Genomic DNA, 57,671 nt, shown 5'->3' on the forward strand with positions numbered 1-57,671 from the left:
CTAACGCTCAAGTCTACTCCCCGATCATCAGCCATTCTTCGCGTTGCTGCAAGGTCTGAAATGTAAAATGATCCAAAGATTGAGGCGATCGTCAAACAAGCCCAGGCTCTTTCCCCTCTTCATACCTGTAAGTTGATCTGGCGAGAGCCGTCTTAATCGAAGTCAAATTTCTATAGCAGAGTCGGTAAACCTACGATCGTGCCTGCAACACCGCTCCAGATACAGAAACGTTTAACATCAGACTCAGCCAATGCTGTGCCCATTTGCTCTAGCGATATCAAGAGCCAGATAAGCACCGTCAGGCAAAACAAAACATATTGCAGAACAGACATCAAGAGTGCCTCCAATTTGTTGTACGAAACGTGAATCAACCTAGCCTTTAAATCACGCTGTCCGCAAGTCTGCCTCGTTGAGAAATAACATCGTTTCTGCACCCACTCTGCCAAAGTCAGGTTCTAGCCCCAACGCCATTTCAATGAGATAAGTCCAGTTTCCAGATTCAGGTTTATAGCTTTTTACAATTCCTTCTCCACCCACAAAGCTAACCAATTGTGCATGACGAAACTTAGGCAACTTAGACACTCCAATACAGATTGCAGTCATGAGAAAATTCCTTCAATCAGGTTCAATTTTTTCTACTTTAGCGGCTTTCTACTAAAGTAGAAAGCCGCTAAATTTTTTTGTATCTTTCTGAATAGAGAAGTTAAACATTTTCTACAACTTTTGAATGTTTTAGTTGAATTTGTATAACTTATACGCAACTAAAACATTGACTCAAACATGATCTTTAACAGTCATACTTTATAATCATTTCTGTCGAATAGAGAGACCTCAATGGGCATCCAAAAAAGTATTCAAATTGACTCGCCTGATGAAATCGCTGGAGCAGGGATTGCCTCACTTTTTGGTGAATCGATCTAATCAACAGCTTTACGAGGCTTCATGGCGGCTCAAACAGGAAATCGAGGGCGATAACACCTCGCTGCTTCAGCAACTCAGAATTACGCAGATGGAAGCTTTATCAAAGCATCAGATGAGTTTGTCAAGTGGAGTCACAGCTATTTGCAGTCAACCGAGAATGTCTATAACAGTGAGTCGAGCTATGCTCAGTAGACATATTTATCCTTGCTGCTCAAACGTGCTACTTCGTCATGTGCGTTCAAGACAGATTTACTGGCGTTGTGGACATTGCTATCAAGACATGCCCGTTTAGAAAACGAACACGTCTTTATACAAACGATATTTAAAGTCGCTCTACAAGATTCAATACAATGACTCAAATTCTAGATAGGTTGTCTACTGAGTGTGCCGATCGCATTCTCTGTGCTACATCAATGACACTCACAAGATTAAAGTCCCCCGGATCATAAATATCTCAAACTGGTACTTTGAGCGCGTTATTTTTCCAGGAGAAACGCTTTTGTTTGAAGCGCTGCCAAAGGCTCAGTTAGAGATTTATACCACGATATTTTCTAGGGTCGCTCTAGTCGAAATTACGGCTTGAGAGCGTTTGGTTATCAAAGATTCTCAAGTTAACGTCAGTTCGACGAGTTTTTTCGCTTCGTTCTCAGCGGCTTCTGCCCCCTAAATCCCCCATTCTGGGGGACTTCAAGCCAAAATTCCGGTTCAAAGTCCCCCAGTTTTGGGGGATTTAGGGGGCTTCTCGAATTCACAACCAGGCAAACCATTTCTGTCGAACTGATTGTTTAAAGCGGCGGCTGTGGCAAGCGTAGCGTAAAGCAACTGCCTTCGGTGCTGGATCGTAGCGTAATCTCACCGCCGTGGAGTTGTGCCAGTTTTTGAGAGAGCGCCAGTCCCAATCCGGTGCCCTCGTAGTTGCGATCGAGCTTGCTGTCAATCTGCTGAAAGGGTTGAAACAGCAGCGCTTGGTCTGATGGGGAAATGCCGATGCCAGTGTCGCTCACGGCAAACTCAATGTCGTCACCAGATTGGCTGACTCGCAGCGTCACCGAACCCGACTCAGTAAATTTGATGGCGTTTGACAACAGATTGACCAAAATTTGTTTCAAGCGGCGTTTATCGGCAATGCAGGTTGTCACATCTAAACCAAGGATGAGGATGAGTTCTAGACCTCGATCGGCTGCCCGCTCTTGCATCAAGTCTGAGCAAGACTGACACACTTCTGTGACTGAGATCGTTTCTAGCTCTAGTTCTTCTCGCCCTGCTTCAATTCTCGCGAGATCTAAAATCTCGTTGATCAGACTCAACAGATGATGACCAGAGGCAGAAATCGTTTCGAGATATTGTCGCTGTTTGTCGGTCAGCGAACCAAATAGCTGTTTCAGCAAAACGCTAGAAAACCCCAGAATGCTGGTCAACGGCGTTCTCAGTTCGTGACTCATGTTGGCCAAAAACTCACTCTTGGCACAATTGGCAGCTTCTGCAATCAACTGCTGCTCTTCAAAGGCTTGAGTCCGTTTGTGGACAAGTTGCTCAAGGTTTTGATAGCTGTGAGCATTGTGGAGCGCGATCGCTGCATTTTCAGAAATTTGTTCTAGCAAGCGAATTTCATCGGGACTAAAGGTGCGGTGAACGGTTGTAGTGTGTAGAGACAGAGTGCCATAGAACTTGTTGTGGATCAGGATGGGCACCCGAACGATCGAAAGAGTCTGCGATTGCTTGATCAAGTCACTCCGAGTTTGGGAGCGAAAACAATCGGCATAGTTGAATGCCTGAAATGGCTCGTGCTGCCAGACATCGGCATCGGGGTCAGTGCGATCGAACCACTCTGATAACGGTAAGCTCCCTCCTAGCATGGAGCAAACTTGCGGGGTGACTCGCCACTCTTCAACCACTTCGACCTTTTCTGCTCCAATCTGCCAAATCACGGCTCGATCGACCTTTAAGTTTTCTCCGGTCAGCCGCACAATTTCTTGCAGCACTCGGTCTGGCTCAAGCTGAGAATTGAGCGATCGACTGATGTGATGGAGTAATTCTTCCTGCCGCGCCTTTTGTTGAATGCAGTGATAAACTTGCATCCGTCTGGTGATGATTGCGCCTAGCAGCAGAGCCGTCTGGGAGATGGTCAGCATATAGAACTGGACTTTTGCGAGATCGAAGCCTAGCTGAGGGGCTTGTGATTGCAAAGACTCTATATAACCAAACCCCGAATTGATCATCAAAATGCTGATCGTGGCGGCGGGCAGCCCATAACGCACCGTCAGCCAGAGCATGGGCAAAAAACTAACATAAGCAAAACTGGGGTTGCCATTGATGCGTATCCCAAACCCCACCCAAATTCCCAGCAACAGGGCGCTGGCTTCTGCGGTTCGTTCTAGCCACACCCGTAGCGTCAGATCAGGCAATCGAAATCGCCGCTGTGAAATCACTGATCGCAGCCAGGGCACCACGCAAACCAAGAGAAACGGGGCTAGAGATGCAATGCCAATGCTGTCTCCGATCCAAAAATGCAGCGTATAGATTTTCCAATCTGACCAGGAAACTGTCCCTGCGATCGCCAGGTTAGCCACCGCCAGCACAGCCAGCACCAGCGGTGTAATCAGCGTGGCGATGAGCACAAACCGCAGCACATCTCGGAACCGATTGAGGCTAGGATCAATTCGTAGACAACGGCTGAGAAAAACATTCGCGCCGCCATAAACTCCAGCGGTGAGTAGCGCGTAGATCAGTCCATAAAACCAAGGAATGTTAATGGGGGGAACAAACCAAACATCAATCAGCGAAGTGAGAAAAAGTGCTGGCAGATAGCGCAAGCCAAACACCTGTAGCAGAACAAAGTTGAGCGCAGGCGGTGGGTAAAACAACGAAACTTCTGGAGCGGTTTCAAAGATCAGAGATGCTCGGTCTAATGCCAGCCAACTGAGCGTGTAGACCCCGACGATCGCGATCGATCGCGCCGACGCTACAAGCCGTCGTGTCAACCTGCTCGATCGCACCTTTTGTTCTTTCACCTGTCTATCAGTCACAACCTGACCTGACAATCATCAGCAAAGCTGACCGTTCCACTTGTCAATTTACTCAGAAGGTTCTTCCTCTGCTTCAGCAATGGTTCGTTTTGTAGCAAAGCCGTCGAGAATGATGCCTCGAATGAGTGTCACTTCATCATCCAGGCTTTTGGCGTGATCTTCGTATTTTGTTGCCGCGTTCTGTAAATTGTAGGTTTTCATTCGCTCAGACATTTGACGCGAGAACGTGACTTTCTCCTCCATGGCCCGAACAGCCGACCACAAAGCATTTTCAATATTCTGAGTTTGCTCTGACAGAAACACATTAGCCGTGAAAGAGTGCCCGATGTGACAGCGAAACCGCAACGGCTCTTCTGTGCCAATTTGCCAGATGCTGCCGTTGCATTCAGGGCAGGTGTAAGTCGTCCGAGTCCCGATCGCTTCTACATTCTTTAGAAACTCCTGGGTATTCATCTCCTGCTCAGCAATCTTAGATTCGACTTCAATTTCTTCAGTCACGGCGGGTTCCTCCTCGGCGACGAGTTGCGACAACTGCACTAGCCTGTCTGGAATTTCTGCAAGCGGCAGGCAGTGATCGACCTTCACATATCGCAAAGCACTCTTGACCATGCTGGGATATTCTGCCTCGTTTGGGTCTTGGACGATCGCCACTCCGCCCCGTTTCTTGACCGCCTGTAGCCCCACAGTGCCATCATCTAGATAGCCAGTCAGCACTACACCCACCACTCTTGAACCATAAGCACGGGCGGCAGAACGAAATAACGCATCGATCGCGGGTCGAAATCGGTTTTCTTGAGGCCCGCGCACTACGCGCATCGCGCCTTGATTGACCAACAGGTGATAATCGGGCGGCGCAACATAGATTCGCCCTTTTTGAATTGACTCTCCATCTGCCGGGTGAGATGCCGGGAGAGCGCTCACGTCTGCAAGAATTTTAGGAAGAAGGCTGGGCTTATCGGCTGCGAGATGCTGAACAATAAAAAGCACAGCATCGATATCAGCAGGCAGCGCCCCCACGATCGCGCCTAGTGCTTTAAGTCCACCTGCCGAAGTTCCAATCACAATAATGTCGTGTCCAGGCATAAATTCCTTTTCTAAATGAATGAAAGCAGCCCAACCCCATCATCTATGTCTTTTGAATGGTTTAGCTCAACTTATACAACGATCGAGCAACTATGACATTAACTAAGACCTGATCTTCAACAGCAGGGTGTAAAGCTATTTGTTGTTCACAGACATTCTAAAACGGGACTAAACAAGATGGCTGACATTGTTGATACTGCTGTTAAAGCGGGTTCTTTCAATACCCTAGTGGCTGCGGTGAAGGCGGCTGGCTTAGTCGAGACGCTTAAAGGCACGGGCCCATTCACTGTGTTTGCGCCCAGTGATGAAGCGTTCGCAAAACTACCAGCAGGCACCGTAGACGGGTTGCTCAAGGACATCCCTAAGCTCAAGAAAATTTTGACCTATCACGTTGTCTCTGGCAAAGTGATGGCGGCCGATGTGGTGAAGCTGAAATCAGCAAAAACGGTGGAAGGTTCAGAGGTGAAAATTGACGCGACTAATGGAGTCAAAATCAATTCTTCGACTGTCACAACAGCCGATGTTGCGGCTGATAATGGCGTTATTCACATCATTGACACTGTGCTGATGCCAGCATAAGCGATCGTCTCTGGGGCTATGGCATGCCATCCGACGGGGCAAGGTATGCCATGCCCTCATACAGATCTGTCACACTCACAAATCAGATTGATATTAAACATTCACTTTTCACAACAAAGTAAGGGATACAAATTGTGTCGCACTACATCAACGAATCTGAGAGTATATTTTCACCAAGGCAATGTCTTGAAAACCGCGGTCGGGTTGCCATTTTTATTGATGGATCTAACCTGTTCTACGCCGCGCTGCACCTAGAAATTGAAATTGATTACACTAAGCTACTTCGTTATTTAACGGCAGACTCTCGTCTACTGCGCTCCTTCTTTTACACTGGAGTCGATCGCAGCAACGAAAAGCAGCAGGGCTTTCTGCTGTGGATGAGCCGCAATGGCTATCGCGTCATCTCTAAAGATTTAGTACACCTCCCCAATGGCTCCACAAAAGCCAACTTAGACATTGAAATTGCGGTCGATATGATGTCGTTGGTTAAATCTTACGATACTGCCGTGTTATTGAGTGGCGATGGCGATCTGACTTATGCAGTCAATGCCATGAGTTACCAAGGGGTGCGGATTGAAGTGGTCAGTTTGCGATCGATGACCAGCGACAGTTTGATTAACGTTGCCGATCGCTACACTGATCTCGACACCATCAAAGAAAACATTCAAAAGATTCCGCGCCGCTCTACTGCCCAGTGTCTAGAGTCAGTTTATCAAACGATTTAGATGACGAGTAGACGATGTGAGACTTTCCTAAAACCGCTCAAAAGCAGCCCTCACCCTAGCCCTCTCCCGCAGGAGAGGGAACTAGAAATCGCTTCAAAGCCCCTCTCCTGCGGGAGAGGGGTTTGGGGTGAGGGTTCTTAGTCGCACATCGCGTGATCAGTTCGATATCTACTTGTTCTATAGGGACGATCGAGTCCTTCCTTTAGTCAACTTGTAATTCAAGCTACAAAACTCTAACGTTAAGCCAGAAGTATTCGTGACACTTATGGCAATTAAAGAAAAACCAACCCCGTCTCGTCCTCGCTTAATCGCGAATATCCTACTAGCCGTATCGGGCGTATTCCTCCTCGTGAACTTGTTTTTGCCAAATTTGTTTGGCGCTCAGGTTCCGGCTGTGCCCTACAGTCTGTTCATTCACCAAGTGCAAGAAGGAGAAGTCAACCAAGCTGCGATCGGTCAAAATCAGATTCAGTATCAACTGAAAACGGAGAATGATACTCCTGGGCAAGTGTTTACAACGACTCCCATCTTTGACTTAGAGTTACCCAAACTTTTAGAACAAAAAGGCGTTGAGTTTGCGGCAACGCCACCTTCTAGAAATGGCTGGTTTACGAGTCTGCTCGGTTGGGTGATTCCACCACTGATTTTTGTAGCGATTTGGCAGTTCTTTCTAGCACGGAGCGCAGGTGGGCCACAGGGCGCACTGTCGATCGGCAAAAGCAAAGCCAAAGTCTACGTCGAAGGTGAATCTGAAAAAATTACGTTTGCGGATGTTGCAGGCGTAGAAGAAGCGAAAACCGAGTTAGTTGAGATTGTTGATTTTCTTAAAACTCCGGCACGCTATATTGCGATCGGCGCTCGGATTCCCAAAGGCGTATTGTTAGTCGGCCCGCCCGGAACCGGAAAAACGCTCTTAGCAAAGGCCGTTGCGGGAGAAGCGGGTGTGCCATTCTTCAGTATTTCGGGTTCTGAATTTGTAGAACTGTTTGTGGGTGTGGGTTCTTCACGAGTTCGCGATCTGTTTGAGCAGGCGAAAAAGCAGGCTCCTTGTATTGTGTTTATTGATGAACTCGATGCGATCGGCAGATCTCGCAGCAGCAACGGCATGTATGGCGGGAATGATGAGCGAGAACAAACGCTCAATCAACTGCTCACAGAAATGGATGGATTTGCGGCAACTGATGCCACTGTGATTGTCTTAGCTGCAACAAACCGTCCTGAAGTTTTAGACCCAGCGCTCTTGCGTCCCGGTCGGTTTGATCGTCAAGTGTTGGTCGATCGTCCTGATCTGGCGGGTCGTGATGCCATTCTCAAGATTCATGCTCAAAAAGTGAAGTTGGGCCCCGATGTCGATCTCAGGGCGATCGCAACTCGCACACCCGGTTTTGCCGGAGCCGATCTTGCCAACTTGGTGAACGAAGCTGCACTTTTAGCGGCTCGAAATCAGCGTCAGACCGTGGCTCAAGAAGACTTTGCCGAAGCGATCGAGCGAGTAGTTGCTGGGCTTGAGAAGAAGAGTCGCGTGCTCAACGAAACCGAGAAAAAGATAGTAGCCTATCACGAAGTTGGTCATGCTTTAGTTGGAGCATTAATGCCGGGAAGTGGTCGAGTCGAAAAGATCTCGATCGTGCCACGAGGCATGGCAGCGCTAGGCTACACGTTACAACTGCCCACTGAAGATCGCTTCTTGTTGAATGAAACTGAATTGCGGGGTCAGATTGCGACGCTGTTAGGGGGACGATCGGCTGAAGAAGTGATTTTTGGCAGCATCACGACGGGCGCTTCTAACGATTTGCAACGCGCAACCGACTTAGCCGAGCGAATGGTGACAACTTACGGCATGAGTAAAGTGTTGGGCCCATTAGCCTATCAGCAAGGACAACAAGCAATGTTTTTGGGTGATAGTGCGCCCAACCCTAGACGAATGGTGAGCGAAGACACGGCAAAGGCGATCGATATCGAAGTCAAAGAGATTGTAGATACAGCACATGAACATGCGCTCGCTATTCTGCGGCAAAATCAAGAATTGCTGGAAACGATCGCGTCTCAACTGCTCGAAACCGAAGTGATTGAAGGCACAACACTACACGATCTGTTAGGCAAAGTCCAATCTCCAAGCCAAGTTACTGCCTCGCGAGAAGTTGCTGTCTGACACCAATCTGATTGAGTGCCATGCCCCTACAAAGAAGGCACGGTGTAGGGGCGACATGTCGTACCCTCTTACTCTATTTGAACGTGAACTCGACGACTTCGTTACGAGTCCATCGCGCCCCCTAAGTCCCCCAAATTGGGGGACTTCAAGCCAAAATTTCCGGTTCAAAGTCCCCCAGAATGGGGGATTTAGGGGGCAGAAGTCGCTGACAACGCAGCGACCCCCCACCGAACTGACGTTAATTAAACTAAATCGATCGGTCTTGCAAGACTGCAATCAACAAAAGCCCCTTCCCAAAGATTGTTGGAAAGGAGCTTACTATTTGAACAAAATTTCGTTGTTTCTGACAATGAAAAAATTCTAATGTTAGTTAACTAAGTGTAGAAGATCCCGTAGAACGCTAACTCCTGACAAGTCCCATAACAGGTAAGCAACAAAGCCGATCATGGCTAAACGACCGTTCCACAATTCGGCTTGAGGGTTGAAACCAAAAAGGAAAGCGTTACGATCGACACCATTATATTCTTTAGCAGTAGAAGGTAGGTCAGTCGTTTTGTTAGTCTGCATTGGTAACATTCCTTAATGACTTGTTACCTTTCATAATATTTGCAGACTTTGCTTTTACCGTCCGCCTTTAGAGGCATCTGTGAACTATTGGGTTAAATCCACGATCGCCAACACCAGTTGAGCTAAATCGATTGGTTTTCCAATATGAGTCTGAAACCCAGCGTCGATCGCCATTTGCTGCTCTCGATCGCTGACATAGGCAGTGATTGCCGCAGCCGGAATCTGTCCCCCAGCTTCCGCACCCAGCCGCCTCACTTGACGAATCAGAGAAAACCCGTCTTCTTCTGGCATCCCGATATCGGCTAAGAGCACATCATATCTGCCAGGAGCTTCAGTCAGAGCCGCGATCGCCTCCCTAACCGAAGTAACCACAGTGACTTCTGCCCCCTCTTCTTCCAACATATATTTCATCAGGTCGAGGCTATCTACATCGTCATCGACCGCCAAAATCGATAAGCCTGCTAGAGAGGGCACCGTCTGGCTCACGATATTCAATTCCTCCGCGGTAGGTTCTAGCTGACTTGGCAGTGTCTCTGGCAGCATCGATCGCAGGGGCAGCCTCACAATCACCGTGGTTCCTTGCCCTTCGCCGGGGCTTTCTGCTTGCACCGTGCCGCCGTGGAGTTCCACAATATGCCGGACGATCGACAACCCTAAACCCAAACCCTGCTTACCTTTAGTCGTGCTGGAATCGCCTTGACGAAAGCGATCGAACACGTAGGGCAATATCTCTGCTCGAATGCCTTGCCCAGTATCACTGACTCGAATTTCGGCATGAGTTTGCACTGGTTCTAATGTGATTTCCACTTGTCCGTCAGTGGGCGTAAATTTAACGGCGTTAGAAAGGAGATTCCACAGCACTTGCTGTAATCGATCGACATCGCCCACGATCATTGCAGAAGTTAGCTGCGAAACGATTTGAATCGATTTCGCTTCGGCAGAGAGTTGGATAGACGAGATCGCGGCATTCACGACCAAAACTAGATCAACCCGATGCGAGTTGAGGTGCAGCTTGCCGCTGGTGATTCGTGAAATATCCAGCATGTCTTCGATCAGTTGAGATTGTGCCCTAGCACTCCGCTCGATCGTTTCTAGGGCACGGGTGACGGCTGCCTCGCCTAGCTTGTGGGTGCGGAGGATTTGCGCCCAGCCCAGCATCGCATTCAATGGGTTGCGAAGTTCATGCGAGAGGTTGGATAAAAATTCGTCTTTCGCGCGATTGGCAGCCTCCGCCTCTTGACGGGCTAGTTGTTCTTGGGTTAGCAGATGCGATCGCTCAATCTCAAACTGCTTGCGATCGGTGATGTCTTCGATCGCCAGCAAGATCCGTTGAGTATCCCCGGCTTCAATCATCTTTAACGCGTTCAGCAGCATAGTTTTCTGCCCAATTCGCTCAAAATTATGCTCGACCTCGAAGTTTTGCAAGATCGTATTGTTGGCAAAAATATCTTCTAGGAGCGATCGCAGTCTGGGTCGGTTCCACTGCCCGTTGCCCAGATCGAAAATCAGCGATCGCGCGGTTTCGTTCGGCTCAACCTCAAACGTTTCGTAGAACGATCGATTGGCTTGGTTCACCCGGAAGTCAGACTCCAGCACGAGTAGCGGAACTTGCACGGTTTCTACGATCGCTTCTGCATAGTTCCGAGCTTCTTTTAGCGTGGCCGCACTGCGCTTGAGGGCATCAATATCGAGCAACACCAACACTACGCCATCAATCTGGTTTTGAGCGGTGCGATAAGGGCGAATGCGGAGCGTATACCAATGTCCGCCTTGAGTCTGCACGTCTAGCTCCTTGACGTTGAGCGTTTCTAGCACCTCCAACATCAATGGCTCTAGGTCGGGAACATTGAGATTGGCTCTGATATCGCTGAGGGGTCGCCCAGCATCGGTGGGAATGAAGTTGAATAACCGCTGCGCCATCGGCGTAAACCGTCGAATTCGTAAGTCGTGGGTCAACATCAAAATCGGGATGTTAATGCTGGCAAGCAAATTGGTCAGATCATTGTTGACCTGGTGCAATTCTGAATTGCGGCTGCGAAGTTCTTCGTTAGTGGTGTTAAGTTCTTCGTTGGTTGCCTGAATTTCTTCTTTGGCAGTTTCTAACTCCTCGTTCGTGCTTTGCAGTTCTTCATTGCTCGACAAAATTTCTTCATTGGCAACTTTGAGGTCTTGAGTCACATACTCCTGCTCTTGAATGACTGCCTGCAAATACTCCTGAGTTGCTAATTGTTCTTGAGTTGCGGCGGCGAGTTCCTGCCGCAGCCGCGCATTCTCCTGCTCTAAATCTCCCTGCTGGCTTTCTAGATCGACAGGACTAAGGCTACTGGCTAGTAGAGCGTCTTCAAACAGCACTAAAAAGCGGTATTCTTCAGCAGTCGGAACTTTAAAGGGAATCACCTGAAGATTGACCATTCTGGATTGCTCGCCCTCTTTTAGGTGAAGTCCGTTCTTGATCACTGGCATCTCTTGCCGTTGCGCTTGATAAATGGCGGCACGTAGCTCGACCAGCAAGCCATCACGCACTAGGTTGAATAGGTTGAAGTTGGCGATTCCAGAAACCAGTTTTAGGTAGCGATCGATGTCTCCCCGCAGTTGCAGCACCTGCATCTGGTTGTCAATCACGACCCCGATCGGCGCGTAGCGATTAGCGATCAGTTGATCAACCTTTTTCTGCAAATCAAACCCTTCGGTCGGAGCCTGTATCGGCTGACTCTCTCTCACCCTAGCGATCGGATAGCGGCTGGGGGTAAATGAAAAGGTGGAACGCGTCGCGGTTAGCTTCTTGGCATAAATTCTGCTCTTTCTCTCGACTAAAGTAAACAATTCTGAAGATTGACCCGTGCTTTCTGACGTGCCGAGCAGCAAAAAGCCAGTCGAGTTAAGGCTGTAATGGAAGATCGGCATGATCCGCTTTTGCAGCGAGTCGCTCAAATAAATCAGGACATTGCGGCAGCTAATTAGATCGAGATTAGAAAACGGCGGATCGCTGCCCAAGTTTTGACGGGCAAACACGCAGAGTTCTCGCACTGCCTTGGTGATTTGGCAGCCACCGTGTTCAAGGGCATGAAAGAATCGGCGGCGCTCTGGTGAAACCTCCACCATTTGATTTTCTTGATAAATGCCCGATCGCGCTTTGTTGATCGCTGACTCGCTGATATCGGTCGCAAAAATCTGGATCGGCGGCTGAGTGGCGTGATCTGCCAAAAACTCTAGCAGGCAAATGGCGATCGAATAGACCTCCTCGCCCGTCGAACAGCCTGCGACCCAAATCCGAATTGGAGAATCTGCCGACTTATTTCGCACGATCGTGGGGAAGACTTGCGTTTTTAGCAACTCAAAGGCTTCGGGATCGCGAAAAAAGCTGGTGACGTGGATCAAGATTTCTTCAGACAGGGCTGTGATCTCAGCCGGATTTGCTTGCAGATATGCGGCATAGTCCTCTGGCTGTTCCAGTTTACATAACAGCATTCGTCGATGAATCCGACGATCGAGCGTGTTGGGCTTATAGTGGCTAAAATCAACCCCTGTGGTCGATCGTAGCAGCGCAAAAATCGTCGCCAGGGCATCTCCTGGTTGGGGCGACTCCTCAGTCGAGATTAGCGGCAGTGGACGCTCCAGCATGGGATTGCGACTAAGATTCACTAGTTCTTCGGCAATCTTTTCGGGCGGCAACACAAAATCGACATTCCCGGTGGCAACGGCGGTGTTAGGCATACTGTCGAATCTTGCGGTGCTTTCACACTGGGCAAACGTTACGCCCCCGGCTGCCTTGATCGCCTTCAGCCCCAGAGAACCGTCTCCATCTGACCCTGATAAAACGACAGCGATCGCTTTATGCCCGCGATCGGCTGCCAACGAAGCAAAAAAGGCATCTCCTGGCATATATTTGCCAAACACCTTCTCGCGAGGCGACAGTTGCAGCATCCCTTGAGACAAAATCATCTTGGTGTTGGGCGGAATCACATAGACCTGGTTTGGCTCCACCTTCATGTCGTTTTCCACCTGGTGCACTGGCAGTTGCGTCGCTCTGCTGAGGATCTCTCTTAATAAACTCTCATGATCCGGCGCTAAATGCTGAATCAGCACAAACGCCATGCCCGTATCAGTGGGCAGATGGCTGAGTAGCTGCGTAAAAGCTTCCAAACCTCCCGCAGATGCGGCAACCCCGACGATCGGAAAGGACGCTTCGATCGCGCTTTGCTGCATCAAGTCAAACGGTTCTTGTGACGCTTGTGCTTGCGCGTCTCCAGAATTAGAGAACGGTTGCTGAGAGGGGGGGTTAGAAGTCATAGAATAAAGCCTATCACTACCAAAAATTAGCAACTGAGTTTTTTCCTCTAGGTTGCTGATCTGCGTATACCAAATAAAACGTAAATAGGACTTTTAGTACAAGGCTCTTAAGGATGAAAAAGCTGCTCAAATTGCCTAGAAGACCCTCCTCGCAAAGCTCTCGCCAACTCTTCTCCCCCAGGAGAAGGGAGCAAGATTCAAAGTCCCTCTCCCCAGGGAAGCGGGATTTAGGGTGAGGGCAGTTCGCATCATCTTACATTTGATCAAGTCTGTCTACTTACTAGGAGAGTGTTGATGGCAATCCAGCTAAAAGTGACTCAAAGCACCATTTTCAAGCAGACAACCGAACAGTCATCCCAAATTCCCGACGAGGATAAAGTTGCGATCGCCGCTGGTAAAAGCTTTGACGTGCACTCCTGGAAACTAGTTGACCAAAACCACATCAGCATTGCACTGCTGAAAGATTTTCTGGGCAATCCACCGCGCAACACCTGGTATGCTCACATCCCAGACATTCAACTGATTAAGCCTGCCAGCCTAAAAGTGACTCAAAACACGATTTTCAAGCAGTCTACCGCCGATTCTTCACAGGTTACAGCCCCGTATAAAGTGGCCGTTGCCGCTGGGCAGGTGTTTAATCTCCAGTCGTGGGCAACCGCCAACAATAACCATTTCAAAATCACGTTAGCGTCTGGCTCTTTGGGTGATCCACCTCGGAACACTTGGTATGTCTATGCGCCCCACATGCAGTTTATCAATCAGCAACCCCAGACTATTGCGATCGATCAACCGCCACCTCCGTCGGGTGGGCTACCTCGCACAAAGCAGCTTAACGTGCCGCACAAAAGCCAGCTTGACAATGCTCTCAACCCGACTGGAGCCTGCAACGTCACCTCTTTGGCCATGGTGATCGCGTATTTTCAAATCAAAGGCTCAACGGGTGTGGGGCAACTGGAAGATGAAATCTATGCCCACATGGAAGATCGGGGGTTGGTGCGTGGCAACCCCGAAGACTTATCCCAGACGGCGTATGATTATGGCTTAATCGATGACTTTACCTACCGAGGCAGTTTGTTTGACATTCGTAAGGCGATCGCCGAAGGTCGTCCTTGCATCATTCACGGAAATTTCACTAGTTTTGGTCACATCATTGTGGTGCGCGGCTATGACCCGTATGGTTTTTTTGTCAATGATCCCTACGGCGAATGGACATCTTCTGGCTATCGCACCGACCTTTCTGGTGAGAATCTCCACTATTCCAACACCCTGATCCAGAGTAAATGTTCTCCTGAAGGCGAAGATTATATTTGGCTGCATCGGTTTGCCAAGCGTTAATGAATCTGGCTATAAACTAATGAACTTGCCCTCACCCTAGCCCTCTCCCAGAGGAGAGAGAATAAGATTTCTAGCCATCCTTCAGGAGAGGGTTGGGTGTGAGGGTCATTCATGATTACTTGTTGACTACTAAACCCGTTACTGGGGCAGGGAAGAATGGAACAGGGGGTGGAGATCCATAAGCTTGTTCGAGTTGGGCAGGAGTCAACGATCGTACTAGATCAACCTGAATTGGTTTTTGGCTGATTGCCTGTGCATATGAGGCAGACAAATAGGTTTGATACTCAGGATGTTGAGCGACGTATGTTTGCATAAACGCTAAACTTAGTGCCCGGATATAGTCTCGCGTTAAGGCTGGATCAGGGCCAGCAAACAGAATATCTCGTTGAGTTAGTGGCTGATTTTGCTTACCTCTCTCCCCCTGGTCTGCCGCTGTGTGACCTGCTGGAACCATTGATACCAGGTATTTTTTCTGAGTTTTCAACCATAGAAATGGGTGAATTTGTTCAGATACCGCACCTGTCAAAAAATCGTGGCTGGCGCTGACTAGCATCGTGGGAACTTGAATTCTGCTCATTTCTTCTGGCCCAAACACAATGCTAGTGAGAGGATTGATCGAAATGACCGCTTTGATACGAGGATCGCTAAGATTGCTCTCAGTTGCAGGAAGTTGCGAACTTAGGCATTGCAAATAGATTGAAAGATTGATGCGGGGTTTGTTGATCGCGCAGTCCTGAACTACCCGCGCCATATTAAGCCGTGCGCCTGCTAGGGCTAAAGCGGTATAGCCACCGAAAGAGTGTCCAATTACGCCAACATTTTGTAGGTTGAAACGCCCTTTTAGCGTCGGGTCTGATTGAGTTAATTGTTCCAACTCATCCAGCGTTTGTTTAATGTCTAAAGGGCGTTCAACAAAATCAGCCGGGTCAACATTGGTGTTGATTAAACCTGCAAGTAACGCCTTTTTGATAGCTTTCCCACTGCCCACATGTTCCGGTATCGCAACCACAAATCCGTAAGAGGCTAAATGTTCACCTAAATAGCTAAACCCAGTGGGCGTGGAACCCATTCCATGAGAGATGGCAACAATGGGCGCAGGTTGAGACGTGCCTTCAGGGATGTATAGCTCAACTTTGAACCGACGATTCACCCGATTCCCCTCAAGCGATCGCACGGGACGCTCTAGCTGTAAGGTGCGCCGACTAACCTGAAACGGCCCCGGTTTTCGGGGATCGGGTAATTGCGAAGCCGCTAGTTTCGGCTCAGTTGCTGCTTCGGCTTGCGCTGCTTGGGCGATCGCGGTCGTCGCTGCCTTTTTATAATCCACAAGCGTGAGCAAAATCTGCTGGACTGTTTGAAGATCGGTAAAATTAATTAGAACTCTTTTTGTTGGATAGTTCCGCAAGAGATCGATGAGGGTATAACTCTGAGATTTGTGAGCAGACAAAATCCAGGCAGCCCGAATGGCGTGAAATCCGTTAACCCCTGCCTCCGTTTTTACCAGTTGCCCCAAGCGTTGCAGAAAATCTTCTGAAATCGGAGCATAAGTCAATTGAGAAGTGGTTGTCAACGACAGATCGCCGTGGAGTTGCAACAGTTTACGCAACTGAACCATTCCCTTAGCCCCAACAAACCGAGCATAAAATCTTAGTTCACTGTCCACTTTGCCAGTTTCAGCAAAGGTTTGCAGAGAATTAACCGACAGCGAGAGTTTCAATGGCCCGTAAATGATATATAGTTTCTCAGCGCTGAGAGCGGGTTTGGGTTTCAGCGCGATCGGCACCATCACCAACCCAGTACAGCAAAGAATTAAAAAGAGGCGCAGTATTAAACGATTACGACGTGCCGCTTTAGACATAAGACCTATAAACCCGAAAGGCAAAGATTCTATAGCTTGTTTAATCTCAACAGTGCTTTGTTGCATGGATCAGAGAGATGAGGACTGGATTTGAGGCAGCAAAGCTGCATCGCCTCACATGATAAGACAAACAAGTAAGAAACTTATAGGAAGGGTTGCAGTCGTCTTTTATCTCGCAATCTGACTCACTGGAGTGTTTGACTTAAACGGTTTTGCGATCGCATTAGTTAGGTTAGTGAGTCAAGCGTAAGGAACGTGGATTTATTAAGGTGTAACTTCTAGCCCTCTCCCTAAGGAGCTACGGTGTACACCAATCTTTGTCGCTGCGTTTGGGTCGGCTTCAGCCCCCTAAATCCCCCATTCTGGGGGACTTTGAGCTAAGACTCTGGTTTCAAAGTCCCTCACTCGTGGGGGATTTAGGGGGCAAAAGCCTCGGCGATGACAAATCAGAGGACTTTTACAGGTTATTTAATCCACGATCCTAAGTAGGTTGATAGTGGGCAAAACTTAAGGGCGAAACCAGCAATTCGAGAAGCAAATCGAACAGCTCAATTTGTCCAGAATTCTTGTCTGCGGTTCTGGATGGACAATCGCACAGAATCCTGAATCCGGTAGATAGGCAAAATTTTTCCGCCTAATTTGTATTTCTCATTGCCACCGTGCGATTTTGGAGGGCGATCGCGTCGTCTGGTTTTAGCGCTAAAACTTTGTCATAGCTGTCAACGGCTTCTGCAAATCGTTTGAGGCTGACCAAAATGCTGCCACGATTATTCCAGGCGCGAAAGTCGCTCGGTTTGAGGGCTAAAGCCCGATCGTAGCTGGCGATCGCGTCTTCAAGCCGTCCCACTGTTTTGAGCGCAACGCCCCGGTTATACCAGGCTTCGTAATAATTGGGATTTAGCTGCACAGCCTGATCAAACTGAGCGATCGCGTCCTCATGGTCGCCGAGCTTCATGCAAGAACACGCTTGACTATACCAGGTGGCGGCGTGATCGGGCTGCAACGCTAAGACTTTTTGGTAACTCTCGATCGCAGCTTCGTGACGATTGAGCTGTTTAAACGCAAGTCCGCGATAAAACCAGACATCGGCATCTTCTGCATCGACTGATAACGCTTTTTCATAGCTAGAGATGGCAGCTTCATAATCTGCTAAACACAGCAGCGCATGTCCTCGATTGATCAGCGCATCTTGGTAATCGGGACGCAGTTCTAACGATCGATTAAAGTGCGTCACCGCCCCTTCATAGCGATGAGTGACATAGAGCGTCACGCCCTGCATACACCAGGCATCAGAAAACTTGGGCGTTTGCTCTAACGCTTTGCTAAAGTGAGAAATTGCGTCTTCATAGCGCTTGAGTGCAAACAGCGTTAAGCCTTGACTATAGTGAGCGTGAGGATAATCGGATTGCAGAGTTAAGAGTTGATTAAAGCTGGCGATCGCTGTCTCAAAATCTTTAGCAACATAGGCTGCCCATCCCCTACTGTAGTGAAGATCTGGGGAGTTGGGATGATAGACGATCGCCCGTTCAAAGCAGGAGACGGCGGCTTCGTGCTGACCCAAACTGATTAAAACGCTGCCCTTTTCGCTGAGAGCATCATAGAAGTCTGGTTTACGAGAAATCGCTTGGTTAAAGTAGTCGATCGCCGACTCGTAATCTCCAACCTGGCTAAAGTTTAATCCTTCTTGAAAGAGGCTTTCAGCAGTGGCGTGTTCAGTCTGGATCATAGAGCGTCGATCGGGTTTCCCGTCAGTAAAGATTTGGGCTTGAATGCTTTAGATAAAGTACCCAGATCAATCCTGACGATGCATATCCGCTTGATTTAATGCACGGGTGCCCCGCCAGTTGCCTTAACTTTTTTGAGAAACGGAACGGCAATGCCACTGATCAGCAGCGCACAAGCGATGAAAAAAAAGCAGTCATTAAATGCCATCACATAAGACTCTCGATGAACAGTGTTGCTAATCGCGGCGATCGCCTGATTGTGCGCCGTTGCCAAGTCAGATCCCCGACTGACAAAAAACTGTGTGTAGCGATTAATCGCTTCTTGAGTCGCAGGATTGTAGAGAGAAACCGCTTCGCCCAGCCGATTGGAGTGAAACTGTTGTCGAGTCGTGAGCAGTGTGGCGATTATCGCGATGCCAAACGAGCCACCCAGATTTCGCATCATGTTAAATAAACCCGATGCCGATCCGGCTTGAGAAGGGGGCAAGCCTGCGGTGGCGATCGTAGAAATTGGCACCATGATCAACGGTTGCCCAGCCGCCCTCACTAACTGTGACCAGCGCAATTGATCGATTCCTGATTGATTGGTTAACTCAGAGTTCATAAAGCAACTAGCTGCAAATAAACCGATCCCAATGCCGATCAAGATTCGCACATCCATGCGCTGCATTAATTTGGGCACAAAGGGAATGATCAGCAGTTGCGGAAAGCCAACCCACATCAGAACTTCGCCGATCTGCATGGCGCTGTAGTCTTGAATTTGACCCAAATAGAGCGGCAGAATATAAACTGAGCCATAGAGTCCCAACCCTAACGACACGTTGATCACACTGGCTAAACCAAAGTTGCGTTCTTTGAGCAATCGCAGGTTAATAAACGGTTTTTTGCGCCGCAACTCGATCCAAAAAAAGAGGGACAGAAAGATTGATGCCACGATCGCTAACTGGGCGATCAGCGTTGAGCTAAACCAATCTTTGCGGCTACCTTCTTCTAGCACGACTTGCAGCGACCCTAGCCCGATCGCCATTGCCGCAATTCCACCCCAGTCACCTTGTTTGAGCAGATTTAACTGCATAGGAGTCGCATCGATCGCATACCAAACGGCAGCAACTAGCAGCGAACCTGGAATAATATTTAGATAAAAGACAAAATGCCAGCTAAAATTTTCGGTTAACCATCCCCCCAACGTGGGGCCAATTGAAGGTGCAAATGTAGCGGTGATTGCAAACAACGCCATGCCAGTAGACTGTTTAGACGGAGGCAATGTCGTTAACAATACCACAAACGCCATCGGAATCAATACACCGCCCGTAAACCCTTGCAATGCGCGAAACACAATCATTGAGGGCAGATTCCACGCTGATGCACAGAGCACAGAGAAGAATACAAAAAGGATTGCATTGACTAACAGATAGCGACGCGTTGAGAAGACTTGAGACAGCCAACCTGTTAATGGAATCACCACGATTTCGGCAACCAGATAAGAAGTCGAAATCCAGGAGCCTTCTTCAAGCGTTGCCCCCAATGCGGCTTGAATATCTCTCAGTGAGGAATTCGTAATTTGAATATCCAGCACTGCCATAAAGGCTCCCAAAATGGTGCCAAAAACCCCAATCCAGGTTTTAAGAGAGACGTGATCGGAGCCTGGCTGAGACATTGCAGAAGAACTAGCCACAAAAACCTCCCATGATTAAAGGTGACGCTCGGTTAATAAACCCATACGATCGTAAATAGGCAGAACAATTTGACGCATCGCCGGAAGCTGCCGAGAAAAATAGATCGAAGCAGCAATGCAAATCACGCCGCTAATCACGAGTGTATTGGGAGCGCCAATGCGACTGGCAAGACTTCCGGCAAACAAATTACCAAAGGTCGCCATGCTGATAAACGCGATCGTATACAAGCTCAAAACTCGTCCCCGCTTATCTTCTTCAACGATCGTCTGCAAAATCGTGTTGCTCGAAGTGGACTGGAGAATTAAGCTGCTTCCCAGCATAAACATCGCGATCAGCGACAGCCAAAGCACTTTAGAAAGGGCAAAGACAATCAGGGCAATTCCAAACACCGTGGGCGCGATCGCAATGATTTTTCCTAGACCGACGATCGTGCTGCGTGAACTGAGATAAACGGCTGACACCAACGCCCCCAAGCCAGACGATGCCATCAAAAAACCCAGCGTTTGCGGCCCGCCATGAAGAATGTTAGTGACAAAAATGGGCGCTAACACGGTGTAGGGCATTCCCACCAAGCTTACCAACCCGATCAGCAGCAGAATTGAGCGAATCGGAGGAAACCCAAACGCATAGACAAGACCCTCTTTGAGCTTCCGCAAAACCGTGTCTGACTTGCCAACCGAAGCTATCTGCCGAGGTCGGATTCGCATTGCCAAAAGTCCGATAATCACAGCAATGTAGCTGACTCCATCGATTAAAAAGCAAGTAGAGGTGCCTACTGCGGCGATTACCAAACCCGCGATCGCAGGCCCAATTAATCTGGCACCACTAAACAATGAAGAATTGAGCGCGATCGCGTTACTTAAATTCTCTCGTTGTTCAACCAGCTCGATCACAAAAGTTTGGCGGGTCGGCATATCGATCGCGTTCACACAGCCCTGAAAAATACTCAAAACAATGATGTGCCAGATCTGAATCGTACCGCTAAACGCCAATGCTGCCAGCGCTAACGACTGAATCATTGACAGAATCTGAGTCCCAATCAGAATTCGATGACGATTCAAGCGATCAACCAACACACCTGCAAATGGACTCAGCAAAAAATTAGGCACCTGCTGGGCAAATCCAACCACGCCCAAAAGCAGCGCTGAATTAGTCAAGCTATAAACCAACCAAATCACCGCCGTTTGTGACATCCAGGTGCCGACCAGAGAAATTCCCTGTCCAGCAAAAAACAAACGGTAGTTGCGAGACGAGAAAGCGCGGAAAACAGGGCTAATTTTCTCCGTGATAGACATAGCGATCGCAGCTCAGTAACATTTAGCAATACTTCAGTGTTCAAGTTCTTCTCACTGAGCAATACCCTCTGAAGAATGAGATTCAATAAAGAAAAAGGGTGAAGATCTACGATCGCTAGACTCGTAGATCTTCACCCTTTCTAAACAGACGTGAATTCGATGGAGCCTTTCGCTGCGGTTGCAAATCCGGGTTGCCCCCTAAATCCCCCAAAATTGGGGGACTTTGAACCTAAAGTCTGGGCTTGAAGTCCCCCAGAATTGGGGGATTTAGGGGGCTGAAGCGCTGAAGAACAAAGCGAAAGAACTCATCGAACTGACGTTAAACAGAATTACTGTACCGTCACTGTCACTTCTGCTGACATCCCAGGAGTAATGAACGACTCATAGCCGCGAATGCTATCGGCATCCAACGTCACTCTCACCGGAACTCGTTGAACGACTTTTGTAAAATTGCCCGTTGCATTATCAGGCGGCAACAGCGCAAACGAGGCACCCGATGCTGGGGATAGACTTTCAAGATGACCGCTAAATGTCTTGCTCGGAAAAGCATCTAGCTTGACTTCGGCAACCTGTCCCGGACGCATTTTTTCTAACTGCGTCTCTTTAAAATTGGCAGTCACCCAATATTGGTTATCGACGATCGCCATCAATAGGTTTCCGGGCTGAACTGATTGACCGACTTGCACGGTTTTACGACCCACGCGACCCGCAACCGGAGCCGTAACATTTGTGTAAGAAAGCTGTAGCGCCGCATTCTTAAGCGCAACTTGTGCCTGATTAATCGCCGCTTGCGCCGTCTGATAATCGCTGCGGCTCACTGTGGTCTGCACGTTTTTAGCCTGAGCTTCTTGCACACCGCCTTGCGAAGAACTCAGCCCAGCTTGTGCCGTCGCCACCCCTTGTTGAGCTTGAGCCAATTTTGCTTGAGCTTGAGCAACTCCCTGATTAGCCGCCGCTTTTTGGGCACGAGCCACCGCAAACGCTTGTTGAGCAGTATCAAGATCACGACGCGCCACCGCCCCAGAGTTGTAGAGCGCCTGAAAGCGGTTCAGATCAGTCTGCGCCTTTTGCAGGTTAGCATCAACCTGCGCGACTTGCGCCTGAGCTTGAGGAATGCCCGATCGAGCTTCGGCAACTTGAGCTTGAGCGCTGGCGATCGCTGCCACTGCGCTGCCGACTCCACCCTGAGCTTGCGTGTTAGCAGCTTGAGCATTTTGAGCAGCCAAGTCGATGTTTACCTGAGCCGTGTTTGCTTTTCGACGAGCCGCTTCTAAATCGGTCTGAGCTTGCTGAAGCTTAATTTGATAGTCACGAGGGTCGAGTTTGACGAGAGGTTGCCCGGCGCTGACCGTTTGGTTGTCATCGACTAATACCTGATCAACCGTGCCCGCAAGCCGCGAGCTGATGGAGTGAATATTGCCAGTCACCGTCGCATTATCCGTCGATTGATGAGTTGAGGCGAATTGCCAATAGTGATAGCCAAAGCCACCAGCCACGATCGCGCCACCAACACCCACCCCTGCCAAAATTGCTTTGAGCGGTTTTTTGCGAGGAGCCGCAGGCGCGGTGTCAGGAGTAACTGGACGATCGACTCCGATCGGAGTCTCTTCGACAGGCGGTTTTTCTAAAACGATCGTGGGCAATTTTGAAAAATCGCTGGCTTCTTGAATGACTGGCTTGTGACCGTTGGTAGATTCAGTGCGAATGCCTTTCATGAGAATGACGTTCCTTGGGTGCAAATGAAGGTTAAAAAAGTTTGTTCTTAAAAAAGTCGATTGTTAGAATTTTTACTTAGCGCTCTAAATATCTGACTACAAACAGAATAACACGATTTTACTTAGAGTGCGTAATACTTTAGAAGGAAGCCCGATCTATCTTTGTAGAGCTTTCCGTATTGGCTAAATAGATCAACAGATCTTCCATACGGCTGAAGATCATTTGGCTGGTTCACTCGATCGAACCATTCCCTAATTTTCTCTATTCATCACGGTGAAAGAGATGCAATCGCAGTAGATTAAGAAGGATGAAAGCAGTCTCCAGAAATAGGGACACCGCCCATGGAGTGGAATGAGTTGGCGCAACACATCGGTGATATTCAAACTCAATTTCAGCAATTGCAGCAAACGATCGCCCTCTTGCCGCAGACCGACACACAAGCAACGCATCTCAATTACCTCTTTGAGAATTTGTTGAGTGGGCTGCAAAAAATTGACGGGTTAGAGATGCCATTGCAGGGTGAGCAGACTTTGAGAGCGAGTGAAGAAAAGTGGCGTGCTCTGAGCGCTTGCTCACCAGTGGGCATTTTTACCTGCGATGTCGATGGGCGAATCACTTACACCAATCCTCGCTGCCACGAGATAGGCGACTTCACTCTAGAAGCAAGTCTAGGTCAGGAGTTTGCGACGGTGATTCATGCTGAAGATCGCGATCGTGTTGTGTCTCAATGGTGTGCCCAAGCCCCAACCGGGCAACCCCACGCCGATGAGTTTCGATTGGTTAACCCGGAAGGTGCCGTGCGGTGGGTGCGAGTGCGAACGGCTCCGATCGTCTCCAACGACGGCAATTTGATGGGGCACACAGGCACGCTTGAAGACATCACCAAGCAAAAGCAAGCCGAAGCGCAAATTAAAGCCTCTTTGAGAGAGAAAGAAGCGCTCCTCAAAGAAATTCATCATCGCGTCAAGAACAATTTGCAGATTATTTCTAGCTTGCTTTATCTCCAAGCTCAGCGAATTGAAGACCCGAAAGTGCGACAAATTTTTGAAGACAGCCAAAGTCGAATTAGCGCGATGGCGCTTGTTCATGACAACTTGTATCGATCGCAAAGTTTAGCTAGAATTAATTTCTCAGAATATATTCAAACCCTGACAACAAGTCTTTTTTATACCTATCGAATTCAGCCTGATCTGGTGCAGTTAAAAATGGATGTAGATGATAATGTTTTAGTGAGTTTAGATAAAGCAATTCCCTGTGGCTTAGTGCTCAATGAACTGATGACCAATGCCCTTAAACATGGCTTTTCAGATGGCACAACGGGCGAAATCGCAGTCACGTTAAAGAAAGTATCAAGTGGTCAAATCTATCTAACTGTTGAAAACGACGGAAATAACCTCCCAGAAACGTTTGAACTCAAGACCATTCAGTCAATGGGGTTGCGACTCGTGCACGGACTCGTCAACCAATTGCAAGGGCATTTTGAGTTAGACAAAACTGATAAAACTTGCTTCACAATTACGTTTAGTGACTTGTGAATAGCTCTACAATGCTCTAAGCAGTTTAGCGATCGATCGCTCTCTGATCTTTCGCGAATTTTCTTCAATGACTTGAAGAAAATCTCTGTAAGGCTGATATCGCGACGGGTTATTTTTGACTCTCATTTGCGCTAATAGCCTGATTTAATACACGCGCCGAAGTAGTCTGATCACTCCCTAAATTTAGCGGCTCATTTCATTAAGCTTAGTGAAATGGGTTAACTAATAGTGGAATCAAACGGTTAGACGATACATAATAATCTGCGAACATGGCGAAAATATTAGTGGTTGAGGATGAAAGCGTTGTCGCGTGGCATGTGCAGGAAGCTTTGCAGAAGCTAGGGCACGAAGTCATTAAAATTGTCACAACGGGCAGAGAGGCGATTCAGATTGCGGCTCAAGCTAGACCGCATTTAGTGTTGATGGACATTCGATTGCAAGGAGATATTGATGGAATTGCTGCCGCAAAGAATATCTATTTTCAGTTAGACGTGCCCGTGGTTTATTTAACGGCCCACGCTGATGAACAAACGCTGCAACGGGCAACCGAAACCTCTCCATTTGGCTATCTCGTCAAGCCTTTCCAAGAGGCAGAACTGCAAGCGACCATCAAAATTGCTCTACAGCGACATCAGTTAGAGAAAGCGCTAAAAGACACTCAGCAATGGTATGCGACCACGCTGATCAGCATTGGAGATGCCACGATCGCGACTGACATCGACGGGCTGATCACCTTCATGAATCCCACTGCCGAGATTCTCACAGGTTGGAATCAGGAACAGGCGCTCGGAGCCTTGATCACTCAGATTTTAGACATTGTGGATGAAGACACGAGAAAGCCGATCGAGAATCCTTTACTTGCGGCTATGTGTCGAGGTGACACGATGACTTTGCCTCTAGGCTCTCTGCTGCGCGCTAAAGATGGCACCGAACGCCCGATCGGAGACAGTGCCTCCCCGATTCGCAATCGTGATGGGCAAATTATAGGCGGCGTGATGGTGTTTCAAGATCTGAGCGATCGCCGCCGCGTTGAGGCAACTCTACAGCAGCAAAACCAGTGCCTAGAAAACAGTCAAGACCAACTAACGCTTCAGCTACACCAGCGCAATGAGCAGCTTCAGCAGGCGATTTCTTGCACCCAATTGCTGCAACGAGTTTTAGAGCAGTCCCGCGAGACGACCGATCGCCAGCAAATTTTGCAACTCACGTTAAAAGAACTGGGACAGACCTTGGAGGCAGATTATTGCTGGGCGACGCTGCACGACGAAGACTATGCGATCGCGACGGTGATCTGTGATCAGGTCGGTCAAGGCACTGTGGCACCGATTTCTCTGGTCGGCAACCAGATTGTGCTACAAGATTTTTCTCGCTTTTATCTACGTCTCTTTCAGCACGATTGCTGGGTTGACCCTAGTGCCGACCTCTTGCCGCCTGTCTATCAGTCGCTGCTCGACTCGACAACTCAAATGCTGATCTGCCCGATTCAAGACGATCGACGAGTGATTGGAGAAATTGGCATTTTGGTTCAGGGAAAACCAGTTTGGTCGCGGCTTCAGGCAGATTTGGTGGCACAAGTGGTTAGTCGGGCTACGATCGGGCCGCGGCAGGCTTAACTCTATCCAGTGACGCAAACTCTGGTCGGAGAATTGCAGCGTTTCAACAGTGTCAGAGGTTTAAAGGGTTCTATTCAGGTGAGGGTCGATCGAGTGAGATGACGTTTATTTTGACGTGACCGATCGTGCCAAACTCAAAGATACTTTAGAGACGACGTGGGTTCGATGAGTTCTCGCGCTCTGTAGTGTTACTAACCGCTTGCCAGACGATGCCTAGCCAACCGACTAATTCTCTCTTTCATAGCAAGACGCTGAAAAGTGCTGTGCAGAGTTTTCCATTCACAGCAGATTTGGAGGAACGACAGCAAAAACTTGTTCAGTGGATTGAGCCTTTAGAGAAAGGAGTTTTGGATGAGATTAAGGAAGTCTCGCTACACGGACAGTTTTTAGCGGATGTTTTTCAGCAGGTTTTGGGCTATCGCTCGGTGATTCAAGGGTCGGGGCAAGCCTGGGAGATTCATGCAGAACAGACGATCGCTGATGGGGGCGGCTCTGCTGATGGGGCGTTAGGGTTTTTTACGGCAACTGAAGGGAAGAAGGGAAAAGCTAAACTACAGGGTCGGGTGATTGCCCCGATCGAGCTAAAGGGTGCGAAAAATGATCTCGATCGACCTGCACCGGGACGCAAAGAGTCTGCGGTCGATCAGGGCTGGCGTTATGCCAATTATACGGCTGATTGCAAATGGGTGATTGTCTCTAATTATCGAGAGATTCGGCTGTATCAGACTAGCAAAACGCCTGCTTATTATGAGTCGTTTCGATTGGCAGACTTGAGAAGTTTGGAGACCTTTAAGCGGTTTTATTTTCTGCTGTGTCGCGATAATTTTTTGCCCGTTTCGGATGATCCAAACGCACGTTCTAGAGTTGATTTATTGCTGGCAGCGTCGAATGAGGCAGAAGACGCAATCACTAAAGATCTCTATCAGCAATACAAAACTGTGCGGATTAATCTGACGCAGCATTTTTGGGCTTCTGCACCAGATGACATTCTCGATCGAGAGGCGGTGTTGATTGAGAAGGCTCAGAAGCTGCTGGATCGGATGCTGTTTATCGCTTTTTGTGAAGATAGACGGCTGTTGCCAGAGAAGACGATTCGCAAGGCTCATGATCACCGAGATCAATATAACCTGCGCCCTATTTGGGAGAACTATAAAGCGGTGTTTCGCTGGGTGGATGTGGGGAATGATGATCCGCCAATTCCGGGATATAACGGGGGTTTGTTTAAGCCCGATCGATTATTGGATGAGCGGCTTGAGGTGACAGACTCGCTCTGCACTCAGCTTAAAGAACTGGCGCGATTTGACTTTGATACTGAGGTGTCGGTCAACATTTTGGGTCACATCTTTGAGCAATCGGTGACTGATCTAGAAGAATTGAAGGCGTTGGCAACGGGGCAAGCCTTTGATCAAAAGAAGGGCAAGCGTAAAACTCAGGGTGTTTATTACACGCCAGCGTTTGTGACTCAATATATTGTCGAGGTGGCGTTGGGTGGCTATCTCAAACGCAAGGAGCAAGAACTGATTGAGCGATCGCACCTCGATCAAATTTCTAAACAAGCGACGCGGCAACGGCGAGAGGCTGAGATTCAATTTTGGGAGGCGTATCGAGATATTTTGCTCAAAACGCGAGTGATTGATCCAGCGTGTGGGTCTGGGGCGTTTTTGATTGCGGCGTTTGACTATTTAAATCGAGAATATGAGCGAGTGAATGAAGCGCTTGCGGCTTTGGAGTTTGCGAGTCAAACCAAGGGAAAAGGCTCTGGTGAATTTGTTGGACAGCGCAGCCTTTTTGATCTCAACAAAACTCTGCTCAATGAGAATTTGTATGGGGTTGATCTCTCGCCCGAATCGGTGGAAATCACTAAGCTATCGCTTTGGCTGAAGACGGCTGAACAGGGAAAAGCGTTGACTTATCTGGATGACAATATCAAGGTGGGGAACTCGATCGTGGCAGATTTGACCCTCGATCGTCGGGCGTTTAATTGGGAGGCAGCGTTTCCGCAGGTGTTTGCGGATGGTGGGTTTGATGTGGTGATTGGCAATCCACCTTATGTGAGGCAAGAGTTACTCACGCCATTTAAGTCTTATTTGCAACAGCATTATGAGTCTTATGACGGGGTTGCAGATCTCTATGCTTATTTTTATGAGAAGGGATTGAAGATTCTCAAGCCGGATGGGATGTTGTCTTATATTGTCACTAATAAATGGTTTAAGGCGGGATATGGGGAATCGTTGCGGCGATTTTTTGCTCAAAATAGTGTGTTTGAACAAATCTTAGATTTTGGTCATGCTCCTATTTTTGCTGATGCTGATACTTTCCCCTGCATTGTGTCGGTGCGGGCTTCTGCAACAAAACTAGAACCAGAAATAACAAAACTATCTCCTGATTCGTCGGTTCGGGTTTGCCCTGTGCCTCGTGAAAAGCTGAAAGACATCAACTTATCGCAATATGTGCAACAGGAAGGCTTCGATCTTCCTTGGTCACGGTTTACGGCAGATGCTTGGAGTCTGGAGCCATCAGCAGTAGAAGCGTTGATGCAGAAGATAAAAGTAGTGGGCGTACCGCTCAAAGATTTTGCAGGTATTAGTCCTTTATATGGAACTAAAACAGGTCTTAACGAAGCGTTTGTTATCGATGGTGAAACTAGAAACGAGCTTATAAAACAAGATAACCGTGCTAGTGAGATCATCAAGCCTTTCTTGAGAGGGCAGGATATTAATCGCTGGAATCCTCAACACGCAGGGCAATGGATGATTTACACAACTAATGAGGTAAATCTAGGCTCTTTTCCAGCTATTGAAAGGCATCTGGCTAAATATAGGGAAAAATTAGAAGCGAGGGCTGGAGGACAGAATTGGTGGCAACTACAAGGAGTAACAGGTTCTTATCGCCTCTTTGAAAAACCCAAAATAGTCTATCAGGAAATCCAGTTTCACTCAGCGTTTGGTTACGATGAAAGTGGTCTTTACATTAATAACAAAGCGTTTATTTTACCAACTTCCGATTTATATCTTCTTGGAGTACTCAATTCGCCTCTTTTATGGTGGTATAACTGGCGATACTTACCGCATATGAAGGATGAAGCATTAAGTCCATCTGGGTACTTAATGCAATCTTCTCCGATCGCACCACCTACCGACGAAATCCGATCGCAGGTTGAACCGATCGTCACTCGCTTAATCGAAATTACCAAAGCCAATCAGGAAAGCGATCGAGAAGTTCAAGACTGGCTCCGAGTCGAACAACATATCGAAAAACTGGGTCAAAAGCTAGAAGACTTTTCTAGCCTTGATTGCGACCTCTTTGTGCAAGAAGTTAAAACCCGCAAACCCAAAAACTCATCACTCAACCCCAAAGCCCTCAAAGAATTGAGAGAAGTCTATAACGACTATGCGCCTAAGATTCAAACTCGTAAGGCTGAGGCATTAGCGATCGAGATCCAGCTATCTGATCTAGTCAATCAAGCTTATGGGCTAACGCCTGAAGAGATTGATCTAATGTGGAAAACAGCACCGCCCCGAATGCCCATCCCTAAGCCAACCCGACCAGCACATCACCTATAGCATGGATGTTTATGTTCTTTCGATCGGTCGAGATGCTCTCTAAACAGGTCGAGATGTTCTTTCGATCGGTCGAGATGCTCTCTAAACAGGTTGAGATGTTCTTTCGATCGGTCGAGATGGTCTCTAAACAGGTCGAGATGTTCTCTCAACAAGTCAACTTGTTCTTTCGATCGGTCAACGTGTTCTCTAAATGGTTCAAGATGTTCTTTAAGCAGGTCGGGATGTTCTTTCGATTGAGGGCAAAGCCTTCCCAGACTCCCAGCTTTTTTGAGAAGCCGGGAATCTGTTCAGAATCTTTAATACTCCGGCACCGAAGCATCAACTTCTTGACTCCAGGCAGTGATCCCGCCCTTCACATTCGTTCCCTCGATTCCAGCGTCTTTGAGAATCGCAAGGGCTTTTGCCGATCGTCCGCCTAGTTTGCAGTGAACGATCAGCTTGTGACCATTCAGCAACTCCTTGACTTTCGCGACTCCGCTCCCATTCTCAATATCGGGCAACGGCACCAGCACAGAACCCGGAATTCGAGCGATTTCATACTCATTTGGGTTCCGCACATCTAGCAGCACATAGTCTTTTGCGCCACTGTCGAGCAATTGCTTCAACTCTTTGACTGTCATTTCTTCCATGCCTGCACGCTCCTTTTCTTCGGCTGCTTTTGCTTGAGGAATGCCACAAAACTCTTCATAGTCGATCAGCTTCTCAATCACCGGGCGCACCGGATTGGGTCGCAGTTTCAACTCGCGAAACTTCATTTCTAGGGCGTTATAGAGTAGCAGCCGTCCGCTTAGGGTGTTGCCCTGCCCCAAAATGATTTTAACGGCTTCGGTTGCCTGAATCGTCCCAATAATTCCACACAAAACGCCTAAAACGCCACCTTCTGCACAAGAAGGCACCAGTCCAGGAGGCGGGGGTTCTGGATATAAATCGCGATAGTTGGGCCCACCTTCATAGTTAAAGACGGTTGCCTGTCCTTCAAATCTAAAAATAGAGCCGTAAACGTTAGGTTTGCCTAGCAAAACGCAAACATCGTTGACCAAGTAGCGGGTCGGAAAGTTGTCTGTGCCGTCAATCACGAGATCATAAGGTCGGGCAATTTCTAGCGCATTTTCGGCACTTAACCGCGTCTCATATAAATCAACCTGACAAGTCGGATTGATCTCTAGAATGCGATGTTTAGCAGATTCGATCTTTGGCTTATCGACCCAAGACACGCCGTGAATAATTTGACGATGCAAATTAGAAGTATCTACTACGTCAAAATCGACGATGCCGATGCGCCCGACCCCTGCGGCAGCAAGATAGAGCAGTAAGGGTGAGCCGAGTCCGCCTGTGCCAACGCAGAGCACACTGGCAGCCTTGAGACGTTTTTGTCCGTCTAGCCCGACTTCTGGCAAAATAATGTGCCGCGAGTAACGAGCGTATTCGTCTTTTGATAACTGGATGTCATCCAGATTGGGATTTAGCATGGCGGTGTGATTAAGACAGGTTCGATCGAACAGTTTAAAACTCAGACTTCTTCAAACAGGGTAATGGGGAACGGGCTTTTGGGAAACCGATCGTCCATTACCCATGCTCATTCGCTCCCAGTTTTCAGAGGGCATCTCGGCAGAAGACGACTGCAAAATCTTTTCTGGCTGAAACTGATGATTGGCATCTAAACGCCAGCTACGCCCCTCGATCGCGCTTCCTCGCTCGACTGACACAATCACATAAGAATAGTGCTGCCAGGCGAGTTGACGATCGCACTCTGACGGCACAGCAGGCTGATCGGGATGCGAGTGATAAATGCCGACAATTGCCAGATTGCGATCGCGACCTTCTCGCATTGCTGCCAGCATGGCTTCAGGGGCAATTTCATAGCGACGAGTTTTGTCAAGCGATTCGACGGGAGCGGTTAGCGCTTGGCGCAACTCCGAAGGAAGCGCGGGTTCAGCACTCCAACAATTCTCAACGGGTTTCACCTCTACAACTGCGTTGCTTGTGGAGTCAGCGCTCCCCAGCAGCAAACCACAGCACTCTTCGGGGTAAGTGCTTTCGGCGTGAGCGACGATCGCTTGGAGGGGATCAGGATCGAGTTTGAGAACCACAAGAAATTCTGGAGGATGAGCCAGTAGTCTATTCTATGACACGATCGCGGCGACAACAGTTACAAAGTTGTGAAGAGAACTGCGATCGAGCGTTTGAGTCATGATAGAGGAGCCACTATATTTGTTTAAGAACGATGACAATCCCCTTAGAACTTAAGCCAGAAATTGAACAGCAATTGCTTAACCAAGCTGCTGCTAAGGGTTTAGCCGTAGAGACATTTCTTGAACAACTGGTTGAAACTCAACTGGCTCAATCTCAATCACCCAGCAAGGTATTGTCTGATGAAGAATGGGAAGCTACCCTAATGCAAATTGCTTGGTTTTTTGACTTCAAATCTCATCCAGTTCTCGCAACACTTCGGTAAGATCGCGTGTACCCTGTAGGACTTGTAACACTTCAATTTTTGCAACGCCACAACGCTATGAAGAAGTGAAAACGCCTTGGTTGCAGGTCATCGATCGACATCGGGCGTTGACCTCAAACCCTTGATTGATTATATGAACGGATCAGATTCTGAAATGAGCGATATCCTGGTATGGATGTGAGCAGATCTACACAGTCAGGAGGAGTGATCATGAACAAGGTTTTGTGGATAGCGAGTCTCGGAGTTGCAACTCTAGTTTTAACGAGTTGTGGAAATAATCGAGCCGTCAATAACTCATCTTCACCTGCCGAACCTGTCGTTCAAGCTCCCGTCTCTCCAGCTTTTGAAAAGCCCACCATTCCAGCAGCCAGCGCCTTTCTACCAACGATTCCTGTTAAGGGAATGATTCAGACCACAAGCTCTAAGGCTCGGCTGTCGCAAATTTCTACGACGGGTCGGCGCGATCCGTTTTCGGCGATTTTGCCTGCCTCAATTCAGCTTCCTCCCCAGAAAACGGCTCAGTCTCCCGTCACCCCAACTCAAACTTCTGCAAAGCCAGCGGTGAAAAAGCTTCCGGTGCAGGTGGTTCCTCAAACCATCGTTCAAGCGCCTAAACTGCCGTCTTTGAGTCCGATCGCGGCGCTGCCACCTTTGTCGATCGCTCAGACTCCGATGACGATCGCGCCCATTTCACGCACTAGCCTTGCTGATGCTGTGCAGATTACTGGAGTGGTGCAGATTGGCGGCAAAGCGATCGCGATCATTCAATCGCCTCAAGAAGGGACGGCTCGTTATGTTAAGCCTGGAGACTATATTGCCAATGGCAGCGTTTTGCTGAAACGGATTATCATGAGCAAGACTGGCGAACCGACGATCGTTCTTCAACAAAACGGCGTTGAAGTCACCAAGTCTGTTGGCAGCACTGGGCAAATTGTGAGCGCTCGATAGCTGCTTTACCCTTCCTAAGTCTAGGAGTTGGTTGGCATGACAGAACCCACGCAGCGTTTTGATGGCAAGTCATCGGCGCGATCGACGCTCGATCGGCGCACCCTTAACCTTCACGAGACTTACATCTGTCCGATTTGTCGGCATGGGCAAATTGCCGAGTTGACGCTGATGGATGCGTTTGCCTGTAATTTCTGTCGTCACATTTTTACGGCTAACCTGCGAGAGCAATCGATTCACGTCGAAGATAGCTCTCAGCCGATGACGTGGCGCTGGAATGGGCGCAACTGGCAAGCGGCTAATCAGCTAGATTTTGACCTGACGCTGGTGATTTGGATCGTGGGCGTGATTTTGGTGGTGTTGCCTCCATCGCTGATCTTTTTATCGTCTCGGCTCGTGCCGCCGCTTGAGGGCAGCACTTTAGATTGGTTGCCCAATGTGTGGGTAGGGCTGACTTTTTTAACTCACTTTTCGTTTGTGGCGTGGCTGATGGTTGAGCATTATCAACTGCCGATTTATGTGTCGTCTAAAGTTCGTATTCGGCAGTGGTTAGACCGTCGTTGATTGGGCAGAGAATATGAAACAGTGCCTACCTGACGGAGGGCAACCACGGGGGGATTGCCCCTACTCGGCAATGATGGCGCTGCGATCGAGCAATAACAAATTCCGCAATTGGTCGGTGTCGAGTTCGGTGAGCCAGTTTTCACCTGCGCCGATCACTTGTTCTGCTAGGGCTTTTTTACTTTCAATCATTTCGTGAATGCGCTCTTCTAAGGTGCCCGTGCAGACAAATTTATGGACTTGCACATTGCGAGTTTGCCCGATCCGAAACACGCGGTCGGTGGCTTGGTTTTCGACTGCCGGGTTCCACCAGCGATCGAAGTGAAACACATGATTGGCGCGGGTTAAATTCAATCCAACTCCGCCTGCTTTGAGCGACAAGATAAACACACGCGGCCCTTGCGGATCTTGCTGGAAGCGATCGATCATTTCTTCGCGCTGCTTTTTAGAAGTGCCACCATATAGAAATAGAGTCTCTCGTCCGAGCCGTTGTTCTAGATGCGCTTTTAGCAGCTTTCCCCACTCGGCAAACTGCGTAAAAATTAGTGCCCGATCGCCCTCGGCAACGGCTTCTTCGAGCATTTCTTCTAAGCGCTGAAGTTTGCCCGATCGACTTTCAAAGGTGGAATGATCAGGTTCTGGGTGCTTTAACAGCGTCGGATGATTACAGAGTTGTTTCAGTTTGGTCAACAGTGCCAAAATAATGCCGCGACGCTGGATGCCTTCGGCGGCATCAATGTCCGCTAGAGATTTGTCTACGATTTGCTGATAGAGCGCGGCTTGCTCGGCAGACAGTCCACAAAAAACAGTCATTTCTTGTTTTTCGGGCAAATCTTGAATGATCTCACGATCGCTCTTCAGTCGTCGCAAAATGAACGGTTGAGCCAGCGATCGCAAGGTTTGCAGCGAGGTCGTGTCGCCATAGCGCTCGATCGGAATCGCAAATCGACGCTGAAAGAAATTACGCGGCCCCAAATAACCCGGATTGAGAAAATCTAAAATCGACCATAATTCTGATAAACGATTCTCGACGGGCGTTCCAGTTAAGGCGATGCGAAACTGCGCTTCGAGTTGCCGCACTGCCTGAGATTGTTTTGCGTCTGGGTTTTTGATGTTTTGCGCTTCATCTAAAACGACTCCTTGCCAAGAAACGGCGGTCAACGTTTTGACATCTCGCTGAATCAACGCATAGCTCGTCACCACCAGATTGCAATCTCGTACAGCTTTCGTAAAAGCTGCCCCTTGAGGACGTTTATCCCCGTGATGCACCAAAACTTTGAGGACGGGCGCAAACTTTTTAACTTCACGCTCCCAGTTGCCTAAAACAGACGTAGGGCAGACCAGCAGGAACGGGTGTTCTAAGGTTCCCTGCTGGCGCAGGTGCAGCATAAAGGCGATGAACTGCACGGTTTTGCCCAGTCCCATATCGTCGGCGAGGCAAGCGCCTAAGCTCCAGCGCTCTAGAAAGGCTAACCAGGCCACGCCACGAGATTGATAAGGTCTGAGTTCGCCGTGAAAGTCTGTAGGGGTCTCGATTTCTTCTAGCGATTGATTTCCGGTGAGCGTCGTCACCAATTCTTGCAGGGCACCCGATGCTTCAAAGCTGACAACCGGGAGCTTTTCGATCGTTTGAGTATCGCCAGTGCTAATTCGTAGCGCATCTTCTAGAGACAGCGTGGTTTGATCTTTGCGGGCAGCAAAAAAGGTTTGGGCGGCTTTAATATCCTGAGATCGTAGCTCCACCCATTCGCCGTTAATCTCAACCAATGGCGCATTCATTGCCACTAAGCGATCGAATTCTGCTTTCGGAATGCTGTGCCCGCCGATCGCCAATTCCCACTGAAAGTTGAGCAGACTTTGCAACCCTAATTGTCCTTTTTTTTGCTTAGTCGGCGTTGAGGCTCGAATCTTCAGCCCTAATCGATTTGCCCAACCGCCCCGGTTTGCCAAACTGGGCGGCAAAATCACACCCAAACCGCTATCTTGCAACCGCCATGAACCATTCATGATCAAGTCATAGGCTTGCATCGGGTTTAGCTGGCAAGACTGCGGACGAGCTTCTTGCAAACTTGGTTCGATCAGATTGTATAGACGCGAGGCGAGTCCCAACCCCATGAGTAGGGTTTCTTGAGGATGCTCGATCGTGCGTCCTTGATAAACTAAGCGATCAACTGGATTCCGCCAAATCGTTGAGGCGCTGATCACAAATTCAGAATTGTCGATCGCTTGCAGCAAATACTCCAGCGTCCAATTTTTTTGATGATTGAGCGGAGGCTGAAGCCGCAAACAAGTCCGAAATTGAGCCGTCTGATAATTTCGTAAAGGTGCCTTCCAAGTCGTTAACGCTGCCTCTAATCGCTCGATTCCATCTGCACTGATCTGAGGTGATTGCCCCAAAGCTTGCAGCCACTCTCGCAGCGGAGACTCGATCGCGACTTCTCCCCGCGCCACTGCTTCACGAGACAGTTTAATGGGAACGGGATGATTGCCCACCGCCACTCTAATTTGAGCATCGACGACTTGATTGAGAAAGCTAGACAGCAGGACTTGCGGTTCGGGTGGAAGCTCGATCGCCCTACAATCCTCTAGATTTTCTTGCTGATAGGTGCGACACACAGACGGCATCAATCGCGCAAAATTGCCCAAGCGCGCTTGATCGGTCGAGCTATCGAGTAAGGCTTCCCAATGGGCAATGGGAATTTCTTGAGTTTCTAAACTAGGTAGAAACTTCGATCGAGCTAACAGATCCAAACTCCAACGGGCGGTGTGTGACCAAAAGCGCAAATCTCCGCCCAAAAAGGAATCTTCTTCATTTAGTGACCCTAACGGCAGCGCGTTCAAAAATTGCAACGCTTCGAGCGGTTTGAGGCAGAGTCCGTCTACCCGCCACAGATGTAAGGGAACTGGCTCATTGGACGGAGCGATCGCAGACAGTTGCGGCACTAAAATTTCTTCTGATTCTAGGGCAACTGACGGCAAGGCGAGAATTTGCGATCGCCACAATCCCGTTTCCTTTGCGATCGTCTGCTCCGACTCTTTGCCGCGCTTTCCTTTGGGTTTGGCGATCGCAGCAACAGTTTCTAGCATCGGTAAGTTAATGCGTTTGGACTGCTGTAGTTCAGTCAAAAACTCCACCAGTTCAGCTCGATTCATACTGTAGGGATGGGCTGGAATCAAGGCGGCGGAAGTCTCTTCGCCAGACGGCTCTAATCGTCGCCAAGCTTCGCCCCAAATCAGCAAACATCCTGCCTGCAACTCAGCGGGTGAAGCCTCGATCGATTGGGTGTGAAATAACCAGCTACCGTGTAAAACTGCCATCTGAGTTTTAAATCCCTAAATTTTCTCAAAGTCAGGGCATCTGCTGAAATTTAGAATGACGAAACCTAATGCGTCGGTTAGAACTGCGATCGCATTTAAGAACGATTCTGCCATCATAAAGCGAAACCCCGACAGGACTGAGCGAGAATCCGTCAGAATTGGCGATCGATTGATTTTAGAAGTCGCTGCCACTCGATTTGTACCCGTACTTCTTGGCGCCAGTGAGATTAAAAAAGTCAGCAAAAGGGTATCAGTGTTACGATCGCTGAAGAACAAAATAAAGAACAAGAAAGGAAAGGATATTTCATGCAAGAGTTTGAGAAGTCAATATCCTTCGATGGTAGGGATATTCGACTCAAAGTTGGGACGCTTGCCCCACAAGCGGGAGGCGCAGTTTTAATTGAGTCAGGCGATACGGCAGTGTTAGTGGCGGCGACTCGCGCTAAAGGCAGAGAAGGCATCGACTTTTTGCCATTGCTCGTTGACTATGAAGAGCGGATGTATGCAGCAGGGCGCATTCCCGGCGGTTTTTTGAGACGAGAAGGGCGACCCCCTGAGAGAGCAACCCTCACGAGTCGTTTAATCGATCGTCCCCTGCGTCCCCTATTTCCCTCGTGGCTGCGGGATGACATTCAGGTGGTTGCGACCACAATGTCGATGGATGAAAGCGTTCCCCCCGATGTGTTAGCAGTGACCGGAGCCTCGATCGCTGTCATGCTGGCAAAGATTCCGTTTAACGGGCCGATGGCAGCCGTGCGGGTCGGCTTGGTGGGCGACGATTTTGTGATCAACCCCACTTATAAAGAGATTGAAACGGGCGATCTGGATCTAGTCGTTGCCGGAACGCCTGACGGGGTGATCATGGTCGAAGCAGGTGCCAACCAGCTTCCTGAGCAAGACATGATTGAAGCGATCGATTTTGGCTATGAAGCGGTGCGTGACCTGATTCAGGCGCAGCGAGACTTTATGGCAGAAATGGGCATCGAGTTAGTGACCGAAGAAGCACCTCCAGTCGATCCGACTTTAGAGAACTTTATTCGCGATCGTGCCACTACCCCCGTTAAAGAAGTTCTAGCCAGATTTGAGAAAGATAAGGCCATCCGCGAAGCCGCTTTAGATGAAGTCAAAAGCTCAATCTCAAAAGAGATCGAAGCGTTGCCCGATGAAGATCCGGTGAAAGTGGCGGCGGCGGCAAACGCAAAAGTTCTTAGCAACACCTTCAAAGAAGTCACCAAAACGCTGATGCGTCGCCAAGTCATCGATGATGGGATGCGGGTCGATGGTCGCAAGCTAGACGAGATTCGTCCGATTTCTTGCCAGGTCAGCGTCTTGCCTCGTCGCGTTCACGGCAGCGGTTTGTTTAACCGGGGGCTAACCCAGGTGCTATCAGCCGTCACACTGGGCAGCCCTGGTGATGCTCAAGCGCTAGACGATCTGCACCCCGATGAGCAAAAACGCTATCTGCACCACTACAACTTTCCTCCCTACTCCGTGGGTGAAACGCGACCGATGCGATCGCCGGGTCGCCGCGAAGTCGGTCACGGTGCCCTAGCAGAACGGGCATTAGTTCCAGTGTTGCCGTCTAAAGAGCAGTTTCCCTACGTGATTCGCGTCGTGTCTGAGGTTCTATCTTCTAACGGCTCAACGTCAATGGGGTCTGTCTCTGGCTCGACGCTGGCATTGATGGATGCCGGAGTGCCACTTGTGAAACCTGTGAGTGGTGCCGCAATGGGCCTGATCAAAGAAGGCGACGAAATTCGCATTCTCACTGACATTCAAGGTCTTGAAGACTTCTTGGGAGACATGGACTTTAAAGTTGCCGGAACCGACACTGGAATCACCGCCTTGCAGCTTGACATGAAAATCTCAGGCTTGCCAATGGAAGTAATCGCTGAGGCAATCAACAAGGCGCAACCCGCCCGACTTCACATCTTGGGCAAGATGATGGAAGCGATCAACACGCCTCGCAGTGAAATGTCGCCCTTTGCGCCTCGCTTGCTGACGATCAAGATCGATCCTGAATTTATCGGCATGATCATCGGGCCAGGTGGTAAGAATATCAAGGGCATCACTGAAGAAACGGGAGCCAAAATTGACATTGCCGATGATGGCACGATCACGATTTCTGCGGTGGATGGCGAGAAAGCAAAACACGCTCGCAGCATTATCCAGGGCATGACGCGCAAGTTGAGCGCAGGCGATGTCTTTGTGGGCAAAGTCACCCGAATTATTCCGATCGGGGCCTTTGTTGAGTTTCTTCCTGGCAAGGAAGGGATGGTGCATATCTCTCAGCTTGCTGATCATCGAGTCGGCAAGGTTGAAGATGAAGTCGCGGTGGGTGATGAAGTGATCATCAAGATTCGCGAAATCGACAATCGAGGTAGAGTCAATCTGACTCGTTTAGGCATTCACCCTGACGAAGCCACGGCTGCTCGTGAAACGCAAAATAGACCTTAAATCAATTCGCTCAATTTAACGATCGTCCTTCATTTAATTGAGGGACGTTTCTTTATGGGTGCAGCATGTGAGGTAATATCACGTCAGTTCGATGAGTTCTTTCGCTTCGTTCTTCAGGGCTTCAGCCCCCTAAATCCCCCAATTCTGGGGGACTTCAAGCTCAGAGTTTAGGTTCAAAGTTCCCCAATTTTGGGGATTTAGGGGGCAGCCCGGATTTGCAACCGCAGCGAAAAGCTTGATCGAATTCACGTTAATATCAGTTTGATTTACGCGATAGATCTGCATGAGGGCACGGCAGTGCCATGCCCGTACGTAAAGATATATCGTGCCCTTAGAGTTCTTAAATGCGCGCGACTCCATCTTCACGAGCCGCTTTTTGAACGGCTGCCGAAACGACTGTCGCAACCCGATCGTCAAACACTGAAGGAACAATATTTTCTCGGCTCAGATCACTCTCTGCAACCAGAGATGCGATCGCTAACGCAGCTTGCAAATACATATTAGTCGTGAAGTTAGACGCACGACAATCTAACGCACCGCGAAACACTCCGGGGAATGCTAAAACGTTATTAATTTGATTGGGATAATCACTGCGTCCAGTTGCCATGACTGCCACGTCGTCGCGCACCAATTCAGGCTGGATTTCTGGCACCGGATTTGCCATCGCAAACACGATCGGGTCTTTTGCCATTGATTTCACCATTTCAGGAGAAACGACTCCGGGGGCACTCACGCCTAAAAACACATCTGTGCCTTTCATCGCATCGGCAAGCGTGCCCTTCATTTCAACGGCAAATTCTCGTTTCTGCTCGGTTAAGTCAGCCCGATCGCTCGAGAGAATTCCTTTAGAGTCACACATTGAGATTTGAGTGGCACCCGCTTTACGGAGCAGACGCGCGATCGCAACCCCAGCGGCCCCGGCTCCATTAATCACAATTTTCACGTCACTGATCGATTTCTTAACCAGCTTCAGCGCATTTGAGAGGGCGGCAAGGGAGACGATCGCGGTTCCGTGCTGGTCATCGTGAAAGATCGGAATGTTGAGTTCTTGCTGAAGTCGAGTCTCAATCTCAAAACAGCGAGGCGCGGCAATGTCTTCTAAATTAACGCCACCAAAAACCGGAGCCAGCATCTTGACAGCTTCGACGATCGCATCGGTGTCTTGCGTCGCCAAACAAATCGGAAAGGCATCAATGCCACCAAATTCTTTAAACAGCATCGCTTTGCCCTCCATCACGGGCATTGCGGCTTCGGGCCCAAGGTTGCCCAACCCCAAAACGGCGCTGCCATCGGTGACGATCGCCACCATGTTGCCCTTGACGGTCAGTTCATAGACGCGATCGGGATCTTGGGCGATCGCCATACACACCCGACCGACCCCTGGCGTATAGGCCATCGCTAAATCGGATTGTCTGCTCAATGGCACCTTGCTTTGAACAGTGATTTTGCCGCCTTGATGCAGCGCAAAAGTGCGATCATCAGCGTGCAAAACTTTGACATCAGGTAAAGATTTGATGGCTTGCACGATCGCGTCTGCATGGTCACTGCTGGCGGCATCTACAATGATGTTTCGCAGCGACAGATCGCGAGTTTGTTCGACGAGATCAATCTGCCCGATGCTGCCACCTAAAGTAGAAATCGCTTGCACTACGCTGGCTAACATCCCCGGTCGGTTTGGCACTTCAAAGCGGATGGTCAGACTGTAACTAGAGTTTGGGGTAAGGTTCGCCATAGCTGTAGAAAAGTTAGAACGGGAATTTTAGATTCTATACCAATTTTATTTATGCAACAGATCCGCATGAGGGCACAGCAGTGCCATGCCCGTCCATGTTTGTAAAATCGCAATCGTTTCTGAAATTGGTATTAATTTTGAATCAGTCATTCAAAATCTAAAGGTTCCCCGCAGGTCGCTCTTTAGCCTAAAAGAAGGACGCTGAGGTATCTGTGCTGGGTGAACCAAAGGGACAACCCTCTACGGATAGCTACCAAAAATTCAAATCTTTTGGCTCGATCGCGGCTTGATAAGTCGCCCGAACATGGGGTCCAAACACAATCAAATCTCCAGTTTTGAGCGCACAACTCTGTTGCTTTTGCCCATTCACCAGCAAGCCATTGGTGCTGGGTTTTCCAGCCAGATTGCCATCGCTAATCGTATAGGTGTAGCTGCCGTTGTCATGGTTAACTCGCCGCAACACCGCATGATATCGAGACGCAAACTGAGATCTTAAGCAAATATCGTTTTTAGGATCTCGCCCGATCGTGTAGTGGTCATTTTCTAACCCAATCTCATGCTGTCCAGCATCGTCTTCAACGACTAACAACGGCAGTTGATGGCCTGCCTCAGACTCTTGCACCGCTTTAGGAGGATGCAATTCTTCTTCTATCAGCGATGAGCCTTCATAGCCCTCACTACACCAGGTTGGCTTAGTCGTTGGCTGCCTCAGCGAGGTTAGCCCAAGTTGTTGAGATGCCAGTAGGCGGGCTTGCCAGGAAACCTGATCGTCGGCTTGCAGAGACAGCGCCCGATCGTAGTTTGCGATCGCTTCGGTGTAGCGTTTTAGCTCAATCAGCGCGTTGCCACGATTGCGCCAGGTCAGATAGTTTTCAGCGTTAAGTTGCAGGGCGCGGTTATAGCTAGCGATCGCGTCTTCATAGTGGCTCAACCCATAGAGCAAGGCATTACCGCGATTTTGCCAGGCCATCGCATGAGCATCATTGATTTGCAGCGTTTTGTCGTAGCACTTGATCGCCGCCTCATAGTCCCCTAACCCATAGTGAAGAGAATTGCCGCGATCGTGCCAGATCTCGTCAATGGCTTCTCGGTTTGGCTCGGTTTCTAAGGCTCGATCGTAGCTAGCGATCGCTTCAGAATAAAACCCTAAACTGTCTAGCGACAAGCCGCGCTCATACCAGGCTTCCCAGAAGTCCGATCGCGCTTGCAAAACTTTGTTGTAATGGGCAACTGCTTCTTCATGTTCCCCGTTAGCGGCGCGGTCTAGCCCCTGGCGGAAACAAGCGAGCGCGTCACCCGTCAGGGGAAGACGACCTGTATCAAGCATGGCTGGATTTATAAATAGTTTCTCTAGCCTTGGTCTTTTGAGACTAACACAGGAAGATCAGTCGTGAAACGCAGACTTGGGGGAATTGCGGAGTTTTCATGGGAACTATATAAAGTCAATGAGAGTTACCCTGTATATTCACCTTTCACGAGCGAGATCCGGAAATTATTGAAAATTAACTCAGATCTTTCACCAGTCTCAACTATTTCCCACTCACCTGCCCTGAATTAATGTCAGTTCGAGGAGGTTTTTCGCTTCGTTTTGAGCGGCTTCAGCCCCCTAAATCCCCCATTCTGGGGGACTTTGAACCGAAAATCTTGGCTCAAAGTCCCCCAATTTTGGGGGATTTAGGTAGCTCTCCCAGATTCACAATCGTAGCCAATCACTTCTGTCGAACTGACGTTGAATTAAAATTCGGGCTAATAGCCAAAGTCCTCTGAAGAGGACTGAGCAAACGTTTTAACCCATTTCAATGGGTTTGAGCTATCAGCCAGGAACTTCAGTTCTGGGCGGTTGTGGCGAGAGGTGCAAGATCTAAGTTAATTGACCCGCTCACTCACGGGCGCTTTGCTCGATCGCTCTGAGTTGATTGACAACGCGGCTGGAGAAGTCTGCACGGCTCCCCACTGGCTGGATAGACCTCGTAACAGGGCTTCTTGATCTGACCGAAAGCCTTCTAAATTGTTGTTGCCCCCGTTGATTACCACAAACCAAACCACCCCTTTTTGACTTGTCGGCAACGCGCCTGCTAAGGCACTGACGGCATCTAAACTGCCCGACTTAGTGACCGCTAACGCCGGAATTTTACGGGCATCGAGAACGCCGCTATCTTGCCCGACCACAGTAAAGATATCGGCAACCGTGAGCTTAAAGGGTTCGAGAGAACGCTCGATCGCCAAAAACATCGCGCAGACCGCACGGGGAGAGAGGCGATTTTCGGTGCCTAACCCTGACCCATTGACCAATAGCACTTCTGATTGCGGAACGCCTGCCGCTTGCGCCGCCTTAAAAGAGACGATTTTTGCTCCACCAACTGTGCTGGCGATGATTTCTGCCATCGCATTATTGCTATAGCGATTCATCTTCTTCAGCAATTCTGCAAGTGGAAGCGACTGATGGCGCAATAGCGGTTTAGCGTTTGCTGGCAGAGCATTGGCGACTTTCACATCTCCCGCGATCGTCACTTGGGGGCGCGGCGTTCCGGCTGGGAGGGTGAGATGTTGGGCTTTGACTTCTTCAGACCAGAGTGCAGCATTCAGACCTTGTTTGAGCAACTCGCCTGACGCTTTCGGGTCTGTGTCAAAGTTCATATAAAATCTGCCGACGACAATCAGATTGCCCGTCACCTGGCGGATTTGTAGCTGATTGAGCAGGTTGCCCACGGCGATCGCTTCCTCCCACACAAATAGAGGGTCGTTTCCGCCTTGAACGATCAGATCTCCTTTGAGAATGCCATTCTCGATCGTTCCGGTTGAACTGATTTCGGTCACAAATCGATGGTCAACGCCAAACGTTTGCAGTGCTGCTAGAGAAGTCGCTACTTTTGTCAAAGAGGCGGCAGAGAGGGGGGTGGTGCCTTGGTGATTGGCGAGTAGCGTGGTTCCAGACTGCATCCAAACGCCTTGCGATCGTTCTGAGAACCCTTGATTTGCCAGTTTTTTGAGATATTGCTGAATGGTGCGGGTTGTGGCAGCGTCGGGCGTAGTCGGTGAAACCAGCCCAAACGGACTTTGACTCGCAGAACTCAAGGCAGGCTGATTAGAGATGGGCGAAGCAGTCGCTTGAGGAGCCGTTGATTTAGACGCTTCTGCTGTGCAACCAGCCGTCAATCCTAAAATGAGTAACGCGATCGGAAAGGAGCGAGATTTGAGCATGATTTTAGCGAGGGGCTGCCACAACATCACAGCGTTTCTCAGGATATGCTAAACGATCGATCGTCACCAAAACACATTTCTCCCAAATTTATTAGAACAAATGTTCTTAGGTTAAGGGTGACGATCGTCCGTTAAAGTCTCACCACCTAATTAGGTTTGTTGGGTGCGATCGCGATCGATTTCACTCATCGGCAACAGCAGGGTATCTTCGATCTCTTGCCGCACGTCTCGACTGACATAACAATCGCTATTGAGACAATCGATCAGCAGCTTGTTGCATTCGTAATACTGCTGTAACAGTTGCTTTTGTTGATCGCTAAATTTCCAGTCGTGACCGATGTTGCGATGTTCGATCATCACTCCTCTTAACGTTTCAAGCCAAGTTTCTATCTCAGTTGATATAAAATTCCAACATGAATCTGTATCACAAATAGAGTTATAAAGAACTACAGATAAACGAATGATTTCTTGCTGCAAATCTGGAGTAATATTGCAACTTGCAAGATCGTTGAAGCACCAGGTTGCCTCATCAAGATATTGAAATTCATGAGTCCATCCGCAAAGCATCACGCTCTCACAAGCTGCCACCAGCCAGTAGTCAGTGGATAAGTCTTTGTCTTTTGAAAGAACTTCCTCGAAATTTAAAAAATTATTGCTGAACTCTAATTGAGGAAAGTTAAAATGTGCTGGTGGGAAAGTATTTGGCAAATCTAATTCAAGCGAGTAAAAGAGATTAAAGTAGAAGGCTCTAGTGGCTAGTTGTTGCTTTCTACAATCTATGAGATTTACTTTTCCACTCAACCACTTCAAAAATTGTTGTAGCTTCTTATCAGCAGCAAGTATCACATCAATATTCTGTTTCATCAGCTTCAACAGGTCGTCAGCGTTTCGCATCATGCTTGTGGTGAGCAAAAAGACTTCACGCCAGCGTTTTTCGGTGAGGTGTTTTACCAGATTTTCGTAGGCAGAGTTGGCGACGATCTCTCTCGCTGCAAAATACTCTTGAAAGGTCAGGTGAGAAAACGAATAGATGCTCTTTGCACGTTCTACAAACAGTCCGTGTTGTGCCTCAATGGATTTCAAAACGGCTTCACTGTCCATTCGTAAAATTTCTGGGTCTGAATCAACGTTGGGTAAATTGCGAATGAAATCAGAAATGTATGCTTCTAGCGTTTTTTGTTTGAAGAAGTAGTCTTTCTGCTCAAAAGTTGTGAGAGCAATTTGGCTCAAGAGATCTTCTTTGCGCTTTAGAGATAGATTCTTGTAAAGCTGCTCTCGCTCAATATTGCGTTTTCCATCCCATTTTTTGAGCAAGATATCTAAGCCTTCTTTGTAAAGCTCAGAGCGATTTGCCGGAAAGTCTGCACTTTCGCCAAAAACAAGACAGAGCAAAGTTAACAGCAAAGGACTGCTGGCTAATTCTTGAATCGGTTCGTTCTCTTCTAGTTTTTGAATGAAGCATTCTGCCTTTGTCGGATCACTGAGTCGAAACCAGTTTTGAGAAAAAATCGCAATTTGTTCTGGATCAAAATCTGCTACTTCGACTTCAGTAAATCGCTCAAATGTGTATTCTTTTGCGGCAATTCGACAAGTCATCACAAACTGATTGAGATGAAACTGATCAGAGAATTCTAGAATCTGCCGTAAAACTCGTTTAGTATCTTCTTCTCGAACTTCATCCAACCCATCCAACAACACCAGCATTTGACCCTGCTGCAAAATCTCTCGCAAAGCGTCTGAAGTCGGCAACTCAACAAGCTGACTAATGTAGATGAATAAATCAGGGGTTCCTTCAATTTCAGCAAAATCTTTGAGCGTGATAAAAACGGGGATGCGGTTTGCCTGAAAGTTGCCCTCAATGCACTGCATCGCCAAATATTTCAGAAAAGTAGACTTTCCCGCCCCTGGTTTGCCCAACACCATTAGTTTGCGATGCTGTTCTACGGCTTTCAGTCCCGGCACTCGCTTCTCAGTGACTTGGCTTAGTCCAGCCCGATCGAACTCCTCAACCCCACAGTTCTGCAAATCTGCAATCTCAAAGCGATTTCGTCCTGTGATTCGCTCCAGAATATTGACGTTGGTATAAATGCCTCGCTCTCCGGTTAGCTCGATCGGCTGCTCCATATCCAACACGCGCATCGTGCCGCAGTTGTGATGAACGATCGGCTTAATCTGTTCGCGAATTGCTTGGACGATCTTGTCGATATCAGTGCTATCTACTTCTGGTTCTGCTGGTCGATCGATGATGTCTTCCCAGGTCAAATCTAAGGTAGTGCAAAGCTCGATGAAATTGCTGCGATCAATCGGCTTGCCAGCAAGAAACTTACCAATGGTACTTCGAGATACACCAGTGTCGTCAGCTAAATTTTCTTGCGTCCAGCCAGCGTTGTTGTACTTTCGTCGGATTTGTTTGAGTCCTTCCTGAGACGCATGACACGATCGCTTTGCCATTACCAAGAGCCTAAATTTGGGTGCTTGTGAGCGATCTTACACAACTCACGCAAGTCACGCACAAATCAAGCGCGTACCCCAGCAAGAACTCAAAGATCAGCTTGAGAGATTGGATGTATCGAGTTAACCAATCCCTCCCATGCTTCAAAATCAGAACTCCAACAAGAAAAAGTGGCTGAAAGTTATCGAATTTGCGATCGTTGGCTTTGCGCTTTGGCTCAATCCTAGTGCGGGTCTTCTGATCTTTCTGCTGAAACTCTGCTTTCAAATTCTGTACGCCCTGCAAAAGGACGAAAAGAAGTAGACAAAATGGCTGGCGGTTCCTTCTATGATTAGACCTCCTGCACGAATCCGGGAACGCCCCCTAAATCCCCCCAATTCTGGGGGACTTTGAAACCGCAGATCTTCTCAAAGTCCCCCATTCTGGGGGATTTAGGGGGCACAAGCCGACCGCAACGGAGCGAGATCTGAGAGAGTTGATAGCGAGAAGTTTATTCATGCAGGAGGTCTAGTGAAGCGATCGCCAACCCACTGATCGACAAACTTCTCGATCTCATTCTATCTACGTGAACCTTCACTCAGCCTGCTGTGGACTTATCCCCTCAGATTATGGTAATGAAAAGATATTGCTTTAGCCAAGCAATCTAAACCAACATCAGGCTTTTGAGGAGTGTTAATAATGCATAAACTGAACGATCGCAGACTTCCAGTGAGAATTTTGGCAGGGATGACGATCGCGACGATCGGTTTAGAGTTGCCTGTTCTTGCAGTTCCTACTGCACCAATGTTAGTGGCTCAAGTTGCCTGTGTGGTCAGTAAGACGACTCCGGTTTTTAGAACAGCGAATCCTAGTGACTCAGAGGTGTTGCCGCGTCGCCCTCTCACAGTGGGCACAGCAGTTGCATTAGTAGAACCTTTGCCCAGTGTTCCGCCAGTCCGTGTTCAAATCAATCCGAATGGATTTGTTGATTTTGCGGCTCTCAACTGTGGTAAACCCCCGACTCCACCACCCACCACAAAAACGAGCGTGTGTCGCACCGTCAGAAACACTGTCACCTCAATAGCAGTTCGTCGAGAACCCAGACGAGGATCGCAAGCGATCGCCGCTGTCGGAGCCAATCAGCGAGTTTACATCACCCAAAATGGAGGAGTCACCACTTCCATCAGAGACGCAAGCGGTGAAGTGTGGGTAGAAGTTGATTTGCAACGCACCTTTGGCAAAAACTTTGGCATCGCGCCCAGCTTTGGTTGGCTTTCTAACACTGAACCGAGCGATTCAAGAAGTACTCTAGTCAACGGGTGTGGTTAAACCACATTGAGTGCTTCTGTCTATAACAGTCATGGAGCTTTGACCCGTGGATCGATCGCGGGTTGATGATCAACTAAGCGAACCTGATTCTGCTTGACGACTACCGTTAAAAGTCCCAAGTTACGCCGAGCCGGCCCATGCACGACTCGACCTTGATTGTCATAGCGTGAACCATGACAAGGGCAGACAAACTGATTTTGGTCAGCTTTCCACGCGACAGTACAGCCCAGATGAGTACAGACCGAACTGATGGCATACTCGGCAATCATCGGAGGATTGGTAACGACCAGATAAACGATCGGTGGATTGGGGAGTCCCTTCGCTGCAACTCGGCTTCCGGGCGGAACAGTAGGCAAAAGCTGATTGACTTGAATCGGTTGTCCACGCTCATCTTTGGCTTGTACGCCTGGCAGATAATCTTTGCAGCGCGAGTTGAGCGGCGATGCAGTGCAGAGTTCTTCTAGTGTCAGTTCAACACTTCCAGCAGGCAGTAAATATCCAAGTGCGATCGCAGCAGTAGCGCTACCTGCCATGTATTCCAAAAACTGTCGTCTCCCAATTCGAGGGATGGGATGAAGCTGGGCGCGAGATCCAGGAGTCATATCTCGGTTTCCTAAATGAGTCAGCTATCAGCAGCTTTTCAGTCGCTAGAGCTTGTGTGTAGTCAAGATTCTAATCGCTCCATCGTCGATCGTCGAGAATTCTCATCAATCAACATGAAGCCGATCGCTTTTTGTCTCTTGTGCCCATTTACGGAAATGCACTTTACTTAATCTCATCTGAGATTTGAGCCGATTAATCCACTAACCGATCTACCAAAGCGCTGCTTGTACGGCTGAAATGGTGGTTTAGCTAGATCTTTTCATAAAGGATACTTGTACTACTAGAGAATTGCGGCAATCATATCATTCCTATTCGTGTTCTAGCATCTCTTTAGCCGCTAGCAGTTGTTGTTGATGCTCTTCTGTCAGGATGGGATATTTCAAGTCTAGAGAAGCTAATTTGTTGCAGATCATATCTGCCACTACCATGCGTGTAAACCATTTGTGATCGGCTGGAATAACGTGCCAGGGTGCCCAGCTTGTGCTGGTGTGATTAAAGGCTTCTTCATAAGCATGCATATAATCATCCCAACAGGCGCGTTCTTTTGCGTCACTGGTAGAAAATTTCCAGTTCTTTTCGGGTTGATTAATTCGTGCCAAAAACCGTTTCTTTTGTTCTGCTTTAGAGACATTTAAGAAGAACTTTAGAACAACCACGCCATTGTTGACTAAATACTTTTCAAAATTGTTAATCTCTTCAAAGCGTTGTTTCCAAATGTTCTTCTTGAGCGTGGCTTCGGGTAACTGCTGTTTTGCTAAAATCTCTGGATGCACCCGCGCAATTAGCACTTCTTCATAGTAAGAGCGATTGAAGATGCCGATGCGTCCCCGTTCGGGTAATGCTCGAACCGATCGCCATAAATAATCGTGATCCAGCTCTTCATCTGAAGGTGCCTTAAAGCTAAACACCTGACAGCCTTGCGGATTGATGCCCGACATCACATGTTTAATCGTGCTGTCTTTTCCTGCCGCATCCATTGCCTGAAAAATAATCAGCAAGGCATAGCGATCGCTGGCGTAGAGAACGTCTTGATAAGCCGCTAACCGTTTAATATCACTCTGCAATTTGTTGGCAGTGTCTTCGTTTTTTTGAGACTTGCCGAGGTAGCCAGCGTCATAATCTTTGCTCAGTGAGATCGTTTTTTTGGGAGGAACGATGAATGGGTCGTAGTTCATAACAATACTAATGTCCTTCCTATAGTCCCGTAATGATTAAGGGTCTACGGTTATCTAGGAGAGAGCAACTACCCTTGGAGAGGTTATTCACCTTATCGATTAGTCAGTGAGTCTCGATTCTCTTGCCAATTTTGCTCCTCTAAGTCAAACGATCGGGGTCAACTCCCAACTTTCGCAACTCAGCCGCCAGCGTCTCTGCTCGTTGACGTTCTTGGTCTGCTCGTTGACGTTCTTGGTCTGCTCGTTGACGTTCTTGGTCTGCTCGTTGACGTTCTTGGTCTGCCTGTTCTGCACTCCAAAGCAGCAGATTGCCAGAGGCATCCCACCAGCGCAGCCAGTTTGCGGTCTGTCGGAGACGCTCCCCTGACCAGATTCCTAAAAACAGATTTAACTCAGGAATCCACACCCGTCTCTGCTCATCGGCTTCCTGCATTGCATAGCGTCTGTTTTGCAGGCACCGCACTTCTAGACTAGGTTCATAGGGATCGTAGGTGACATAGGTGGGCACTTGCAAAATTTGCTCATAAAAATAGAGCTTGCCGTAGGGAGGAGTCGATCGCACTGACAACTCGCCTCCTTCTTCTTGAGAGAGAAACTCCATTGCTATGGCAACAGGCGCACCGTCTAGGTTGGGAGTGTAGCTGCGTCGAATGGTGCCCTCTGCTATAGAATGCACTTGGGGCACATAAAACCAGTCTGGGGCTTTGACCACCGTCTTTTTGTTGACCGTAGCGACCAACCCAAAATTTGAGCCAATCAGCATTTCTGGCTGGATGTGCCCATTGGCTCCTAACGCATCGGTCAAGGCGGCGGCGAGGGGCGGTTGTTGAATATTTTCCACAGGGTCGTCTGGTAACACAAAGTCGGGTGGCAGAGCCTCCCAGGTGACGATCGGGTCTGTTTTGGCAGATGGAATTTGCAGAACCATAAGTTGACCCTTAATCAGAGACTAGTCGTCGCAGCCCTCTCAAGATATCTAGAGTTTAGCCAATTCATCTATCTCAGAGAGAGTCTCAATAAGCCGAAATTTCATCCACTCGGATTTCAATCAAGGTTTCAGCTTCACTAGAAGAACCAATCAAAACTCTAGCGCTAGTAGAAAAATGTAACAACGCAGTCGAGATCGCGACAACATGGTTTAACACACGCTGACTCATGGCCCGATCGGCTCCGTTAATCACAAGCGTTGGGGCAGTCGAAATCGTGGTGAAACACCATTCACAGTTGGTCAACAGCGCTTGGGTCACGCCATCACAAGATTCATAGAAATATCGACTAAGGGCCTCTTCGAGTTGCCGACCTAAACTGCTATCACTCTCTTCTAACTCAAGAGGTGGCAAGTCATCAAACGGAAGTGAAGTAGGATTCATAAGGTATAGAAGATACAACAGCTATCTCTATTAGGCCCAAGAGACGTGAGCAGACCGATCGGGCTGAGTCTATAGCAGCGCGAAATCGATTTCCAGAAAGTGCTGAGTTTTATTGCTATCATACGCATCAATTCTGCGATGGACAAGTCTGGGCTAAATGCTTTTGTATTCATCGTTACGTTGTGATTGAAGGATTTTCTGTACGGTGACTCTGCGTTCAATCTGGGCAGATCGCCAGGTAGGGTTTTCACGATCGCACAATCTAAACCCGAATTGGCAATTCTGCACGAAAATAGATTTAGCGTTAATCGGTTTAACTTTGAGTCAAGCTCAATCTTCTCGATCGCACTCTTCAACGTCGCGGGCTAAACCCCAGGAAACGCAGCTAATCCGAGCGAGGGCAAGTTTGCGGCAGACTGTCGCGAGCTATTCGCAGTATTTGCGATCGGCTAAAAATCCTGCTCTGCAAACGTCGCTCAAACCAGAACTCGATCGGCTTTCTGCCAACCTCAACAAGCTAGACAACGCTGTCGTGCGGATTGCGGTGTTTGGCTTGGTGAGCCGAGGCAAGTCTGCAATCTTAAATGCTTTACTAGGAGAGAAAGTTTTAGAAACGGGGCCGATTAACGGGGTAACGCTCAAACCGCAAGTGATTCGCTGGTCGCCAACCGGGGGGATTGTGCCACCAGAACGCGCGATCGTGCCTCAAGGTGCCAAGGTGCAAATCGAACTGATCGACACCCCCGGACTCGATGAAGTCGATGGACAAACGCGCGCAGACATGGCGCGAGACGTGGCAGAACAGGCAGATTTGATTTTGTTTATTGTCGCTGGAGATATTACTCGCACAGAATATAAAGCGCTCTGTGACCTACGACAAGCGCAAAAGCCGTTGATTCTTGTGTTTAACAAAATCGATTTATATCCCGATCAAAGTCGGCAAGCCATCTACGAAAGTTTGCAGCGATTGGGCGCAAGAACGGGAAGCGGCGCGCAGCTTCAAGAGTTGTTGACTGCCGATGAGATTGTCATGGTTGCAGCAGAGCCAGCGCCCTTGCAAATGCGCGTCGAGTGGGCAGATGGGCGCGTCACTCACGAATGGGAAACGCCACCGCCGCAGATTGATGAATTAAAGTACAAGATTCTCACTATTTTGAATCGGGAAGGCCGATCGCTGCTGGCACTCAATGCCCTCTTTCAAGCCAAGCATTCCGAGACTCGCATGGCAGAAGCGATCGTCGAAATTCGCAATGCTGACGCAGAGGCATTAATCTGGAAATTCACCCGATACAAAGCCCTAGCCGTCGGACTGAACCCGATCGCTATTCTCGATCTTATGGGTGGTGCAGTTTCAGATTTAGCGATGATTCGCGCCTTGGCTGAGTTATATGGGTTGCCCCTGACTCGCTATGAAGCAGGCAAATTGTTAAAAACAATTCTCATTAGCTCTGGTAGTTTGCTGTTGAGCGAAATCGGAAGCGGCATCTTGCTAGGAATGGGCAAGAGTGTTACGGCGATCGCGACCAGCACAGACACCTCAGCCGGGTTTTCAGCATTGGCGGGTGTGGCGATCGTCCAAGCTGGAATTGCAGGCTACGGGTCATATGCGGTCGGTCGTGCAGCCCAAACTTATCTAGAGCAGGGCTGTACGTGGGGTTCGCAAGGTGCCAGCACGGTGATTCGTGAGATTCTCAACCAGGTCGAACCCAACACCATTATTTATCGATTGCGGCAAGAGCTCATGTAATATGCGGCAGACCGCCCTCACCCTAAATCCCTCTCCCTAAGGAGAAGGACTTTGAATCTGGCTCCCTTCTCCCCAGGAAGAAGGGTTGGCGAGATCTTCGACCCGCTTCGCGAGGAGGGTATTCTAGGCTACTTATCGCTGCACACGCCTAAGCTTTTTCCCAAATTGCCCGAATCTCATCAGGCAGGAAATTGGCAACTTCTTGAATCCGCCCTTCAGACAACTGATCTTTAGTCGCTGAGAAGACTGCCTCGACTGCTACCTCTGGAGGAATCGTGACCGCTAAACCCGCTTCTTGACGAATGCGGAATAAAAACGTGCTGGATTTGATTTTAAGCGGTGGACGAACGCGACTGAGAAAATGCACGATCGGGTTTGTGTCTTCCCACAGGTCTGCAATTTCAGTGGCGATCGGAGTCGCGGCATAAAGCGTTTTGTCGGTGTTGCCTGCTTCCATCGGCTCATGCAATTCTTCAGCGACGTGATCGACGGCTTCGTTGGTCATCATGTCGCGCATTGTGCGAAACACCACTTCGGTAATGTCTCTCGCGTCATAGTGTTCCTTCAATCCAGTTTTGACCATTACCTTTTCTAAGAACGGCAGATCTTTGCTATAAACCGGAGCTGCCTGACCCCGATTCATATTTTGGGGAGGATTTGCCTCCATCTCCGCCAGCATTTTTTCACCTTTCTCGGTCAGTTCTGCTTTTTTAAACTCGATTAGGTGAGGCAATGGGCCATCGGGTGCGCCGTAGGTGTTGGCAATTCTCAGCCCAAACTCTTCTGCATTCACCACGTTGGGAACATCCTCTTGGTTTCCATAAGCGTTGCCCGAAAATTCGGCATTAATATATTGCCGTTGATTGAGATAATCTAAGTGCCCTAAGAGGTCTGCGATCGACATCTCAATGCCCGCAAAATCGGCATCTGTAAAGTTCACGGGATCAGGGCCGGGAACCCGATCGCTATCATGAATCTTTTTCAACATGATATAAACCACATCATCTCGAATAGCGATCGGCATAACAAATCTCCTGTATTAAATGCTGTTGAAAGTGTAGTGTTTTCAACATCAAAACTATTACGCAATAGTGTTGATCCCTTCATCTATCAGGAGTGACATTGCTAAAACTGAGATTTATATCATCAGGCAGATTAATTCTCTAAATTAGGCGAAATCGCCCGAATAAGGTAAAGCTAAAGAAATATAAAAGGCTGAGAAACAATCACAGCAATCAACGATAAGGTAGACTCAGCCATCACTCCGCAATAATTCTAAAACAGATGTACTTATGGTGAACTATCAGTCTAATCCTGAGACCACTTCAACATCCGCGCTATCGGGCGAAGACCTGGTGGGCGGTGCCAATGGCATCAACATTAACGAGGTGATTGAGACGGTCATTAACAGTCTTGACCAAACCAATAGCGCTATGGTCAGCCACAATGACAGTGGAAATGTCTGGAAGTTTAAGTATGGCAGCGTCGAAGTGTTTGTGCAGCTAACAGGCACAACTGATGATGATATGTTTACGGCTTGGGCAACGGTTCTCGCATTACCCGCTAAAAATGAGCCGCAGTTAATGAGAAAACTGCTAGAGATGAACTGGAAAACCACATTTGAGTCTGCGTTTGCAATTTTTGAGAATCAGGTTGTTGTCTTGTCAAGCCGCACGGTGGCTGAGTTATCGCCAGGGGAGATTTCGCGATTGATCACGGTGGTGGCCACGATCGCGGATGACAATGATGATGCTTTACAAGCAGAGTTTGCAGGTTAAATAATTACAGGGGCGATCGCTGACTAGAAAGGCGATCGTAAGCCGCAACAAAATCATCGGTTGTAATGTGAACCGCACTCGGATCGCTCAAACCCTGACTGCGATAGCGACGAACTGCTTCTAACGCAGCCTGGTTACTCAACAGGGCCAAGTCTGCCCCGTTCCAGCCTTCGGTTTGAGTTGCCCAAGTGTCTAGATCTATATCGGCTAACGGGCGATCGTGATTGTGCACCTGCAAGATCGAAAAGCGACTAGCTTGATCAGGTAAATCGACTTTGATCTGCAAGTCTAACCGTCCAGCCCGCAACAAGGCAGGATCGAGCGCCTCTGGGCGATTAGTCGCGCCGATCAGCAGCACATTAGAACACTCGTGTAAGCCGTCAAGTTCGGTGAGTAGTTGACCGACAACGCGATCGCCCACTCCCGAATCACCTTGATAACTGCCTCGTGCTGGAGCAAGGGTATCAATCTCATCAACAAACACAACGCAGGGGGCGGCTTGTCGCGCTTTCACGAAGAGTTCTCGCACGGCTTGCTCAGATGCCCCGACCCATTTGCTCATTAGTTCAGGGCCGTTAACCGCAATAAAATTTGCCCGCGCCTGAGACGCAACCGCTTTAGCCAGCAGCGTTTTGCCCGTGCCCGGAGGACCCCAAAGCAGAATGCCTCGTGGCGCTTTGGCTTTAGTGCGCTGATAAAGTTCGGGATAGAGCAGTGCCCCTTCAACCGATTCTTGTAAACTTTGTTTGACTGATTCGAGTCCGCCGATCGCATCCCAAGCAATGTTAGGTGACTCAACTTGTACCGATCGCAAGACAGCAGGTTTAATCTGCTTAATCGCCTCCAGAAAATCGGTCTGCGTCACGCTCATCGTGTGGGGAGTCGGCTGACTCAAAGAAGGCACCAGACGACGCAACGCAACATAAGCGGCTTTTTGACAAAGGGCTTTCAGGTCTGCACCAACCATTCCGCCAGCTAGATCCGCGATCGTATCCAAGTTGACCGTTGCATCTAACGACATGGCTCGCGTCAGAATACGAAGAATTTCTAATCGTCCTGCCCGATCGGGGATGCGGAATTGAATCTCTCGATCGAACCGTCCTGGGCGGCGCAACGCAGGATCGAGGTGTTCAGACCGATTGGTTGCGGCTAAGACAATCACGCCTTTAGTTTTGGCAAACCCATCCATTAAGCTCAACAGTTGAGCGACAACGCGCTTTTCGACCTCGCCCTCGACTTTGGAGCGATCGGGCGCGAGACTGTCAATCTCGTCAATAAATATAATGCAGGGCGCAGAGCGGGAGGCTTTTTCAAACAGACTTCGCAATCGCGCTTCGGCTTCCCCATAATATTTGCCCATGATTTCGGGGCCGACGATCGCGATGTAGTTTACGCCTAAATCTTCGGCTAACGCACGAGCGGTCAGCGTTTTGCCTGTGCCTGGAGGCCCGACCAATAGCACCCCGCACGGCGGTTCTAACCCAAGTTTGGTGAGCAACTCTGAGCGCTTCAGGGGCAATTCTACAAGTTCGCGCAGTTCTCTGACGATTTCAGAAAGTCCGCCGATGCCGCTCAACGACTCTGACGGATAACTATCGGCAGGCGGCGGCGTGATAATCACCTCACTGACTGATGTTGAAGGAGTCTGCTCATGAGAGGCGGGCGGGGATTCTTGACGAGAAGGGCGGACTTGAGTCCGGGTTTGCACATCCACCCGAAACCCCCCAGTGTCGCCTCTACCTTCTAAATCTCTGACCAACTCTAGGAGATCTTCAAATCCCCGATCGATGAACTCTTCAAATTCTTTTAAAAGATCGCTCATGTTAGTGTTACCGCCCCAGTGATTTTAGTATAGACATTCCTATCCTCAGCCGGGGCACTCCCACTACCGCAGAAATCATTCCCTGCCGACAAAAATTTTCTTATTCAACTCTTAACCGTTAATTATCAGGTTCATTAACTCAACAGACTATTGTTCATACTGATGTGTAAATAATTTCTCGTTTGCCTGCATAAATCTACCAGGCAGCGAATCGAATTGATTATTTGATGTAATCACTTCAGCAATTTGAACGTTATTTCCAAAGTTTAAGCCAAGTGAATGGCCTGCAATTAAATTGACTGCTGGATTTTAGGGTCTAGTTCTTTTCTATTGGATAAAATTTCATGAATAGTGACGTTTTGCCTCAAGCTTCTACCATTTTTGCCAATCCTGGTTTGACTACTGAGATTAGTGCTTCTCGCCAACTGGTGGCTTCTGCTCTAGATGCTCAAGTGCGCTCCGATCGTCCATCTCACCTAGTATCTCGTGGAGACAAAGACGTAATTATTGAGGGCTTCAACGGTGTAGGAACTGGGATCAATCCGTTAGAGGGGACGATCGCGAAAGCTGACACCCTCACATTTCAAGGAGAAGGATTGATTGCAAAATCAATGCTCTTGACTCAGCAGGGCGATCATGTAGTGATTACATTTGACAACATTAAAGATACGAAAGTCACATTAAAGGATTTCAAGCTAGAAAACTTAGACAACCTGCAAAAATCGACAGGTTCAACGGTTGACTTAAGCAATATTATCTTCAATGGGAAAAATAGCTCGACCGATAGTTTTGATGTCTTTAATGCTGATTGGCAGAAAAAGCAAATTTTTAATCGCAATAGTGTCACGTTTCTCAACGATTTGGATAACACGATTCAGGGATTCGATCGCTCCGATGATGTGATTAACGGTCAGGGAGGTGACGATCGCATCAAAGGCAAAGGCGGTAACGATATTCTGCGCGGCGGCGATGGCAATGATCTGATTCGCGGCGGTCTGGGCAACGATCAGCTAGACGGCGGTGCAGGCAGCGACACCTTTGTGCTGGCGCGAGGCGAAGGAACTGACACGATCAAAGATTTTAGTCTCA

General features: G+C 48.7%; 41 protein-coding genes (1 of these 41 running past the window's edge). 16 read left to right on the top strand and 25 right to left on the bottom strand.

Features of this window, described 5'->3' with window-relative positions; all coding sequences use genetic code 11:
• Window positions 1-170: 170 nt before the first annotated feature.
• Window positions 171-332, bottom strand: coding sequence for a hypothetical protein (locus C7B65_RS27660; protein WP_181314339.1), 162 nt, complete (start codon window positions 330-332; stop codon window positions 171-173).
• A gap of 52 nt (window positions 333-384) precedes the next feature.
• Window positions 385-603 carry a hypothetical protein gene (locus C7B65_RS05795; protein WP_073070635.1) on the bottom strand — a complete coding sequence of 73 codons (219 nt, stop codon included), beginning with the start codon at window positions 601-603 and terminating at the stop codon, window positions 385-387.
• A gap of 700 nt (window positions 604-1,303) precedes the next feature.
• Here C7B65_RS05795 and C7B65_RS05800 point away from each other — a divergent pair.
• Window positions 1,304-1,504, top strand: coding sequence for a DUF1830 domain-containing protein (locus tag C7B65_RS05800; RefSeq protein WP_073070636.1), 201 nt, complete (start codon window positions 1,304-1,306; stop codon window positions 1,502-1,504).
• 202 nt (window positions 1,505-1,706) lie between these two features.
• On the opposite strand, the gene C7B65_RS05805 is transcribed toward C7B65_RS05800, so the two are convergent.
• Both C7B65_RS05805 and C7B65_RS05810 read right to left on the bottom strand, forming a co-directional pair.
• Window positions 1,707-3,947: an ATP-binding protein gene (locus C7B65_RS05805; RefSeq protein ID WP_181314340.1), complete on the bottom strand. Its 2,241-nt coding sequence runs from the start codon at window positions 3,945-3,947 to the stop codon at window positions 1,707-1,709.
• A gap of 48 nt (window positions 3,948-3,995) precedes the next feature.
• Complete coding sequence (locus tag C7B65_RS05810) at window positions 3,996-5,030, bottom strand: chemotaxis protein CheB (RefSeq protein WP_073070637.1); 1,035 nt, start codon at window positions 5,028-5,030, stop codon at window positions 3,996-3,998.
• Window positions 5,031-5,207: 177 nt separating this feature from the next.
• Between C7B65_RS05810 and C7B65_RS05815 the strand changes: the two genes are divergently transcribed.
• From C7B65_RS05815 to ftsH4, 3 genes are all read left to right on the top strand, one after another.
• Window positions 5,208-5,609, top strand: coding sequence for a fasciclin domain-containing protein (locus C7B65_RS05815; RefSeq protein WP_073070638.1), 402 nt, complete (start codon window positions 5,208-5,210; stop codon window positions 5,607-5,609).
• Between the two features lie 134 nt (window positions 5,610-5,743).
• Entirely contained in the window at window positions 5,744-6,334 is a 591-nt protein-coding gene (locus C7B65_RS05820; protein ID WP_181314341.1) for a LabA-like NYN domain-containing protein, read from the top strand.
• A 265-nt stretch (window positions 6,335-6,599) separates the two neighbouring features.
• Window positions 6,600-8,486 (top strand): ATP-dependent zinc metalloprotease FtsH, encoded by a 1,887-nt coding sequence (gene ftsH4 / locus C7B65_RS05825; protein ID WP_073070639.1) that lies wholly within the window; start codon window positions 6,600-6,602, stop codon window positions 8,484-8,486.
• A 366-nt stretch (window positions 8,487-8,852) separates the two neighbouring features.
• Here ftsH4 and C7B65_RS05835 read toward each other — a convergent pair whose 3' ends face one another.
• Together C7B65_RS05835 and C7B65_RS05840 are read right to left on the bottom strand one after the other, a co-directional pair.
• Window positions 8,853-9,053, bottom strand: a complete 201-nt coding sequence (locus C7B65_RS05835; protein WP_073070641.1) for a chlorophyll a/b-binding protein — start codon at window positions 9,051-9,053, stop codon at window positions 8,853-8,855.
• A gap of 84 nt (window positions 9,054-9,137) precedes the next feature.
• Window positions 9,138-13,343, bottom strand: coding sequence for a chemotaxis protein CheB (locus C7B65_RS05840; RefSeq protein WP_083582798.1), 4,206 nt, complete (start codon window positions 13,341-13,343; stop codon window positions 9,138-9,140).
• A 294-nt stretch (window positions 13,344-13,637) separates the two neighbouring features.
• Between C7B65_RS05840 and C7B65_RS05845 the strand changes: the two genes are divergently transcribed.
• On the top strand, window positions 13,638-14,678 hold the full coding sequence (locus tag C7B65_RS05845; RefSeq protein ID WP_083582799.1) for a C39 family peptidase: 1,041 nt from the start codon (window positions 13,638-13,640) through the stop codon (window positions 14,676-14,678).
• Between the two features lie 115 nt (window positions 14,679-14,793).
• On the opposite strand, the gene C7B65_RS05850 is transcribed toward C7B65_RS05845, so the two are convergent.
• From C7B65_RS05850 to C7B65_RS05875, 5 genes are all read right to left on the bottom strand, one after another.
• The gene (locus C7B65_RS05850; RefSeq protein WP_181314342.1) at window positions 14,794-16,536 is read right to left on the bottom strand and encodes an alpha/beta hydrolase; all 1,743 of its coding nucleotides are present in this window, start codon (window positions 16,534-16,536) and stop codon (window positions 14,794-14,796) included.
• Window positions 16,537-17,170: 634 nt separating this feature from the next.
• Window positions 17,171-18,262, bottom strand: a complete 1,092-nt coding sequence (locus C7B65_RS05860) for a tetratricopeptide repeat protein (protein ID WP_073070643.1) — start codon at window positions 18,260-18,262, stop codon at window positions 17,171-17,173.
• Window positions 18,263-18,357: 95 nt separating this feature from the next.
• Window positions 18,358-19,935, bottom strand: coding sequence for a DHA2 family efflux MFS transporter permease subunit (locus C7B65_RS05865; RefSeq protein ID WP_223257337.1), 1,578 nt, complete (start codon window positions 19,933-19,935; stop codon window positions 18,358-18,360).
• 15 nt (window positions 19,936-19,950) lie between these two features.
• Window positions 19,951-21,231 carry an MFS transporter gene (locus tag C7B65_RS05870; RefSeq protein WP_073070645.1) on the bottom strand — a complete coding sequence of 427 codons (1,281 nt, stop codon included), beginning with the start codon at window positions 21,229-21,231 and terminating at the stop codon, window positions 19,951-19,953.
• A 329-nt stretch (window positions 21,232-21,560) separates the two neighbouring features.
• Window positions 21,561-22,946 (bottom strand): HlyD family secretion protein, encoded by a 1,386-nt coding sequence (locus tag C7B65_RS05875; RefSeq protein ID WP_083582803.1) that lies wholly within the window; start codon window positions 22,944-22,946, stop codon window positions 21,561-21,563.
• A gap of 342 nt (window positions 22,947-23,288) precedes the next feature.
• Between C7B65_RS05875 and C7B65_RS05880 the strand changes: the two genes are divergently transcribed.
• The 3 genes from C7B65_RS05880 (at window position 23,289) to C7B65_RS05890 (ending at window position 29,658) form a co-directional block, all read left to right on the top strand.
• Entirely contained in the window at window positions 23,289-24,482 is a 1,194-nt protein-coding gene (locus tag C7B65_RS05880; RefSeq protein ID WP_073070646.1) for a sensor histidine kinase, read from the top strand.
• Window positions 24,483-24,751: 269 nt separating this feature from the next.
• The gene (locus C7B65_RS05885; RefSeq protein ID WP_073070647.1) at window positions 24,752-26,095 is read left to right on the top strand and encodes a response regulator; all 1,344 of its coding nucleotides are present in this window, start codon (window positions 24,752-24,754) and stop codon (window positions 26,093-26,095) included.
• A 209-nt stretch (window positions 26,096-26,304) separates the two neighbouring features.
• Entirely contained in the window at window positions 26,305-29,658 is a 3,354-nt protein-coding gene (locus C7B65_RS05890) for an Eco57I restriction-modification methylase domain-containing protein (RefSeq protein WP_073070648.1), read from the top strand.
• Window positions 29,659-29,954: 296 nt separating this feature from the next.
• On the opposite strand, the gene moeB is transcribed toward C7B65_RS05890, so the two are convergent.
• Window positions 29,955-31,127: a molybdopterin-synthase adenylyltransferase MoeB gene (gene moeB, locus C7B65_RS05895; protein WP_073070649.1), complete on the bottom strand. Its 1,173-nt coding sequence runs from the start codon at window positions 31,125-31,127 to the stop codon at window positions 29,955-29,957.
• A 51-nt stretch (window positions 31,128-31,178) separates the two neighbouring features.
• On the bottom strand, window positions 31,179-31,748 hold the full coding sequence (locus C7B65_RS05900; RefSeq protein WP_073070650.1) for a M67 family metallopeptidase: 570 nt from the start codon (window positions 31,746-31,748) through the stop codon (window positions 31,179-31,181).
• 134 nt (window positions 31,749-31,882) lie between these two features.
• On the opposite strand from C7B65_RS05900, the gene C7B65_RS05905 reads away from it, so the two are divergent.
• The 3 genes from C7B65_RS05905 to C7B65_RS05915 all read left to right on the top strand — a co-directional run bounded on the left by C7B65_RS05905 (window position 31,883) and on the right by C7B65_RS05915 (window position 33,622).
• Window positions 31,883-32,113 (top strand): hypothetical protein, encoded by a 231-nt coding sequence (locus C7B65_RS05905; protein WP_073070651.1) that lies wholly within the window; start codon window positions 31,883-31,885, stop codon window positions 32,111-32,113.
• Window positions 32,114-32,323: 210 nt separating this feature from the next.
• A complete protein-coding gene (locus tag C7B65_RS05910) occupies window positions 32,324-33,061 on the top strand; it encodes a hypothetical protein (RefSeq protein ID WP_143162032.1) in 738 nt (245 codons plus the stop codon).
• 36 nt (window positions 33,062-33,097) lie between these two features.
• On the top strand, window positions 33,098-33,622 hold the full coding sequence (locus tag C7B65_RS05915; RefSeq protein WP_073070653.1) for a hypothetical protein: 525 nt from the start codon (window positions 33,098-33,100) through the stop codon (window positions 33,620-33,622).
• Window positions 33,623-33,682: 60 nt separating this feature from the next.
• On the opposite strand, the gene C7B65_RS05920 is transcribed toward C7B65_RS05915, so the two are convergent.
• Window positions 33,683-36,937: a DEAD/DEAH box helicase gene (locus C7B65_RS05920; protein WP_073070654.1), complete on the bottom strand. Its 3,255-nt coding sequence runs from the start codon at window positions 36,935-36,937 to the stop codon at window positions 33,683-33,685.
• A 15-nt stretch (window positions 36,938-36,952) separates the two neighbouring features.
• Entirely contained in the window at window positions 36,953-37,129 is a 177-nt protein-coding gene (locus tag C7B65_RS27665) for a hypothetical protein (RefSeq protein WP_181314343.1), read from the bottom strand.
• A 114-nt stretch (window positions 37,130-37,243) separates the two neighbouring features.
• Between C7B65_RS27665 and C7B65_RS05925 the strand changes: the two genes are divergently transcribed.
• Window positions 37,244-39,394: a polyribonucleotide nucleotidyltransferase gene (locus C7B65_RS05925; RefSeq protein ID WP_073070656.1), complete on the top strand. Its 2,151-nt coding sequence runs from the start codon at window positions 37,244-37,246 to the stop codon at window positions 39,392-39,394.
• 340 nt (window positions 39,395-39,734) lie between these two features.
• Here the strand turns inward: C7B65_RS05925 and C7B65_RS05930 are convergent, their stop codons facing one another.
• From C7B65_RS05930 to C7B65_RS05945, 4 genes are all read right to left on the bottom strand, one after another.
• Entirely contained in the window at window positions 39,735-41,126 is a 1,392-nt protein-coding gene (locus C7B65_RS05930) for a malic enzyme-like NAD(P)-binding protein (protein WP_073070657.1), read from the bottom strand.
• A 250-nt stretch (window positions 41,127-41,376) separates the two neighbouring features.
• Window positions 41,377-42,453, bottom strand: coding sequence for a tetratricopeptide repeat protein (locus C7B65_RS05935; protein ID WP_073070658.1), 1,077 nt, complete (start codon window positions 42,451-42,453; stop codon window positions 41,377-41,379).
• Window positions 42,454-42,992: 539 nt separating this feature from the next.
• A complete protein-coding gene (locus tag C7B65_RS05940) occupies window positions 42,993-44,354 on the bottom strand; it encodes a D-alanyl-D-alanine carboxypeptidase (protein ID WP_223257338.1) in 1,362 nt (453 codons plus the stop codon).
• A 123-nt stretch (window positions 44,355-44,477) separates the two neighbouring features.
• Window positions 44,478-46,778 carry an NACHT domain-containing protein gene (locus C7B65_RS05945; protein ID WP_073070660.1) on the bottom strand — a complete coding sequence of 767 codons (2,301 nt, stop codon included), beginning with the start codon at window positions 46,776-46,778 and terminating at the stop codon, window positions 44,478-44,480.
• A 679-nt stretch (window positions 46,779-47,457) separates the two neighbouring features.
• Between C7B65_RS05945 and C7B65_RS05950 the strand changes: the two genes are divergently transcribed.
• Window positions 47,458-48,087, top strand: coding sequence for a hypothetical protein (locus tag C7B65_RS05950; protein ID WP_073070661.1), 630 nt, complete (start codon window positions 47,458-47,460; stop codon window positions 48,085-48,087).
• Window positions 48,088-48,116: 29 nt separating this feature from the next.
• Here C7B65_RS05950 and C7B65_RS29190 read toward each other — a convergent pair whose 3' ends face one another.
• From C7B65_RS29190 to C7B65_RS05970, 4 genes are all read right to left on the bottom strand, one after another.
• Window positions 48,117-48,689 (bottom strand): Rieske 2Fe-2S domain-containing protein, encoded by a 573-nt coding sequence (locus C7B65_RS29190; protein WP_073070662.1) that lies wholly within the window; start codon window positions 48,687-48,689, stop codon window positions 48,117-48,119.
• Between the two features lie 309 nt (window positions 48,690-48,998).
• Window positions 48,999-49,865, bottom strand: a complete 867-nt coding sequence (locus C7B65_RS05960) for a polyphosphate kinase 2 family protein (RefSeq protein WP_073070663.1) — start codon at window positions 49,863-49,865, stop codon at window positions 48,999-49,001.
• 139 nt (window positions 49,866-50,004) lie between these two features.
• On the bottom strand, window positions 50,005-50,793 hold the full coding sequence (locus C7B65_RS05965; protein ID WP_106253946.1) for a Uma2 family endonuclease: 789 nt from the start codon (window positions 50,791-50,793) through the stop codon (window positions 50,005-50,007).
• 85 nt (window positions 50,794-50,878) lie between these two features.
• Complete coding sequence (locus C7B65_RS05970; protein ID WP_073070665.1) at window positions 50,879-51,235, bottom strand: hypothetical protein; 357 nt, start codon at window positions 51,233-51,235, stop codon at window positions 50,879-50,881.
• A 205-nt stretch (window positions 51,236-51,440) separates the two neighbouring features.
• Here C7B65_RS05970 and C7B65_RS05975 point away from each other — a divergent pair, with 205 nt between their 5' ends.
• Complete coding sequence (locus tag C7B65_RS05975) at window positions 51,441-52,982, top strand: GTP-binding protein (RefSeq protein WP_223257339.1); 1,542 nt, start codon at window positions 51,441-51,443, stop codon at window positions 52,980-52,982.
• Window positions 52,983-53,130: 148 nt separating this feature from the next.
• Here the strand turns inward: C7B65_RS05975 and C7B65_RS05980 are convergent, their stop codons facing one another.
• A complete protein-coding gene (locus C7B65_RS05980; protein ID WP_073070666.1) occupies window positions 53,131-54,006 on the bottom strand; it encodes a DUF2267 domain-containing protein in 876 nt (291 codons plus the stop codon).
• Between the two features lie 268 nt (window positions 54,007-54,274).
• Here C7B65_RS05980 and C7B65_RS05985 point away from each other — a divergent pair, with 268 nt between their 5' ends.
• Entirely contained in the window at window positions 54,275-54,760 is a 486-nt protein-coding gene (locus C7B65_RS05985) for a YbjN domain-containing protein (protein WP_073070667.1), read from the top strand.
• A 4-nt stretch (window positions 54,761-54,764) separates the two neighbouring features.
• Here C7B65_RS05985 and C7B65_RS05990 read toward each other — a convergent pair whose 3' ends face one another.
• Window positions 54,765-56,582 carry an AAA family ATPase gene (locus C7B65_RS05990; protein ID WP_073070668.1) on the bottom strand — a complete coding sequence of 606 codons (1,818 nt, stop codon included), beginning with the start codon at window positions 56,580-56,582 and terminating at the stop codon, window positions 54,765-54,767.
• A 344-nt stretch (window positions 56,583-56,926) separates the two neighbouring features.
• Between C7B65_RS05990 and C7B65_RS05995 the strand changes: the two genes are divergently transcribed.
• Window positions 56,927-57,671, top strand: the start of a protein-coding gene (locus C7B65_RS05995; RefSeq protein WP_073070669.1) for an esterase-like activity of phytase family protein. 2,588 nt of this gene lie beyond the right edge of the window; only the first 745 of its 3,333 coding nucleotides appear in the window; the start codon lies at window positions 56,927-56,929; its stop codon lies beyond the right edge, outside the window.

Source organism: Phormidesmis priestleyi ULC007, from assembly GCF_003003695.1.
GTDB classification, from domain to species: Bacteria; Cyanobacteriota; Cyanobacteriia; order Leptolyngbyales; family Leptolyngbyaceae; genus Phormidesmis_A; species Phormidesmis_A priestleyi_A.

Coding starts and splice junctions, on each gene's coding strand:
- C7B65_RS05940 (WP_223257338.1), bottom strand. CDS start 44,354: ATGTTGTGGCAGCCCCTCGCTAAAATCATGCTCAAATCTCGCTCCTTT.
- C7B65_RS05890 (WP_073070648.1), top strand. CDS start 26,305: ATGCCTAGCCAACCGACTAATTCTCTCTTTCATAGCAAGACGCTGAAA.
- C7B65_RS05885 (WP_073070647.1), top strand. CDS start 24,752: ATGGCGAAAATATTAGTGGTTGAGGATGAAAGCGTTGTCGCGTGGCAT.
- C7B65_RS05980 (WP_073070666.1), bottom strand. CDS start 54,006: ATGCCGATCGCTATTCGAGATGATGTGGTTTATATCATGTTGAAAAAG.
- C7B65_RS27660 (WP_181314339.1), bottom strand. CDS start 332: ATGTCTGTTCTGCAATATGTTTTGTTTTGCCTGACGGTGCTTATCTGG.
- C7B65_RS05935 (WP_073070658.1), bottom strand. CDS start 42,453: ATGCTTGATACAGGTCGTCTTCCCCTGACGGGTGACGCGCTCGCTTGT.
- C7B65_RS05815 (WP_073070638.1), top strand. CDS start 5,208: ATGGCTGACATTGTTGATACTGCTGTTAAAGCGGGTTCTTTCAATACC.
- C7B65_RS05920 (WP_073070654.1), bottom strand. CDS start 36,937: ATGGCAGTTTTACACGGTAGCTGGTTATTTCACACCCAATCGATCGAG.
- moeB (WP_073070649.1), bottom strand. CDS start 31,127: ATGCTAAATCCCAATCTGGATGACATCCAGTTATCAAAAGACGAATAC.
- ftsH4 (WP_073070639.1), top strand. CDS start 6,600: ATGGCAATTAAAGAAAAACCAACCCCGTCTCGTCCTCGCTTAATCGCG.
- C7B65_RS05875 (WP_083582803.1), bottom strand. CDS start 22,946: ATGAAAGGCATTCGCACTGAATCTACCAACGGTCACAAGCCAGTCATT.
- C7B65_RS05795 (WP_073070635.1), bottom strand. CDS start 603: ATGACTGCAATCTGTATTGGAGTGTCTAAGTTGCCTAAGTTTCGTCAT.
- C7B65_RS05850 (WP_181314342.1), bottom strand. CDS start 16,536: ATGTCTAAAGCGGCACGTCGTAATCGTTTAATACTGCGCCTCTTTTTA.
- C7B65_RS05870 (WP_073070645.1), bottom strand. CDS start 21,231: ATGTCTATCACGGAGAAAATTAGCCCTGTTTTCCGCGCTTTCTCGTCT.
- C7B65_RS05910 (WP_143162032.1), top strand. CDS start 32,324: ATGAACAAGGTTTTGTGGATAGCGAGTCTCGGAGTTGCAACTCTAGTT.
- C7B65_RS05915 (WP_073070653.1), top strand. CDS start 33,098: ATGACAGAACCCACGCAGCGTTTTGATGGCAAGTCATCGGCGCGATCG.
- C7B65_RS05845 (WP_083582799.1), top strand. CDS start 13,638: ATGGCAATCCAGCTAAAAGTGACTCAAAGCACCATTTTCAAGCAGACA.
- C7B65_RS29190 (WP_073070662.1), bottom strand. CDS start 48,689: ATGACTCCTGGATCTCGCGCCCAGCTTCATCCCATCCCTCGAATTGGG.
- C7B65_RS05880 (WP_073070646.1), top strand. CDS start 23,289: ATGGAGTGGAATGAGTTGGCGCAACACATCGGTGATATTCAAACTCAA.
- C7B65_RS05990 (WP_073070668.1), bottom strand. CDS start 56,582: ATGAGCGATCTTTTAAAAGAATTTGAAGAGTTCATCGATCGGGGATTT.
- C7B65_RS05965 (WP_106253946.1), bottom strand. CDS start 50,793: ATGGTTCTGCAAATTCCATCTGCCAAAACAGACCCGATCGTCACCTGG.
- C7B65_RS05905 (WP_073070651.1), top strand. CDS start 31,883: ATGACAATCCCCTTAGAACTTAAGCCAGAAATTGAACAGCAATTGCTT.
- C7B65_RS05950 (WP_073070661.1), top strand. CDS start 47,458: ATGCATAAACTGAACGATCGCAGACTTCCAGTGAGAATTTTGGCAGGG.
- C7B65_RS05925 (WP_073070656.1), top strand. CDS start 37,244: ATGCAAGAGTTTGAGAAGTCAATATCCTTCGATGGTAGGGATATTCGA.
- C7B65_RS05970 (WP_073070665.1), bottom strand. CDS start 51,235: ATGAATCCTACTTCACTTCCGTTTGATGACTTGCCACCTCTTGAGTTA.
- C7B65_RS05810 (WP_073070637.1), bottom strand. CDS start 5,030: ATGCCTGGACACGACATTATTGTGATTGGAACTTCGGCAGGTGGACTT.
- C7B65_RS05960 (WP_073070663.1), bottom strand. CDS start 49,865: ATGAACTACGACCCATTCATCGTTCCTCCCAAAAAAACGATCTCACTG.
- C7B65_RS05840 (WP_083582798.1), bottom strand. CDS start 13,343: ATGACTTCTAACCCCCCCTCTCAGCAACCGTTCTCTAATTCTGGAGAC.
- C7B65_RS05860 (WP_073070643.1), bottom strand. CDS start 18,262: ATGATCCAGACTGAACACGCCACTGCTGAAAGCCTCTTTCAAGAAGGA.
- C7B65_RS05985 (WP_073070667.1), top strand. CDS start 54,275: ATGGTGAACTATCAGTCTAATCCTGAGACCACTTCAACATCCGCGCTA.
- C7B65_RS05945 (WP_073070660.1), bottom strand. CDS start 46,778: ATGGCAAAGCGATCGTGTCATGCGTCTCAGGAAGGACTCAAACAAATC.
- C7B65_RS05930 (WP_073070657.1), bottom strand. CDS start 41,126: ATGGCGAACCTTACCCCAAACTCTAGTTACAGTCTGACCATCCGCTTT.
- C7B65_RS05835 (WP_073070641.1), bottom strand. CDS start 9,053: ATGCAGACTAACAAAACGACTGACCTACCTTCTACTGCTAAAGAATAT.